This window comes from Phaeodactylibacter xiamenensis, assembly GCF_965229835.1.
Lineage (GTDB): Bacteria > Bacteroidota > Bacteroidia > Chitinophagales > Saprospiraceae > Phaeodactylibacter > Phaeodactylibacter xiamenensis.
The window spans coordinates 3,401,646-3,458,954 of sequence record NZ_OZ245931.1 but is presented as its reverse complement, the minus strand read 5'-3'; the positions used below and the strand labels follow the sequence as shown (position 1 = coordinate 3,458,954).

At 52.5% G+C, this 57,309-nt stretch carries 49 protein-coding genes (2 of these 49 running past the window's edge); 20 read left to right on the top strand and 29 right to left on the bottom strand.

Annotated features, from left to right (window positions below; translation table 11 throughout):
- On the bottom strand, positions 1–2,904 hold the 5' portion of the coding sequence (locus tag ACO08I_RS12875; RefSeq protein ID WP_421949520.1) for a zinc-dependent metalloprotease. 204 nt of this gene lie to the left of the window's left edge; only the first 2,904 of its 3,108 coding nucleotides appear in the window; the start codon lies at positions 2,902–2,904; its stop codon lies beyond the left edge, outside the window.
- Positions 2,905–3,305: 401 nt separating this feature from the next.
- A complete protein-coding gene (locus tag ACO08I_RS12870; protein ID WP_421949519.1) occupies positions 3,306–4,055 on the bottom strand; it encodes a hypothetical protein in 750 nt (249 codons plus the stop codon).
- Positions 4,056–4,209: 154 nt separating this feature from the next.
- Here ACO08I_RS12870 and ACO08I_RS12865 point away from each other — a divergent pair, with 154 nt between their 5' ends.
- Complete coding sequence (locus ACO08I_RS12865; RefSeq protein WP_421949518.1) at positions 4,210–5,415, top strand: Pycsar system effector family protein; 1,206 nt, start codon at positions 4,210–4,212, stop codon at positions 5,413–5,415.
- Here ACO08I_RS12865 and ACO08I_RS12860 read toward each other — a convergent pair.
- On the bottom strand, positions 5,408–6,433 hold the full coding sequence (locus tag ACO08I_RS12860) for a hypothetical protein (protein ID WP_282784211.1): 1,026 nt from the start codon (positions 6,431–6,433) through the stop codon (positions 5,408–5,410). The genes ACO08I_RS12865 and ACO08I_RS12860 overlap by 8 nt on opposite strands.
- A gap of 213 nt (positions 6,434–6,646) precedes the next feature.
- On the bottom strand, positions 6,647–9,040 hold the full coding sequence (locus ACO08I_RS12855) for a hypothetical protein (RefSeq protein WP_421949517.1): 2,394 nt from the start codon (positions 9,038–9,040) through the stop codon (positions 6,647–6,649).
- A gap of 292 nt (positions 9,041–9,332) precedes the next feature.
- Here ACO08I_RS12855 and ACO08I_RS12850 point away from each other — a divergent pair, with 292 nt between their 5' ends.
- From ACO08I_RS12850 to ACO08I_RS12840, 3 genes are all read left to right on the top strand, one after another.
- The gene (locus tag ACO08I_RS12850) at positions 9,333–10,247 is read left to right on the top strand and encodes an SUMF1/EgtB/PvdO family nonheme iron enzyme (protein ID WP_421949516.1); all 915 of its coding nucleotides are present in this window, start codon (positions 9,333–9,335) and stop codon (positions 10,245–10,247) included.
- Positions 10,248–10,393: 146 nt separating this feature from the next.
- Entirely contained in the window at positions 10,394–10,588 is a 195-nt protein-coding gene (locus ACO08I_RS12845; protein WP_282784206.1) for a hypothetical protein, read from the top strand.
- 2 nt (positions 10,589–10,590) lie between these two features.
- Positions 10,591–11,742: a DUF692 family multinuclear iron-containing protein gene (locus tag ACO08I_RS12840; RefSeq protein WP_421949515.1), complete on the top strand. Its 1,152-nt coding sequence runs from the start codon at positions 10,591–10,593 to the stop codon at positions 11,740–11,742.
- Here ACO08I_RS12840 and ACO08I_RS12835 read toward each other — a convergent pair.
- From ACO08I_RS12835 to ACO08I_RS12815, 5 genes are all read right to left on the bottom strand, one after another.
- The gene (locus tag ACO08I_RS12835; RefSeq protein WP_421949514.1) at positions 11,702–12,751 is read right to left on the bottom strand and encodes an NAD-dependent epimerase/dehydratase family protein; all 1,050 of its coding nucleotides are present in this window, start codon (positions 12,749–12,751) and stop codon (positions 11,702–11,704) included. The two genes, ACO08I_RS12840 and ACO08I_RS12835, sit on opposite strands and share 41 nt — an antisense overlap.
- Positions 12,752–13,840: an anhydro-N-acetylmuramic acid kinase gene (locus tag ACO08I_RS12830; RefSeq protein ID WP_421949513.1), complete on the bottom strand. Its 1,089-nt coding sequence runs from the start codon at positions 13,838–13,840 to the stop codon at positions 12,752–12,754.
- A 19-nt stretch (positions 13,841–13,859) separates the two neighbouring features.
- Positions 13,860–14,204: a c-type cytochrome gene (locus ACO08I_RS12825; protein WP_282779991.1), complete on the bottom strand. Its 345-nt coding sequence runs from the start codon at positions 14,202–14,204 to the stop codon at positions 13,860–13,862.
- 99 nt (positions 14,205–14,303) lie between these two features.
- On the bottom strand, positions 14,304–14,687 hold the full coding sequence (locus tag ACO08I_RS12820) for a DUF3037 domain-containing protein (protein WP_044220512.1): 384 nt from the start codon (positions 14,685–14,687) through the stop codon (positions 14,304–14,306).
- Positions 14,677–15,456 carry a HipA family kinase gene (locus tag ACO08I_RS12815; RefSeq protein WP_282779988.1) on the bottom strand — a complete coding sequence of 260 codons (780 nt, stop codon included), beginning with the start codon at positions 15,454–15,456 and terminating at the stop codon, positions 14,677–14,679. The genes ACO08I_RS12820 and ACO08I_RS12815 overlap by 11 nt, the downstream gene beginning before the upstream one ends.
- A gap of 302 nt (positions 15,457–15,758) precedes the next feature.
- Here ACO08I_RS12815 and ACO08I_RS12810 point away from each other — a divergent pair, with 302 nt between their 5' ends.
- Positions 15,759–16,640, top strand: coding sequence for a universal stress protein (locus tag ACO08I_RS12810; protein WP_044220518.1), 882 nt, complete (start codon positions 15,759–15,761; stop codon positions 16,638–16,640).
- Between the two features lie 58 nt (positions 16,641–16,698).
- Complete coding sequence (locus tag ACO08I_RS12805; protein WP_421949512.1) at positions 16,699–17,511, top strand: universal stress protein; 813 nt, start codon at positions 16,699–16,701, stop codon at positions 17,509–17,511.
- Positions 17,512–17,768: 257 nt separating this feature from the next.
- Here the strand turns inward: ACO08I_RS12805 and ACO08I_RS12800 are convergent, their stop codons facing one another.
- The 7 genes from ACO08I_RS12800 to ACO08I_RS12770 all read right to left on the bottom strand — a co-directional run bounded on the left by ACO08I_RS12800 (position 17,769) and on the right by ACO08I_RS12770 (position 25,809).
- A complete protein-coding gene (locus tag ACO08I_RS12800) occupies positions 17,769–19,598 on the bottom strand; it encodes an ABC transporter ATP-binding protein (protein ID WP_421949511.1) in 1,830 nt (609 codons plus the stop codon).
- Positions 19,599–19,614: 16 nt separating this feature from the next.
- A complete protein-coding gene (locus ACO08I_RS12795) occupies positions 19,615–20,286 on the bottom strand; it encodes a hypothetical protein (protein ID WP_282779982.1) in 672 nt (223 codons plus the stop codon).
- A 97-nt stretch (positions 20,287–20,383) separates the two neighbouring features.
- Positions 20,384–21,745, bottom strand: a complete 1,362-nt coding sequence (accC, locus tag ACO08I_RS12790) for an acetyl-CoA carboxylase biotin carboxylase subunit (RefSeq protein ID WP_282779981.1) — start codon at positions 21,743–21,745, stop codon at positions 20,384–20,386.
- Between the two features lie 68 nt (positions 21,746–21,813).
- The gene (accB, locus tag ACO08I_RS12785; RefSeq protein WP_044220528.1) at positions 21,814–22,380 is read right to left on the bottom strand and encodes an acetyl-CoA carboxylase biotin carboxyl carrier protein; all 567 of its coding nucleotides are present in this window, start codon (positions 22,378–22,380) and stop codon (positions 21,814–21,816) included.
- Between the two features lie 5 nt (positions 22,381–22,385).
- On the bottom strand, positions 22,386–22,952 hold the full coding sequence (gene efp, locus ACO08I_RS12780) for an elongation factor P (protein ID WP_044220531.1): 567 nt from the start codon (positions 22,950–22,952) through the stop codon (positions 22,386–22,388).
- A 125-nt stretch (positions 22,953–23,077) separates the two neighbouring features.
- Positions 23,078–24,067: a beta-ketoacyl-ACP synthase III gene (locus ACO08I_RS12775; RefSeq protein WP_282779978.1), complete on the bottom strand. Its 990-nt coding sequence runs from the start codon at positions 24,065–24,067 to the stop codon at positions 23,078–23,080.
- A gap of 266 nt (positions 24,068–24,333) precedes the next feature.
- A complete protein-coding gene (locus tag ACO08I_RS12770) occupies positions 24,334–25,809 on the bottom strand; it encodes a sodium:solute symporter (RefSeq protein WP_044220537.1) in 1,476 nt (491 codons plus the stop codon).
- 486 nt (positions 25,810–26,295) lie between these two features.
- Here ACO08I_RS12770 and ACO08I_RS12765 point away from each other — a divergent pair, with 486 nt between their 5' ends.
- From ACO08I_RS12765 to fabG, 8 genes are all read left to right on the top strand, one after another.
- The gene (locus ACO08I_RS12765) at positions 26,296–26,889 is read left to right on the top strand and encodes an FKBP-type peptidyl-prolyl cis-trans isomerase (protein WP_052515962.1); all 594 of its coding nucleotides are present in this window, start codon (positions 26,296–26,298) and stop codon (positions 26,887–26,889) included.
- Positions 26,890–27,063: 174 nt separating this feature from the next.
- Positions 27,064–27,849, top strand: a complete 786-nt coding sequence (locus ACO08I_RS12760; RefSeq protein ID WP_282778534.1) for a hypothetical protein — start codon at positions 27,064–27,066, stop codon at positions 27,847–27,849.
- Between the two features lie 79 nt (positions 27,850–27,928).
- Positions 27,929–28,897: a 6-phosphofructokinase gene (pfkA, locus tag ACO08I_RS12755; RefSeq protein ID WP_282778532.1), complete on the top strand. Its 969-nt coding sequence runs from the start codon at positions 27,929–27,931 to the stop codon at positions 28,895–28,897.
- A 15-nt stretch (positions 28,898–28,912) separates the two neighbouring features.
- Positions 28,913–29,641 (top strand): rhomboid family intramembrane serine protease, encoded by a 729-nt coding sequence (locus ACO08I_RS12750; protein WP_052515963.1) that lies wholly within the window; start codon positions 28,913–28,915, stop codon positions 29,639–29,641.
- A gap of 2 nt (positions 29,642–29,643) precedes the next feature.
- Positions 29,644–30,309, top strand: a complete 666-nt coding sequence (locus ACO08I_RS12745; protein ID WP_282778529.1) for a class I SAM-dependent methyltransferase — start codon at positions 29,644–29,646, stop codon at positions 30,307–30,309.
- A 418-nt stretch (positions 30,310–30,727) separates the two neighbouring features.
- Positions 30,728–31,309: an RNA polymerase sigma factor gene (locus ACO08I_RS12740; protein WP_044220546.1), complete on the top strand. Its 582-nt coding sequence runs from the start codon at positions 30,728–30,730 to the stop codon at positions 31,307–31,309.
- 320 nt (positions 31,310–31,629) lie between these two features.
- Complete coding sequence (gene uvrA / locus ACO08I_RS12735) at positions 31,630–34,482, top strand: excinuclease ABC subunit UvrA (protein ID WP_421949510.1); 2,853 nt, start codon at positions 31,630–31,632, stop codon at positions 34,480–34,482.
- A 38-nt stretch (positions 34,483–34,520) separates the two neighbouring features.
- On the top strand, positions 34,521–35,267 hold the full coding sequence (gene fabG, locus ACO08I_RS12730; protein WP_421949509.1) for a 3-oxoacyl-[acyl-carrier-protein] reductase: 747 nt from the start codon (positions 34,521–34,523) through the stop codon (positions 35,265–35,267).
- 138 nt (positions 35,268–35,405) lie between these two features.
- Here fabG and ACO08I_RS12725 read toward each other — a convergent pair whose 3' ends face one another.
- Positions 35,406–35,726: a hypothetical protein gene (locus tag ACO08I_RS12725; RefSeq protein WP_044220563.1), complete on the bottom strand. Its 321-nt coding sequence runs from the start codon at positions 35,724–35,726 to the stop codon at positions 35,406–35,408.
- A gap of 640 nt (positions 35,727–36,366) precedes the next feature.
- On the opposite strand from ACO08I_RS12725, the gene ACO08I_RS12720 reads away from it, so the two are divergent.
- Entirely contained in the window at positions 36,367–37,914 is a 1,548-nt protein-coding gene (locus ACO08I_RS12720) for a C1 family peptidase (RefSeq protein WP_421949508.1), read from the top strand.
- A gap of 274 nt (positions 37,915–38,188) precedes the next feature.
- Here ACO08I_RS12720 and ACO08I_RS12715 read toward each other — a convergent pair whose 3' ends face one another.
- The gene (locus ACO08I_RS12715; RefSeq protein WP_421949507.1) at positions 38,189–38,785 is read right to left on the bottom strand and encodes an outer membrane beta-barrel protein; all 597 of its coding nucleotides are present in this window, start codon (positions 38,783–38,785) and stop codon (positions 38,189–38,191) included.
- A gap of 200 nt (positions 38,786–38,985) precedes the next feature.
- Here ACO08I_RS12715 and uvrC point away from each other — a divergent pair, with 200 nt between their 5' ends.
- Together uvrC and ACO08I_RS12705 are read left to right on the top strand one after the other, a co-directional pair.
- Entirely contained in the window at positions 38,986–40,800 is a 1,815-nt protein-coding gene (gene uvrC, locus ACO08I_RS12710) for an excinuclease ABC subunit UvrC (protein WP_293569309.1), read from the top strand.
- A gap of 110 nt (positions 40,801–40,910) precedes the next feature.
- Complete coding sequence (locus ACO08I_RS12705; RefSeq protein ID WP_421949506.1) at positions 40,911–42,143, top strand: NAD(P)/FAD-dependent oxidoreductase; 1,233 nt, start codon at positions 40,911–40,913, stop codon at positions 42,141–42,143.
- A gap of 106 nt (positions 42,144–42,249) precedes the next feature.
- Here the strand turns inward: ACO08I_RS12705 and ACO08I_RS12700 are convergent, their stop codons facing one another.
- From ACO08I_RS12700 to lpxD, 5 genes are all read right to left on the bottom strand, one after another.
- Entirely contained in the window at positions 42,250–43,251 is a 1,002-nt protein-coding gene (locus ACO08I_RS12700; protein WP_421949505.1) for a fasciclin domain-containing protein, read from the bottom strand.
- A gap of 131 nt (positions 43,252–43,382) precedes the next feature.
- Complete coding sequence (locus tag ACO08I_RS12695; RefSeq protein WP_421949504.1) at positions 43,383–44,003, bottom strand: ABC transporter ATP-binding protein; 621 nt, start codon at positions 44,001–44,003, stop codon at positions 43,383–43,385.
- Complete coding sequence (lpxA, locus tag ACO08I_RS12690) at positions 43,993–44,811, bottom strand: acyl-ACP--UDP-N-acetylglucosamine O-acyltransferase (RefSeq protein ID WP_044220584.1); 819 nt, start codon at positions 44,809–44,811, stop codon at positions 43,993–43,995. The genes ACO08I_RS12695 and lpxA overlap by 11 nt, the downstream gene beginning before the upstream one ends.
- Before the next feature lies 1 nt (position 44,812).
- Positions 44,813–46,207, bottom strand: a complete 1,395-nt coding sequence (locus ACO08I_RS12685; RefSeq protein ID WP_282778510.1) for a bifunctional UDP-3-O-[3-hydroxymyristoyl] N-acetylglucosamine deacetylase/3-hydroxyacyl-ACP dehydratase — start codon at positions 46,205–46,207, stop codon at positions 44,813–44,815.
- Between the two features lie 69 nt (positions 46,208–46,276).
- Positions 46,277–47,326, bottom strand: coding sequence for a UDP-3-O-(3-hydroxymyristoyl)glucosamine N-acyltransferase (gene lpxD / locus ACO08I_RS12680; RefSeq protein ID WP_421949503.1), 1,050 nt, complete (start codon positions 47,324–47,326; stop codon positions 46,277–46,279).
- Between the two features lie 207 nt (positions 47,327–47,533).
- Here lpxD and ACO08I_RS12675 point away from each other — a divergent pair, with 207 nt between their 5' ends.
- Positions 47,534–48,124, top strand: coding sequence for a DUF4240 domain-containing protein (locus tag ACO08I_RS12675; protein ID WP_421949502.1), 591 nt, complete (start codon positions 47,534–47,536; stop codon positions 48,122–48,124).
- A gap of 94 nt (positions 48,125–48,218) precedes the next feature.
- Here ACO08I_RS12675 and ACO08I_RS12670 read toward each other — a convergent pair whose 3' ends face one another.
- The 6 genes from ACO08I_RS12670 to ACO08I_RS12645 all read right to left on the bottom strand — a co-directional run bounded on the left by ACO08I_RS12670 (position 48,219) and on the right by ACO08I_RS12645 (position 55,266).
- Positions 48,219–48,482 carry a hypothetical protein gene (locus tag ACO08I_RS12670; RefSeq protein WP_421949501.1) on the bottom strand — a complete coding sequence of 88 codons (264 nt, stop codon included), beginning with the start codon at positions 48,480–48,482 and terminating at the stop codon, positions 48,219–48,221.
- A 46-nt stretch (positions 48,483–48,528) separates the two neighbouring features.
- Positions 48,529–50,004, bottom strand: a complete 1,476-nt coding sequence (locus ACO08I_RS12665; RefSeq protein ID WP_421949500.1) for a serine hydrolase domain-containing protein — start codon at positions 50,002–50,004, stop codon at positions 48,529–48,531.
- Between the two features lie 49 nt (positions 50,005–50,053).
- Positions 50,054–51,214: a hypothetical protein gene (locus ACO08I_RS12660; RefSeq protein ID WP_421949499.1), complete on the bottom strand. Its 1,161-nt coding sequence runs from the start codon at positions 51,212–51,214 to the stop codon at positions 50,054–50,056.
- Positions 51,201–52,496 (bottom strand): hypothetical protein, encoded by a 1,296-nt coding sequence (locus ACO08I_RS12655; RefSeq protein WP_421949498.1) that lies wholly within the window; start codon positions 52,494–52,496, stop codon positions 51,201–51,203. Before ACO08I_RS12655 ends, ACO08I_RS12660 begins: the two co-directional genes overlap by 14 nt.
- A gap of 92 nt (positions 52,497–52,588) precedes the next feature.
- A complete protein-coding gene (locus ACO08I_RS12650; RefSeq protein WP_421949497.1) occupies positions 52,589–53,473 on the bottom strand; it encodes a LytTR family DNA-binding domain-containing protein in 885 nt (294 codons plus the stop codon).
- Positions 53,470–55,266 carry a helix-turn-helix domain-containing protein gene (locus ACO08I_RS12645; protein WP_421949496.1) on the bottom strand — a complete coding sequence of 599 codons (1,797 nt, stop codon included), beginning with the start codon at positions 55,264–55,266 and terminating at the stop codon, positions 53,470–53,472. The genes ACO08I_RS12650 and ACO08I_RS12645 overlap by 4 nt, the downstream gene beginning before the upstream one ends.
- A 150-nt stretch (positions 55,267–55,416) precedes the next feature.
- Here ACO08I_RS12645 and ACO08I_RS12640 point away from each other — a divergent pair, with 150 nt between their 5' ends.
- Together ACO08I_RS12640 and ACO08I_RS12635 are read left to right on the top strand one after the other, a co-directional pair.
- Positions 55,417–56,706, top strand: a complete 1,290-nt coding sequence (locus ACO08I_RS12640; protein WP_421949495.1) for an amidohydrolase family protein — start codon at positions 55,417–55,419, stop codon at positions 56,704–56,706.
- 185 nt (positions 56,707–56,891) lie between these two features.
- Positions 56,892–57,309, top strand: partial view of a DUF4294 domain-containing protein gene (locus ACO08I_RS12635; protein ID WP_044220610.1) — the 5' portion only. 218 nt of this gene lie beyond the right edge of the window; only the first 418 of its 636 coding nucleotides appear in the window; it begins with the start codon at positions 56,892–56,894; its stop codon lies beyond the right edge, outside the window.

Below are 57,309 nucleotides of genomic sequence, written 5' to 3'. Positions count from 1 at the left end.
ATCGGAAGGGTTGGGGTAGATGCGCAGCGGCTTTATACGGCTCCTTTTAAATATATCCCTGCTCTCTGAGGTGGATTGTGGGCTCCCTGGTTTTGATGACAGGCTGGGCGCAGCATTGCCTGCGCAGTTGGCTGCCGCTTCAACACCATTGCGGTGCAAGAGGTGGACCGCCAGCAAGCCGGCTTCATTGCAATGCGGGGTCAGGAGCTGCAAGGATTCGATGGCAGCATTGGGCAATTTATCCAGGTTGCCCCCCTCCATTACCGGCCCCTTCAGAGTGTTGAACACCTGGCTTAAGCCCTCGTATTCGTCAAGTTGCAGTTTGCTTAGCAGGAACTGCTCAGGAATAGCGGCCCAGATCTTTTCAAATGCCGCCAAATCGCCTTTCAAAAAATGCTCCCGGGCGAGCAAGTAAGCCGTGCCATAGGTATTTGCCCGGGCCAGCCATTGGTAAACGGAATCCAAGGCTACGGCTACGGTGTCCTGTACGTATTCTTTCAAAACCTCTCCAGCCGCTTCATCCATCGCCCAGCGTGCGGCATGAAGCTTCAGCTGTGCTTCTGTTGCTGCTGCCCCGCTTAGGCTGCTAAGGGCCTCCTTCAGACTGTCCCGTTTGCTCTTTTGATCGTAAAACCGAAAAACGGGGTCATCCTGAGGCTGTTCACAGGGCGGGGCACAAGATTCGCCAGGACAGTAATCAGAAAAATCAAACTCATTAATTGGTTCAGGGATAACACCCTGAGCGTCATCTGGAAAATGCCCCAAAAGATTCCCATCGAAATGATATACTAGATTGTCTCCGTTATTTTCATAAATTATGCTCGGCCCAATTTGGGAAAAAATATTGCCTGAAGGGGCAAATGCCTGATCATCAGCAAACCCATAGTGCGGGTTTTTGACTGTCCCTTCGATTTTGTAGTCCGCAACTTCTAATGGCGAAGAGGGGGCCGGAGAGAGCTGGGCCTCAGGGTCATGGTCATTACATAAGTAAACCAGCCCGTTTTCCATGCTCCCGTTATTGTTCCTGGCGGCGTTGCCTATCAGCATACCAGCGTACTCATTGTATGAAATCTGGTTCCCCAGCCCCTCGCCGGTGCCTTCACAGTAGGTGCCCTCAGATATAAACAATTGGTTTTCGCTATCTAATGAACTTTGCTCAAACCGGTTGTACCGTACAGACAGGGCTTCGCTCAAGCCCAAAACCGATACTCCTGTGACTTTATAGCCTTGGAAAGGCGTGTAATCATTTAAATCCGTTGTCAGCTCGAACAGGTTGTCCCTAATGTCGAAGAAACTGCTGTTCCGGATTTGTACTCCTGTGAAATTATCTTTGAAATGGCATTCTTCAATGAATGGGGCACCGTGCTCCAGGGTGAGGTTGCCAGCATCAATCCCTTTCTCTAATAAATGGAAGTAATTGCCCCCGCTCCGGAAGCCGCTATCTTCTGCCCTAATGCCAACGGCACGCAATGGCGGGCAGTCAACCGGCTCACAAGGCGCCCTTAGGTCCAGAAAATCAGACAACAGCACTTCCAGGTATTCAGTCTGACTCAAAGAGAGTAAAACCGGGGGCGCTGTGCCTCCTCTGTAAAAATCGTCTACCCAAAATTTGCCCAATACTATTTTCCCTTCCGGGGAAAGCGGGTTTCCACCTGGCCGCATCCGGAGCCCTTCCAGGCAATTTATTATACTTCCGCCCCAAACCTGTACGTTGCCTCCTCCCAGAACTTCTATGCCGCACCTGGCGTGTTCAATAATGCCTTCATTGCCCAGCAGGAATACCCGCCCCCCGTTTTCTACTTTAATCCCATCCCACATGCCTCCGCAGGCACTCGTGAGCTTCGTCAGTATCCTCAAAGTAGCTCCTGCTTTGACGGTAATGGAGGCTTCTGGCAACATCTCCAAAGGCGCATTCAAGCTCAGCACGCCGCTTTCCACAATTACATCGCCGGACACACCCACAGGCACGGCACCTGGATAAACCGTCCGGTATTGAATGTCATTTAGCATATCAAGCCCCGAAGAACTTCCCCACTCCCTCAAATACATCTTCATACGGCCCACCTGCTCTTCAACAAACTGGTCCTGGCAACTCCTTTCATCGACGTAGCTCATGTAGTTCCGGATGAGGGTTTCATCAGCAGGGTCTGTCACATTCTCACAGTCTGTTGTAGCATTTAATATTACCTGATTATTTGGTGGTGTCTCTCCGACAAAATCACCACAGCACAAGCTTAGAGAAGCATTGCAGCCCGGTGGTATATTTGGCGAACTACTGAAAGGATTACATTCTGCCTGTTGGTTGTTGGTGCCAGCATGGGTATGCAAAAGCCCCAGAGCGTGCCCAGTCTCGTGGATCAATAATGGTGATTGGGTGGACAGCCCAAATTCAGTTGCATTGCTTCCCCTAAGATATATATAGTTGCTTGGTACAGATAGCGCAACACCTAGTATTGGACCTTCATCTGAAATGATATAAACGTTCAATGCCTCCTGGATTTCTTCCAATGGTTGCAGCTCTGCCCTGACCTCTCCGAGTTCTTCCGGCAGTTGGGGAGGGCTGCTGAAATCCGGGCCAATGAAAGAATTATAATACCCATCCCCATCACAATACCCCTGTCCGAAAGGGACAAAGAAAATGCCATGGGCGTTAAACGCATTATTCAAATTTGCCATCCCGGCCTTTGTTTCATCTTCTAAAATATAGGTGCCATTGTCTGAAGTATTCCACCATGCCTGGCTTGGACTAGCGGCATTTTCATCAATGAAATTGAAGATCACCCTTATGGTATAAGTGGAGGGGTCATCTTCATATACTTCCCCGTAAATAAGTCCTGGATAATCTGTGTTCTCTTCCTGGTTGTATAGAATGTCAGCATGAGCGCATAGCCAAAGGGCAAGCATGGTAAATGCCCAGTATTTGTGTGTGTGTGTTTAAGCATGGGGTTCGGTTTTTTAGTGGTTAGAGAATGATTGGTAAGGTACGATATTAAAAGGACAGATGCAATGTTTAAAAAAGGTAGTATTCCAAATCCATTTAACTGGTTAACCTTTCATAATGAACTAGAGCCCAGGCGATATATAAGCGGCCACGCGCTCAGCCCGGCATTATTTTTTTGGCGGGAAAAGCCCAGGAGGCTCGGCTGCTGGCGTAGAGCTTAAGCCTGGGCATTTCCGGGAGCTCTGCTCCAGCTTTTCTTTGGGAAACCTATCGGAGAGCAGGAAGCTCCCCGACAGGAGCTCTATCCTGCTGGAGTAGAGCTTAAGCCCAGGCTTTGCAACGAGCTCTGCCCCAGCTTTCCCAATTACTTATTAAGGCTAAAAGTACGCCGGGAAGGACGCCGCAGCGCCTGCCAGATGCTATAGACATGCATGGCCATACAGAATGGAAAAATGAAGCTCATCAATGGCACAAAGAGCGGATGGGTCAGAAAAGCGCCGTCTGGTGTAGTGGCAAATAGCTGGTACGGGCTTTGCGGGAGTGAAACGAGGGCTATAGCCACGAGGTAAAGCAGCGAAAAGAGCCCAAAGGTATTCCAAAGTAGGGTCTCCGGCCTCCGGAACTGCCCCCGGGCGAAGAAAACATAGCTGCCCATCAGTGCGCTGATGCCCACCACAATATCGTAGTTGAACCACAGGAAGGTCAGCTGAGGCGGCACATACCGCCCTGCGTAGCCCATCCACAGCAGCAAACTGAGGACTATCCGGATCCCTTGCGCTTTGACGATCCACTGCGGGGGCGTGATGAGAAGGACCTGCCGGAAAAACCGAAAACCAAGCAGCAGCAGGAAGAAAACGGAAGGGAGCAGGAAAAGGCTAAGCATGGTGAGCACCGGCTCGGCTGTCCCGTACCGGGCGCTACTGGCCAGCCCGATACTGATCAGTATCCAAATGCTGAGCGACAAAACAACCAGCCGGCCCGCTTTTTTGCGCTGAGCAGGCGGCTGCTTCAACCGGCTCATGCCAATGCGCAGCGCAGTATACAAGCTGCCCAGCAATCCGGCGGTCAGCAGCAGCGTTATCAATTGGCCGATAAGAAATAAGGACTGGCTCATATCAGAATATGGTTCCGGAAGATAGGCTTTTGACAGCCGATCAAAAAAGAAACCGGGAAAGGATTTTCAAGACCAGCGTAAATCAAGTATTATTGTAAACTTAGCAGGTATCTCGCTTGAGCCTGCTTCATTCACAACCTGAGACTCCTCCTGCATGGACAACAACAAGACAACGTCAGTACTGGAAGCCGCCCGGGCCTATGCTCAGGAGCGTTTCCAGGCTGGCCTGACCACCGACCACCAATACCATAATCAAGGGCATACCGAACGCGTATGCAAAGCGGTGCTGGAGCTGGGGCAGTCAGCAGGGCTTGCAGGGTATCAGTTGGAAATCCTGGAACTCGCTGCCCTTTTCCACGACCTGGGCTTTACGGAAACCTACGAAGGGCACGAAGCGGTGAGCCGGCAACTGGCCGATCAGTTCTTATCAAGTCAGGCGTATGAAGAGGAGCGCAAAGCGGAGGTGCTCAACCTGATCGACGTAACCTTCCCGCCCAAAGTGCCGCAGACGCAGCTCGAAAAAATCATGTGCGATGCTGACCTGAGCAACCTCGGCAGCCCGCATTACTTCGAGTACCTACAGGCCCTTCGCCACGAGTGGAAGACTTTTCTCAACCAGGAGTACACTGATGAAGCCTGGTACAAACTCAACTATAAATTTGTCAAAAATCACCGCTTTTATACTGCTGCGGCTGTGGAGGCCTACGACAAACAATGGAATACCAACCGGAAGCAACTGAAAAAGCTCAGAGATGAGCACCGCAGCCCGGCCCTGGGCAATGACAAAACAGCCAAGCCGGAGCAAACCAAACTGGCCGGAGCCATCAGCGATAGCAAAAGTGCGCAGACCATGTTCAAAACGAGCCTGCGCAACCACCTTGACCTTAGCGCGCTGGCGGACAATAAGGCCAACATCATGCTGAGTGTGAATGCGCTGATCGTAACCATCGTTATGCCGCTGGCCAGCTCCTACGTCAGCGAGCACCCTCAATTGGTGATCCCGATGCTGGTACTTTTGGTGACATGCCTGACCTCTATGATATTTGCGACCCTGGCTACCCGGCCCATCAAGATGAGCGGAGAGACCAGCCGGGAGGCCATTTCCAGCGGCACATCCAACCTCTTCTTTTTCGGCAACTTTTTTAAAATGGACTTTCCCGCCTACGAGTCCGGCATGCAGGAGATTGTCTCTGACACTAAAAAACTGGACAGTTCAATTATGCGCGACTTATACTTTCTGGGGCGGTCGCTGGGCCGAAAGTACCGCCTGCTCCGGATCTGCTATACCATTTTCATGATTGGTATAATCACCACGGTGTTGACCTACGGGCTGCTGATATGGATCACTTCTGCTATTTGATCATATCCCGTGGCGGAGACAGGAATAAGCCCACCCTGAAATAGGGTTGAGGCGAAGTACGGGCACGAAAATCGTAGGTGGCATCAAGGGTATTGTCAAAGCGGGCCCGCCTTGGGATGAGGTAGCCTGTTTCAGCGGTAAGCCAAATCCAGGAATAGAGTTTCCTGTCATAAGTGGCTTTTAGGGCAATCTCGGCATGCCGGAAGTAGTAGGGCGTCATGCCTTGTGTTTCCGGCTGTAGCAGATCAAGAGCGTAAGAACTGCTCTGGTATTCTACCCCAAATAGCAGGAGATTTGTCGGGGAGAAGTTGTAGCGCATCATGATCTGAACGGGCAATACCGTCTCAATGCCCCATTTTTCGCTGAAAGTTTGGTTGAACACCCCAAATGGAAGAATGGTCGTATTGAAAAAATTGCGCCCAAACATTAACCCAAGACCCCATTCCAGGTCCTCCCGTTCCTTGAAGCCCACTGCTGCCAGACCACTGTAGGTAGCGTAGCGCGGGTCGAAATTCATCATCTGTTCGTAATCGCCCCGGTAAGAGGTACGTAGCCGCAAACCACCGTAAACCCGCTCGTTGAAAGACTTGGTGATGTAGACAGAATATTTATTGGTACGCAGCGCTTTGCCATTAAGCGATTCGAAAAGCTCCTGATTGAAGTAGCCGATGCGGTCAAAATGGACCGACTCCTGTTGGTATTCATAGCCTGCCAATACTTTCAGGCTGGGCGCATTAATGATAGGAATTTTGATTTTAGCACGGAACTGCTCAATGTAGTCAATTTCGCTGGCATTGGCACCTTCTATACCGCCGGCGCGGGGCGCAAGGTTTTGATCGCCTACCATGGTGCGCTCAATGAGCAGGCCGCGGCCGCGAGACTTGTTGACCACCCCGGGGCGGCAGTAAGCCATACCGTCTTTCGTCAGGTCAATATCCTCTTTTTCAATCAGAGACAAAGATTGCCCATACAGGCTCTGCCAGGAAGCGGCAGATATCACTATGAGTAATCCTATCAAAGAACGATATTTGATCATACTAAACCTGTGTGCTTTTCTTTTTGACGGCTATTTTGAGAATGGCCACAGCAAAATTAGCAAACGAAATGACGACCTGAAATATTATCAGGTTTTTGCTGTAGCCCCGCCTTCAGAGGTCATCTATTGCTCTTTTATACAAAAAGAAGTACAGGTTAAATGTTCCTTTTCAGGTGTTAAAGTCTGTTACCGCTATTAGTATTTTACGGTAAAGCGGAGGGCCCGAAGCCCCTGTACGCCCTGTAGTTTTCCGATTTTGAGATCCTCAATTTCTTCGGTAATGTACCCTTCGGAAATGAGGTAGTCCGCATATTCGAGGTACTCCTGCTTATCTTTTTCCTGCAGATAAACAATCGCCACTTTGCCGGCCTGCGTCAGCCGCTCGTCTGTACCTTCGATCAGCGCTTTGTCAATGCGCTTCTTCAGTATTTCGTAGCGGACATTGTAGGCTCCATCCACATCAAACTGCTTTTCGTCCATCCGGAAGCGGATCGACAGAGGGTTGGAGTAGGTAAAGATCAGTTGCGCGGTGGTGAGAGGTACGGGCAGATCAGTTTGTAAATCCTCCACGAGACGGGTGACTTCACACATGTCAATAAACTGCCAGAGCCGGAGATTGCGCAAGTGCATAGGCTTGAATGTACCGGTTTTAAGCAGGGACTGCCCGGCGTAGATATCGTACTCCACACCATCCGTCTTATAGCGCTCAAAGTAGTGGGGGACAATTTTTTGGGCTGCTTCCTGTTGGTCTTCCAGATAGCGGGCAATGGTGGAATTGATCATGGATACGCTATCCTCATACTTTCTGCGTTCCTGGTATACAATGCCCAGGTCGGCATCTATGTAGTTGAAATAGTGGCGGACTTTGGCTTGCAGGGCAGGGTATTGGTTTCTAATGTCCTCGAGCACCGGATGGATTTCGTCCTTCAACCAGGAAACGATTCTGGACTCGTCGTTGGAGTTGAAATCCTCCAGTACGCCTTTAAGGTTGCGTTCGGCCGCAGCCCGGTATTGATTGAGCAAAGGGTAGCGGCCCATGCCAATTGCTACATCAAGGAGGTCCAGCAGCAGGTGCAGGTTTTCTGAAAGGTCGGCCTGTATGGCATGGTTCCGCCGGTCAGAGGAGCTTACAATATCTGCCTGCGCATAGAGCGGGTGCACATCTCTGAAAGCAATAGGCGGAGCGGTGGCATTCTTGCCCTCAACCTCCCGTTTCTCCAGCAGATTGTAGGAGGTTTCAATGAATTTCCACTCCACACTCGGGTGGATGGCCGTGTATTGCTCCCGGATGATGGCCTCAATCTGATTGTCGATCTCATCCCGGCTGCGTTCCACCGCCATACTAAATAAACTGACCAGCTCCCGGAATTTAAGCTCTACAAAGCTGTGCAGTTCGTAGGGCTTGGGCGAGCCGATTTCGAGCAGGCCGATGATACGCTCTTTTTTATTCAGCAAAGGCGCAACGATGATACTACGGATCCCCTTTTGGAGCAAGCCTTCTTCGATCGGGGTTTTTTGCTTTATTTTCTCCAGGTCTTCTACCAGCACTATCTCCCGGTATTTACAGGCTTTCTCATAGATGGAGCCTGTATTGTCCTCCGCCAGCAAGTCCGCCTGCTGTTCGGCAAGAAAATCATAACGGATTTTATACTGATGGGCAACCTGATACTCTTTGGGGTAGTCAATGGCCGTAACGCCCATCTGCAAGCCCGGGATGTCAAAGAAGGTTCGAACAAGGCCTTCCAGTCGGCTAACCTTCTCTTCCTGTACTACAGCATTGCGTTCCAGCAGGGAAAACTTAAGCCTGGACAAGGCCTCTTCCTCCGTGATATCGATCAGCGTACCGATGGTAAAGCCCTGGAACTCGAAGTTCTCCGGGGGCAGATATTTCATCCAGAGGTCTACATCGTACACATTGCTTAGCAGCTCATTGATTTGTTCCTGGTTGAGGGGTTTCAGCGGCTTTAGCTTTTTTATCCTCATGTAGTCTGTGTCGAGGCGGGTTTTGTAATGCCGCTCCATGCCCGTTTCCGGGTTGGAAATAGAGATCGACAGGGGTGATCCGATTTTTAGATCGGTACCGTAGTAGGTATTCAGGATGAAACTGCAGGCACTGATCACCATAGAGCAGAAGGTGAAGCCTGGCTTGTGGTTGATGACGTACTTGAAATTCTTAGCCCGGATGTGCTCCTCCAGGGCTGGCGTCATATATATCGGTGCCATTTCGAAGGGCGCTGACACCTTGATTAACTGATTTCGGCGCAGGGCAGGAGGGATGACCATCAGCATGAGCAGGTCGATAATGTCTTTATGTTGTTCCAGTTGCCTGCGGTCTTCAATGGGTTGCCATAACTCCGGCGTATCCTTCAGGTGGTCCATCACAAACTGCCCCACACCGGATTCCACCGGGTTGTCGCTTTCCGACTTTTCTTTGATCATTTCCAGCAAAGGGGCCAGGCTGAGCTTGAACCGGAAAGGCATCTCTTCGATGTCAAGTTCCTTCAAGACATTCCACTCTTCATCCACAACGGCCTGCCGGGCATGTGATTGAGTCTTGGGGGGTTCTACTGGTAAGTCGATTTCTTCCATAGTATGCAATGCTTATTCTTTTAGTGAACATGTCACAGGGGGCTTTGGATGTGGAAACTCGAAGAATGGGGGGCTTTGGGCGATATAAGGGGGGATTCATACTATTAGTTTTTATGGTTCTTGCCCTTATTCCATGATCACCCTGGGATGAGGGGAATACGGAGCAACCGATTTGCAGAAATTCAGTTGCTGCCGCCCATTATATTCTGTAGGAGGAAATTCCGTTAAAACGGATAGATGGATACAGCTACATTAACAGATGTTTTTTAATTTTAATCCAAACATTGCTGTTATGAAAAAGCGCCTTCTGTTCAGTCTGAGCCTTCTATCGGCGATCTGCTTAACGACCTGTACGCGAAAGGTCTCCCTGGAGTGGTCGGCAGAAGAATTTGAAACGTTTATTCTCCCTCCCGGTGGCGTAGAGATCGCTCCGGGCTTATTCTATGACAGACAGGAAATAACCGTTCGGGACTGGTGGGAGTACCTGCATTGGATACGCGATGTATATGGCATTAAGTCAGATGAATTTAAGGCAGCGTTACCCCTGACTTCCGTATGGGGAGCGCCATATCGATGTTTAGAGCGTTTGGAGAAGGAGTATTTTACATCAGGTCCATATGCCGGTTTCCCAATAGTTGGGGTGAGCCGTACCCAGGCTGTAGCTTACGCAAAATGGCGTGCGGACCGAATCCTTGAACTGGTTTTACGCCACTTTGAGGTCATTCCTTTTCATCCGGATCCGGGGCCTCGCAATCATTTTACGATAGAGCGCTATTTATCCGGAAAATACCGTCGGTGTGCGCCCCACCCCGCGCTCGCCCGCTACATTCACTACCGGCTCCCTTCCGAAGAAGACTGGGAAAAAGCCAAAGCTTACAACGAAGAAGTCCTGAGGCGTTATCAGAAAGAATGCCAGCTGGATAGTGAAGAGCCCGTTAATGCCGGGCAAAATCCCTGTACACAGGAGAGAGTCATAAGGCTTCCTGTGGAGAGCGCCGGCTCGGGGGTTCTGCCGGATAGCCTCAAGTATATCCGGCACCTAAGCGGCAATGTTGCAGAATGGTCAGCTGCCCCGGGTATCACTCTGGGAGGAAGTTGGTTTCATAGGCCCGCTGATGTTGCTCAGTATGTTTCGTTCCGGGCTGATGAGCCTAATGCCTGGACAGGCTTTCGGTTAGTGGCGGAGTACCGTGAGGTGGGATACTGACCATCAAGCACAATTTGAATGAATTGAAAAAATCCGGGTTCTTACCCAACCCTTTTGCCCTTCTGCTACATCTCTACCCCCGGAAGCCTGCCACAGCAGGTCGTTCCCCTGAAATCACCTGACTTAATTTTTAAAACCTTCTGACCATGAAAGTATCCAAATCACTGCTTCAAGCCATCGCGCTGGGGGTTGCCCTGGGCGGCAGCGCTACATCCTGCACCCTGCTTGACAACTCCGATGAGGTCAAACCCGACACCGAAAAGGCAGCCGAAGATGACCGCTGCCCAACAGATGATGGCGACAAGCCCTGGTACAATTGCCCGGCTTGCGGAATGGGCTAAGCATGGAGCATGCCGGTTTACAGCGCCCACGCGCTACCCTCGCTTGTAATTTAGACACCAACCTGCTGCGGGCTGCTCACCCTTTGCTCGCAGCAGGGCAGGTGGAGGCATTGGAGTGGTCCTTCGATGCCCTTTTCCAGTTTCCGGAAATCCCGGACTGGTTTACCGCCCTCATCCAGGCCTACAGTGAGGAGGGGCGGCTTGTGGGCCATGGGGTCTTTTTCTCGCTCTTTTCCGGTCGTTGGAGTGCGGAGCAGCAGCAATGGCTCGACCGGCTGAAAGCGCTTTCTGAAGTGTATCGTTTTGATCATGTGACGGAGCATTTTGGCTTCATGACTGGTGCTGATTTTCACAAGGGGGCACCCCTGGGTATACCTTTCACACCTCAAACCCTGCAGCTTGGCCGGGACCGTCTTAAGCGCATCAGTGCAGCAGCTGGCTGTCCGGTGGGATTGGAAAACCTCGCTTTCGCCTATACGCTCGATGAAGTGAAGCGCCACGGCGACTTCCTGGAGCAATTGCTGGAACCAATTAATGGGTTTATCATTTTAGATCTCCATAATTTGTACTGCCAGCTCCACAACTTCCGTCAATCGGCGGAGGAACTGCTCCGGCTGATGCCCCTGCACCGGGTGCGTGAAATACATATTTCCGGTGGCAGTTGGGAACCGGCAGCAGGGCAGCGCAATCGCCAAATCCGGCGGGATACCCACGATGGAACGGTGCCTAAGGCCGTATTTGACTTGTTAGAAAAAGCCCTACCGAAGTGCCCGAATTTGAAGTATGTCGTCCTGGAACAACTAGGAGGGGCACTGGAAACTCCGGAACAGCAGCGGGCTTTCCAAGTTGACTTTCGCACCATGTACCGCATACTGCAACACCCTAATCATTTAGCAGGAAAGCCAACCTCGCTCAACGATTTCCAACCACCAGCTTTCACCCTGTCGGCTACGCCCCGGTCTGATGAAGCCCTGCACCAGCAGCAGCAGGCCTTGTCTGAAATACTGGAAAATGCAGCAAGCCTGAGAGAGGCCCGCACTCAATTGTCTGTTTCTCCTCTGGCAGGTACTGCCTGGAACGTCGAACACTGGGAAGACGATATGCTGGAAACTGCTAGGCGGATTGCTCAGAAATGGAAGGGCGGTTGGGGCTAAGGCGCACCGCTTGCTGGCCTTTTGCCTGCCGGTAAGCTTCGGCCGTATCCCGGATGGTCTGTGCGATGGGGGTGTAAGCAAAGTCGAAGTGCTGCAGCGATTTTTGATTGTTATAGTAGAAAATCCAGCTTGAATTACGGGCGGTCTCCCGGGTAAGAAACGGGCGCTTGCCGGTCAGTTTAGCTTGCAGCCAGGCCAGGCGCCAGGATAAACCGCGCAGGATTTTTCCGACCTTGTACTTAGGCGGCTTTACGCCTAGTGCTTCTGCCACTTCCGTTAGTAACTGCTTGTAAGGATAGTGCTCCGCATTGAGGATGAAGCGCTCGTTTCTGATGTTGCTCTCCATTAACCGGACCATATACCAGGCTACATCCCGTACGTCCACCAGGCCAGTCATACCAACAGGATAAAAAGGGAAGCCTTCGTCGACCATAGAGAAGAAATGTGCCGGGCCGCTTTCCCAAAAACCACTTCCGAGCACAATGGAAGGGTTGACTACAGCAACATCCAGGCCCTCGGCATAGCCGCGCCACACCTCCATCTCGCCCTGATATTTGCTGACCGCATACCGGGTATTGAAGGGGCTGCGCTCCCACTTGGCGGTTTCGGTGATGGTAATGCCCTGCTTGGTCCGGCCCAGGGCCGCAATTGAACTTACGTACAGCAATTTCCTTATCCCCAGCTTAAGCGCTGTATTCACCACGTTGGCCGTACCGGTGATATTGACGGTGCGCAGGTGCCGGGCATCAGCCGGATCAAAGGAGACGACAGCCGCACAGTGAAAAATATAGTCACAGCCCTCCATCGCTCGTTCCAGCGCGAAAATATCCAGGATATCGCCGTCAACCCATTCTACTTTCTCCGCCAGGTCATCCACCAGGTCCATTGGGCTGCCCGGCCGGCGGAAGGCCCGGATACGGTCAAAGCCATCCACCAGGAGCTGTTGCAGCAGATGAGAACCGATAAATCCGGTGGCACCGGTGATGAGTATGGAGCTGTTTTTATCCATTTAGCGGTTATGCGTTTTGGGCGGTGTATGCAGCCCGCCACCGCAGCTTGGTGCAGTACTGCCAGTAGCTGTAGGCAGGGTGTTGGGCAGGCTTTCCAGGCGCAGTGCTCCCATGAGGGCCATCAAAATGGCTTCTTTGTATTCGATAATTAGGGGTGAAGGCACTTCTACAGCTAAGGAACGGTTTTTTTCGCACTTCACGCGGATGCACTCCACCAGAAAGGTGTTGAACGCCCCCCCGCCGGTAAGCAGCATGGAATGAGGCTCGGGTTGCAGTTTAGCCTTTTTCGCTATAGCGCTGATGCTATCGTCAACACTTTGTGCAATTTGCCAGCAGGCGGTGTGCAGGCGGTCTGCCACAGAAGCCGGGTAATCCATGTAGAGGGGGAGCAGTTGTTCCTGTACCCAGTCATTGCCCAGCGATTTTGGAAAGTCAGCCTGATGATAAGGTAGAGCCATCGCTCGTTCCAGCAAGTCAGGCAGCAGTTTCCCTGTTCGGGCTATGGAACCTCCTTTGTCGTAAGGTTGCCCGGCTTCCTCTGCCAGGGCATTGAGCACCTGATTCGCCCCGCTGCAATCAAAGGCCACATAACCTTGCTCCGTTCGGGCGCTGATATTGGCAATGCCGCCCAGGTTTAGCATAAAGGTCTGCTCAGGAAACAAGTACTGGTCCGCAACAGGGGCTATAGGTGCACCCTGACCGCCAAGTGCAACGTCCTGCATACGGAAGTTGTCGATAGCGGGGCGCCCGGTGATTGCCGCGATGGCCGCGCCGTCCCCGATTTGTGTGGAAACGCCGGATTCCGGAAAGTGGAAAATCGTGTGCCCATGGGAAGCGATAGCATCAGCTTCTACAGCCTGTGCCTCCAGAAAAGCCTTCGCCTGCTCCCCCAGGAGCTGCCCGAACTGGGCGTGAGCTACCGCCAGCTCCCGGGCAGTACCAGCGGGGAGTGCGCGTAGCCGCCGAACCCATTCCTCCGGGAAAGGGCGGGCTTCACATGCAAGGGCTTCCCAATGCTGAAGTGCCTGGCCATTGAACTCAAAGGTGCAAAGCGCCAAATCCAGCCCATCCAGAGAGCTACCAGACATTATGCCGAGTATGGTGTGCCTATTCCCCAAGCTTCATGGTGTATTTGGCGACTGCCTTGATTTCTTTCTCGTCCAGCAGTGCTTCGAAGGCGGTCATGGCTTTGCGGCCGTTGGTAATGACGTTGATGCGCTCTTCCAGGGTGAGTGCCGATTCCTGTAGGTTGTAAGCACCGCTTGCACCCATATCCCCATATAGGCCATGGCAGGTGACGCAGTATTGCTTGTAGATCTTCTCACCATCTGGTTTGGCTGCAGCTGCTACAGCTTTTGCACCGGCGCTGGAGTTGCTTTCAGCAGGAGCACTACTGCCACCACAGGCGTAGACGAATGCGGCAATAGCTATAAATACCAATCCTTTTCTCATTGATCTTATTTTTTGGCAAATTAACAAAATAGAGTGGGGTAGGTTGGTACCGGGAACGGGTTTATGGAAAAATGAGCACCTGGCAGGGCGGTATTCAGGTTACAGCACATACCTTTGGTATAGTCTTTCGAGTACCGCTTCGGGATCGTGGCATAAGCCGGGGTGGGTAGGAGAACTCTGAATAATCGTGCTTCTGGCGGCTACCAGCCACCGGAAACGGGAGGCCATGTCAAGTTCGCCGATCTTGCCGCCCTGCCGCCCTCCCGCGCATACTGCTTCCCAGGCGTGCAGGTAGCGATGGATCATGGATACGTCAATTTCCTTTGAGAAGGCCCTGACCTTTGCCTCATCTATCTGGAACCTGATGCCCAGGAACTTCTTCCGTTTGGAAAACAAAATGACGCCAATGTTCAGGAACTCCTCCCGCTCTACTTTGGGCACCAGCCTGACCACTGCGTATTCGTAGGTTACTCTATTTTGCATCTAAAGCTTCTTTGGCCAGTACATCAATTTTATCCAGTTTAGCGTTCAGGAATTCCTGGTAAGCGCTTCTTTTCTCGCCGGGCGTGAGTTCCATATCTTCTTCTGTCAGCCATTCTTCGGGGATGACGGAAATGATTTCGGCGATTTTTGCTTTGTCGATGGCTTCCCGGATATCAAGGGATGCCTCAGGCAGGTGGTTGGCTTTTGCCAAAAGGACATGGTCTTTCACATTGGGGAAAGTCCGGGGGAGGTAATCACGCCAGTTTTTCCAGTTGTGGTGGAAGTAGAGGCTGGCACCGTGGTCAATTAGCCATAGCTCCCTGTTCCAATTGAGCAGGTTGGTGTTCTTTGCAGTCCGGTCGATATTATTGATCAGGCTGTCCAGCAAAACCACCTTGGAAGCGGAATAGGAATCCGCCTCGGACACCAGGGGGTCGTAGGTGATGGCCCCGGAAAGGAAGTGCAGACCCAGGTTGAGCCCAACGCTAAACTTCAGCAAATCCTGGATTTCCTCGTCTGGTTCCGTCTTGCTGAACGAGTCGTCGAGGTTCATGAAAACCACCTCCGGCACATTCAGCCCGATCGCTTTAGCCAGCAGCCCTCCGATAAGCTCTGCAATCAGGGCTTTTTTGCCCTGTCCGGCCCCCCGGAATTTCAGGACGTACAGAAACTCGTCATCGGCTTCCACAATAGCGGGCAAAGAGCCGCCTTCCCTCAGGGGCTTCAGGTATTGCACCACATCAACGGTTCTCACTTCTATATTACTCATGTCCTGTTTACGGTTTGTGCTGGCTGTGCGCCCGCTTGTCCTGCTTTTCCGGGTGATCAATCGCTCAGCCACAGATTTTCAGGGCTCCAAAGATACGGGGAAAAGGAAATAAAAGTAAATCCAACTGTGGAAGGAGCCCTGTAAGGTATCCGTCTTTAAGACCCTGATAAATGTCACCCTGCACAGTGATCTTTTTCACACGAGCCTGGGCAACAATTGCCTAACTTATGGTAGGATCTAACCCGTCCTGATTCCTTAACCGAAGCCACTGCCTGTGCAGCTGCGCGACCAAATTGCAAGCCATGAGAACCATACTCAGCCCTACCGATTTTTCCCTTTGTGCTCGGTACGCGACAGATGCCGCTGCGCAACTCGCCCGCCGGCTTGATGCCCAGCTTCATTTACTGCATTGCATGAACCTGCCTGATGGCTGGGATGACTGGAGTGAGCAACAACGCTCTATGCGCCCGGATATACAGCAGATGGTGGCAAATGCTCAGCTGCAATTGCAGGATTTGAGCAATGCTTACCCCAATTTGGAGGTAAAGGCCACCGTTTGCAGTGGCGCCCTGCCCAAGTCTGTGGCGGAGTACGTGGAACACGCTGCGGCAGACCTCGTAGTCATGGGTTCCCACGGTGCAAGTGGCAAGAATGAATACTTCATCGGTTCCAACACCCAGAAAGTGGTGCGGGAAGTGCACTGCCCGGTATTGGTGGTCAAGGAGCCGCTTGAGCACATCAATTTCGATAAGGTGGTCTTCGCGTCCTCCTTCCACCAAAAGGAGCGGGAGGCTTTCCTGAAGTTCAAGGAGTTTGTCAAGCCTTTTGTACCGGAGATTCATCTGGTGGAAATCCACACCTCTTCTTTCTTCGATCCTCCTTACATTCTAAGCCGGCAAGCCATGGAAGAATTCAGGGGACTGTGCGCGCCCTTCCGGTGTGAGACGCATGTGTTCCGCAACTTCAGTGTAGACCGGGGCGTACGGGCGTTCGCTGAAAAGATCGGGGCTGGCCTGATTGGTATTTCCAATCACCATCGTCATCCGTTGCGGCGTATGCTCAGCGGCAGCAACGTGGAGGCTTTGGTCAATCACTCTGACATCCCCGTGCTGAGTGTGGACTATATGGATGAAATAGATACGCCGGCACCGATAGAAAGAAAACAACAACAATTATCCTTTTGATTTCATAAAGCCAGGCGGGGGAAGGCCCTCCTGCCTGGCGCTTTAAAAAAAGTAGCCGATGCGCCATAATATTCTCTTTCCAACCGATTTCTCTCCGGCAGCTCACCATGCCTTTCAGTACGCGCTGCTGCTAGCTGACAAGTTGGATACAGCTCTTGACCTCATGAGTGTTTACCACCTGCCAGTTGGCGATACAAGCCGTGTAGCTCCTCATCAGGTAGATAGCCTCCTGAGGGAAAAACGAGCGGTGGTGATGCAACACCTGGGAGAACTGGCGGAGGAAGCCCCTTCAAATCGTATTGGGCAGTTGCGGGCAGATTATGGCCTGTTTGTATATCAGGAGATCATTGATGTCGCCGGAAGAGGTGGGCATCAGCTTATTGTGATGGGTACGAAAGGGGAGCGCAGCCCCGTACAGCAGATGATGGGCAGCGTTACCACCCATACCCTCATGAATGCGCCCTGCCCGGTAATCGCTGTGCCGCAGAGTGCACCGGTGCGCCCCATTAGTCATATCGCCTATGCCACGGACTTCGAGCCAAAGGATGAAAAAGCAGTGGCGAATCTGACGGAGCTGGCGGCCAGACTTAAAGCGAAAGTCCATTTCGTACATGTGGACAGGGAGGTGGATGCTGCCAAAACGGAAGCCTATAAAATGGTGGATCAGTACCCGCTTCCTTTCTCCGATTTCACAGTAGTGGCTCATCCCAACCCTGCTGAGGGCATCAATGCCTTTATCGCTGAGCGGGACATAGATGCACTGTCGTTGTTCGTTCCCAACCGCCGCCTGTTGGAACGCCTCTTCCATCGTAGCTTTACGAAGCAGATGGCTTTCCATACAAAGGTGCCTTTATTGGTTTTCAGGGGCTGACCAATCGGGTTTTCTTATTTTTGGCACGGTTGTTGCAATTGACAGAGTGGTTAATTAAGGTCAAAAATTAGGATTACGATTTGTTTGAAAATGCCCGCCTTTGTGTGGGCTTTTTTTTTTGGGGTTGTACTGAGGGTTTCACGCAGCGTTCGCGAAGGATGGCGCAAAGTACGCAGCGTTTCCTGATTAGGGCCGTTAACTTGGCGCTCTTTGCGAAGCCCTTCTTCCCTTTTGCGCTCAACCTCGAAAGCGTCTCCTCAGAACGCTTGTAGCTCCACCAGTTTCTGGTACTCCCCGTCCTTCTGCAACAGGCTTTCGTGCGTACCCCGCTCCATGATTTGCCCGTCCCGCATTACAATGATCTCATCCGCGTGCTGTATGGTAGACAGGCGGTGAGCAATAACGATGGAGGTCCGGTTTTTCATCAGCTCAAGCAGGGCTTTCTGGACTAATTTCTCGGATTCGGAATCCAAGGCAGAGGTCGCTTCGTCCAGAATAAGTATAGGTGGGTTTTTCAGAATGGCGCGGGCAATTGTAAGCCGTTGCCGCTGCCCCCCGCTCAGTTTGCTGCCCCGGTCCCCGATATTGGTCTGGTAACCCTGCTCGGAAGCCAGGATGAAGTCGTGCGCGTTGGCTGCCCGGGCGGCAGCTTCCATCTGTTCTTGCGTGACCCCCTCCATGCCGAAGACGATGTTGTTGTAAATGCTGTCATTGAAGAGAATGGCTTCCTGAGACACAATGCCCATGAGGCTGCGCAGGTCGCGAAGGCGGTATTGGCGGATATTCTGTCCGTCCAGGAGAATCTCTCCTTCCTCCACATCGTAAAACCGGGGGAGTAGGTCAGCCAGGGTTGACTTCCCTGCCCCGGAGGCACCCACCAGCGCCACCACTTTGCCCTTGGGAAGGCTCAGGTTGATATTTTGTAGCACAGGGCCCTCATCGTTGCGGTAAGCGAAGGTGACGTTACGGTATTCTATACTGTGCCGGAAGCCCGCAAGGGGGAGAGCATCGGGTGCATCTTTGATGTTGACAGGAGCATCAAGCAGGGCTTCCATGCGGCGCATAGCTCCCACGCCTTTTTGGACGTTGTAAACAGCCTTTGATAATTTCTTGGCCGGGTCAATGACGTTATAGAAGGCAAAGATGAACGTCAGGAAAGTCTCCGCATCCAGCTGTCCGCTAAAGACCTGACGGGAGCCATACCACAGCAGGACTGCCACCGTGCCAATGCCCAGGAATTCTGAAAGTGGAGAAGCCAGGTCGCGCCTCCACAGCAGGCGGGTGAGCGAATGCCGGTAGCCATCATTCTCTTTCCGGAATTTTTCTTTTTGATAGTGCTCGGCATTGAAGCCCTTGATAATCCGCAGCCCGCCCAGGCCTTCATCAAGTATGGCGACGAGGTTGCCAAGGCGGTCCTGTACATCCGCTGATTTTTTCTTGAGCCGCCGGCCAATACCACCGATCACCACGCCCGTGAAGATCATCAGCAGAAAGACAAAACCTGTAAGTGCCGGGCTTACATATACCATGAACCCCAACGCCCCTATGATGATGAGGGGCTCCCGGAATACGGCTTCCAGCACATTGAGAATGCTCCATTCCACTTCCTGTACGTCGCTCGTCATGCGGGACATCAGGTCGCCTTTGCGCTCCTCGCTGAAGTAGGCCAGGGGGAGGGCCATCACCTTGTCGTACATTTGCGCGCGCAGGTCGCGGATGATACCGTTGCGAACCGGTGCCATGAAGAAGAGGGATAGGTACCGGAATAGGTTTTTGAGCAGGAAAACCGATAAAATAGCCACGCAGACGAAGACCAGTGCAGCTTCCTTGCCCTGTTCCACAATCAGCTGACTGATGTAATAGTTGAAGGAGGCCGTGGCGCTTTCGATATCCCAGCCAAAAGCGGGCTTGTCCATAACCAGCTCCCGCCGGTCAAAGAGGATCTCCAGGAAAGGGACCAGCAAGGGGATGCTCAGGGCTGTGAACAGCGCTGTCATAATATTGCTGAAGATATTGAGCCCTACATACGCTTTATAGTTGCGCATGTAGCCGAGCAATCGCCAAAAGCTGCTGCGTTCTTTTTTCATAGTGAGTTTGGTGTGCCTATTCTACGGGTTCCAGTCGATAGCTGGTTTCTCCTTTTTTCAGGGCGTAGGTTATCATTTGAGGATTGCCGTTGCGCTGACCGTTTTGAGGCGTGGAGAACTTCCGGAGCAAAGCCGTTTCCGTAAGTTCGAACGTTTCAACTCCATCGCGGCCACGTTGGTTGGCAGCGTTTTCAGCCCCAGCCATATAAATCTGCCCGTAGGAGCGGTTGCGGTAGGAAGCAAAGGCATATACTTCTTCGGTACCATCGTCCGTGCGGGTAAAGATGTAAACCTCCGGGTAGCTATCCTGGTTGAGGTCGGCCAGTTGAGCGCGTACCACTGCACCGTTGACTTCCATTTTGGTCTCTTCATTGCGCACGCTCATCCCTTCTGTATTCAGGGTAAAATAATTTGAGCTGCTGTTAGGAGATTCCACGATGAAGGAAACAGAACCTTCCGTTAGTTTTTCTTCAAAGGGGCCGGCTGCCGGAGGTGCTGACTGCCGGGCCATTTCGGCAGGTTCAGAGGCAGCTGCTTCCGCAGGTGCGGGGGCGGCATCGGAGGCGCTTTCAGTTGCAGTATGTGGTGTCCCGGTTGAGGTGGAGGCTTCGCCCGAAGCTTCGGAACTGCCGCCACAGCTGTAGGCAGTAAAGGTCAGTACCAGTAAAAGGAGGAAAATGGATCTCATAGTGCGGTATTTTGGTCTGTAAATAAGAACAGGCTTGCCGGGCTTATTATTTTCCCAGGCAAACCTGTTGTTTTGTAGTAGGGGGGTAGGCAGTTGCCTACTTCTTTTTCTTAGGCTCCTCGGGCTTCAGTTCAAAGTCGTTGAGGAAGCCGGTGTGGAAGTCACCGTTGCGGAAACGCTCATCCTTCATCAGTTGCTGATGGAAAGGGACGGTGGTCTTCACGCCTTCAATGATGAATTCATCCAGTGCACGCTCCATTTTCTTGATACACTCTTCGCGGGTAGGAGCCCGGCAAATGAGCTTAGCAATCATGGAATCGTAATAAGGTGGAATGGTATAGCCAGCGTATACGCTTGTGTCCACCCGAACGCCATGCCCTTTAGAGCTGTGGAAAGACGCAATTTTGCCCGGGCTTGGACGGAAGCCATTGAAGGGGTCTTCTGCATTGATCCGGCACTCCATAGCATGCGCATTGGGATAATAGTTGCCCCCTTTGATGAGCTCACCCGCTGCGATTTTGATCTGTTCCTTGATCAGGTCATGGTCGATTACCTCTTCTGTGACCGGGTGCTCTACCTGAATCCGGGTATTCATTTCCATGAAGTAGAAGTTCCGGTATTTGTCTACGAGGAACTCCACGGTGCCCACGCCTTCGTACTTGATAGCTTCTCCTGCTTTTACAGCCGCATCGCCCATTTTCTCCCGGAGCTCATCGGTCATAAAAGGGGAGGGGCATTCTTCCACCAGTTTTTGGTGGCGGCGCTGAATAGAGCAGTCCCGTTCGGAAAGGTGGACGACTTTGCCTTTTTGGTCACCAGCAATCTGGAATTCGATATGACGGGGCTCTTCGATGAACTTTTCGATGTAGATGCCATCGTTGCCAAATGCCGCTTTCGCTTCCTGACGGGCACGGTCCCAGTTAGGCTCAAACTCCTTTTCTTCCCAGACAATCCGCATCCCTTTACCGCCACCGCCGGCAGTAGCCTTCAGGATGACCGGATAGCCAATATCTTTGGCGATTTTCATGCCGGATTTGGTATCCTTGACCAGCCCATCGGAGCCGGGGATGACCGGGACTCCTGCTTTGATCATGGTCTCTTTGGCCGTGATTTTGTCCCCCATTTTGCGGATTTGTGCAGGGGTGGGCCCAATAAATTTGATACCGTATTCGGCGCAAACTTCGGCAAAATCAGCATTTTCAGCCAGGAATCCGTAGCCTGGGTGTACCGCATCGGCGTTGGTGATTTCTACCGCAGCCATAATTCTTGGTACGCTCAGGTAAGACTCGGCAGAGGCAGGCGGGCCAATGCAGACCGCTTCATCAGCGAAGCGCACGTGCAGGCTTTCCTTGTCGGCAGTTGAATAGACCGCCACCGTTTTGATGCCCATTTCCCGACAGGTGCGAATGATTCGCAGGGCAATTTCGCCACGGTTGGCTATGAGTACTTTTTCAAACATAAAACCATTCAATTGGATGAGCAGCAAAGGGCTACTGCCCTTGCAGCGATAGGTGTTTCAAACAGCAACTAGCCCTTAGGGTCAACCAGGAACAGTACCTGATCATACTCTACCGGCTGTGCATCTTCAACCATTACCTTAACGATCTTGCCGGCAATTTCGGACTCGATCTCGTTGAAGAGTTTCATAGCTTCCACGATGCAAACGACCTGCCCAACCTCAATCGCGTCGCCCACTTTTACATAAGGCGGCTTTTCCGGGCTGGAAGACCGGTAGAAAGTACCGACAATCGGAGACCGGACTTCCAGGTAGTTGGAATCCTCTGCTTTGGCCTCACTGGCTGGTGCTTCTGCTTTGGCAGGCTCTGCCTGTGGCTTTGGTGCCGGAGGCGCAGGAGCAGGCTGTGGCGCCTGCGGATAAGGCTGCTGCACGGGCGGAGACATCTGAATGATCGGTGCGGTAGGCTGAGGAGCAGAAGGAGCCGGTGCTGTGCCGGAAGCATAGTCCCTGGGCTTAGCCTTCTGATGCTTGTTGGTCCGGATGGAAAGCTCAAACTCTCCGTCCTTCATTTTAAATTCGGTCAGGTTGGATTTGTTGATGAGCTTCACCAACTCTTGGATGTCCTTAAAAGTCATAGGTGTTATTGTTTTACGCGTTCCATGTAAGCGCCGGTTTCAACCTCAATCTTCACTTTGTCGCCCTGATTGATAAACAGAGGGACCCGAACTTCCGCACCGGTTTCAACGGTAGCTGGCTTCAGGGTGTTGGTGGCTGTATCGCCCTTAACACCAGGCTCTGTGTAGGTGACTTCCAGAATGATGTACTGAGGCATCTCCATGGTCAGCGGCACCTCGCGGTCTGCGTGATAGATCACGTCTACTTCCATGCCTTCTTTAAGGAAATGGGCATGCTCTACGATATTGTCGCTAAGCGCAACCTGCTCATAGGTTTCATTATTCATGAAGTGGTAACCCATGTCGTCGCTGTAAAGATACTGGAATTTGCGGCGCTCCACACGCACTTCGTCCACTTTGTGACCGGCAGAGAAAGTATTATCCAAAACCTTTCCGGAAGTCAGGCTTTTGATTTTTGTACGTACGAATGCCGCACCTTTTCCTGGCTTAACGTGTTGAAACTCAATAATGGTGAAGATATCATTATTGAAGTCAATGCACATGCCTTTTCGGATGTCAGAAGTTGTAGCCATTTGCTATAGCTTGCGTTTTTATTTGGTATTCAAATTGCGATGCAAAGATAGAAAAATCCAAGGACTTGAAACGAGGCCTTAAGCAGGAGGTCTCCTGCCGGGCAGAAGGCTCGGTGCTATTCGGCTTAGTAAGCCCACTTGATATAGATTGCTCCCCAGGTGAAGCCGCCCCCGAATGCGGTCAGGATGATGTTGTCCCCTTTCTGAAGCTGATCTTCCCAGTCCCACAGGCAGAGCGGCAGGGTGGCAGCAGTCGTATTGCCGTATTTCTGTATGTTAACCATCACCCGCTCCATCGGGAAGTCCGCCATGCGGGCTACCGTCTCGATGATACGCTTGTTGGCCTGATGAGGGACCAGCCAGGCAATATCGTCATTCGTTAGGTTATTGCGGGCCATTACCTGAGTGACCACATCTGACATGCCGGATACGGCAGCTTTAAACACCGGGCGGCCATTCTGAAAGACAAAGTGCTCTCGGTTGGCCACTGTTTCTGCGGTTGCCGGATAACGGGAGCCTCCTGCTTTCTGATGCAGATAAACCCGGCCGGAGCCATCGCTCTTAAGCAGGGAGTCCATCACGCCAACCGGCTCCTCTGTAGCTTCCAGCATCACGGCACCGGCACCATCACCAAAGATGACGCAGGTTGTCCGGTCTGTATAGTCTACAATGGAAGACATCTTGTCTGCCCCAATGACGACTACTTTTTTGTGCGCACCAGCCTCGATGAAGCGGGCGGCGGTAGTCAGGGCATAGAGGAAGCCTGAGCAAGCGGCATGGATATCGTAGCAAAAAGCATTTTTCATGCCGGTTTCGTCAGCGATGATATTTGCCGTGTCCGGGAAAACCATATCAGGGGTAACGGTGGCACAAATGACAAGCTCTACCTCGCCGGGATCGGTATTGGTCTTTTCAAGCAGCCCCTTTACGGCTTCAATGCCCATCACCGAAGTGCCTTGCCCTTCCCCCTTTAGGATATGCCGCTGCTCAATGCCGGTGCGGGTGCGTATCCACTCGTCGTTCGTGTCGACTATGGTTTCCAGTTCGGCGTTGGTCAGGATGTAGTCCGGCAAATATCCCTGAACGCCGGTAATGGCAGCTTGTGTTTTTGCCATAGTTCCTTGGTAGATTGTAATCCTTGATGTACGCCCGGGTTTTGAAAAGCTGGCAACCGTTTAAAAGAGCCGTATTTCATGCGCTTTTGCCTTCAGCTTCGTCAATGGCCCATGGGATTTATCAAAGATTGGTAATTGTTGCTAATCCGTTTTGTTGTCATGGCCCTTAGTAAGGGCCACTCCTAAAATGGGCAGCAAGGTAGGAAAATCTTGGGGATCAGGCAATTTATTGAATCAGAGTAAACCGGTTAAGGCGTTTTCCTCCTTTAAGCTTCTTCCGAAATTGCCCAAAGCCCGGCAAAGGTCAGCAAGCCATTGAGGGCGATAATGAGGAAGCCAAACTGGAAGCCCATGAAGAGCACCTCAGAGTTGGCGTTTAGCACGTAAGATAACACAGGGGCAGCAACACAAACCGGGATGACTAAACGTGGGTTCACCCGGCGGTTGGTGAGCAGCCCGAAGGTAAATAATCCGAGAATCGGACCGTAGGTATACCCTGCGGCCTTAAATAGCTGACTGATGACATCCTTGTTATTCAGGGCATTGAAGACGACGATAATGATCAGCAGCAGTACGGAGAAGCCAATATGTACATAAAGGCGGGTGCGTTGCTTGTCTTGTTCTGATGCATCGCTCTTTTCAAAATTCAGAAAATCCACGCAAAAGGAGGTCGTCAGCGCAGTGAGTGCGGAGTCTGCACTTGAGTAAGCCGCAGCAATGAGGCCCAAGACAAAAAAGATGCCTACCGCTGCCGGCAGGTGGTTGAGCGCAATCATTGGAAAGAGCTCATCGGTCCGCTCAGGTATATCGATCCCAATACTTGCAGCGTAGATGTACAGCAGTGCTCCCAGAGAAAGAAACAGGAACTTTGCCACCACCAGTACACTGCTGAATACATACATGTTTTTCTGGGCATCGCCAATATTGCGGCAGCTCAGGTTCTTCTGCATCATATCCTGATCGAGGCCTGTCATCACGATGGTAATGAGCGCTCCGCTGATGAACTGTTTGAAGAAGTTGTTGGGGTCATTCCAGCCTCCTTCAAAGAAAAACATCTGAGAATAATCGCTGGAGCGTACCATGGCGACCATGCCCCCGATATCGGTTTCCATAGCTTTGCCAATGAATATGATGGTAAGGACAACCGCCGAGATCATGGCCACAGTTTGCAGGGTGTCTGTCCACACGATGGTATTGATGCCTCCTTTAAAAGTGTAAACCCAGATCAGCACAATCGTTACGGCAACGGTTGCGAAAAAAGGCACGCCGAAGGGGCCCAGCACAAAGGCCTGCAGCACAATAGCCACGAGGTAAAGCCGAAAGGCAGCGCCTATGGTACGGGAAAGCAGGAAGTAAGCGGCACCGGTTTTGTAAGCTTCCAGCCCCAGCCGCTCTTCCAGGTAACCATATATAGAGGTCAGATTCTTTTTGTAGTACAGCGGCAGGAGCACCTGGGCAATGACTACATAGCCTAGAATATAACCAAAGACCATCTGCATGTAGGAGAACGCCTGGTTTTCTCCCCCGGCACCCACTACGCCCGGTATGGATATGAAGGTGACGCCTGAGAGCGTTGCCCCGATCATCCCGATGGCCACAAGCGGCCAGGGAGAGTTGCGCCCCGCCAGGAAAAACTCAGCATTCCCTGCTTTGCGGCCGGTGAAATACGAAACGGAAATCAGCACTAAAAAATAAAGGGCGATGATCCCGAGTATGATAGTTGGCGTCAGTTGACTTAGCATAGGTTTTATCTTGGTGGCTTCCACTTGCTTACAGCAGCCCGGTCCGGATTAATAGTCGTTACCGTTTTTAAAAATGAGCCCCTGGTTTTCCTTGATCCAGGACGTCTAACCGGGGCCGTCTTTAGTCTAAGACTATGTTGGGATTTCACCCTTTGGGCTGCATTTGCCAAATTTTATCCTGAACTTCGTTGCTCTTCAGTCGCTTAGCTTAGGCTAGGCTCCTTCATCCCGCCCCCGACGATGAATGTCGGGATCAAAGACTTGTTCAGAATAAAATTTGACTACATTCGCTCCAAAAGCGAATTCCCAACATAGTCTAACAAGTGGGTCTGGCACGGCAAATATAGCAGATTCTCGGACAAATGGAAGACCGGAGTAATGGGGAAACGATCATTGCAGCCCGGGAAGTATAAAGTGGGAATTGAAACGCGGGGGCGCATCAGGTTCCTGAATAGAAAGTGTATATTTGACCAAAAGCCTGAAACTATGCAACGTCTGGCCTTACTCTTCTTCCTGGCGGTTGCCCTGGCGAATTGTTCTGGGGGAGGTAGTACCGGAAATGATGAACAAACCCGGGAGCCGCCTCCCGGTAATGCGCCCGTGGTGAATGAAGACGAAGCTATTATGCAGCTGTCGGCCTACCTGATCGGAGAGCCCGCTACGCTGGCAGAACAACAGCAAAATGCGATTGTGAACTACGCGATTGATGAGATTATCCCACTACAGCGGACCCGCTCCGGCTTGTTTTACAGGATACTGGACCCGGGCAACGGGCAGCCGCTGGAATGGGGCGATTACCTCAGTGCCCATTACAAAGGTTACCTGCTTGATGGCAGGGTTTTTGATTCTTCCTATCGGAAAGGCCGGCCAATGAAGTTTTATATTGGCAATATGATTGACGGCTGGAACGAAGGGCTGCAACTGGTAAAAGAAGGCGGGCGTATTCAGCTCTTTGTGCCTTCTCATCTGGGCTATAAGGAGCGGGGAGTGCCTGATGGTAAGGATGGCTATCTCATTCCGCCCGATACGCCCCTGGTCTTTGAAGTGGAAGTGTTGGGACTGGAAGAAAAGCCAGACTGATCTTTTTCAACGAAGCTTAAGGGGGGGCGGCGGACAAACAATTGCCAGCTTCACCCGATTCTTTATATTAGAGTGTTTGTCTGAACGAAGGGCATTGCCTGACAAAACCAGGCGCGTTGCATTAGCCAGCGTTTTCAGACAAGTTTAGGAAACTACTTAACCGGAAAGCAATCTATGGACCTTAGACAAGCGAAAATTACACTGGAAAAAATCAATGATCTTTTCCACAGCCTCGAAAGAGATGCTTCTAATGTTTCGTTAATTGAACGAGACCTGATGCGGGGCTATATCCAGCAGTTTTATGAGCACTTTATTAGCGGGGCCACTGCTCCCAGTAGCGTAGCAGAAGAACCCGTTCGGGAAAAAGCACCGGTACGCCGGAACTACACGCCGCCCCGGATCATCGAAATTCCGGATGCGCCGCGTGACAACTACAGCGCTCCAAAGCCTGACCCCACCCGCCGGCCCAACCCGCAGCCACAACCCCGCCCGGAGCCCCGTCCCCAGCCCAAGCCTGAGCCGGAGCCCAAGCCTGACCCCCGCCCAACTCCGCCGCCGCCACCAAAGCCTGAACCGGACCCTGAACCACAGAAGCCCGAGCCTGTCAAAGTTGCTGAACCGGTAGCTCCCGCTGCTTCCCGGCAGGACATCCCCGCCAGCCTGAAGCATCTTTTTGCTTTTAAGGAAGCAACGGAGTTGTCTGAAAAGCTAAGCGAGCGGCCGGTTCACGATCTGACCAAAGCCCTCGCGATCAACGACCGCCTGCTGTACATGAATGAGCTCTTTGGCCGCGACCTCAACGCACTGAACGATACCCTGGGCCGGCTCAACCAAATGAGCAGCATGGACGAAGCGCGGGGCCTGATTGTCCAAATGGCACAACGTTACGACTGGGGCGCAGACGAAAAAGAGGACACTGCCCGCGATTTTATCCGCCTGGTCCGCCGGAAGTATCAATAAAGGTGCCTTTTGACGAAAGTCATTACTTGGTGTTTGCCTTACATTTACTTTCGTGCCAAACCAGAAACACGATCAGACCATGAAAAAAATAGCTGTTTTTACTTCCGGAGGCGATGCGCCTGGCATGAATGCCTGTGTCAGGGCAGTTGTACGCACCACGCTTCGGCGTGGTTATGAGGCTGTGGGTATTTTCAGGGGATATCAGGGCATGATAGAAGGTGACTTTTGGGCAATGGAAGCCCATTCCGTGAGCAATATCATTCAGCTGGGAGGCACTATCCTTCGTTCGGCCCGCAGCCAGGATTTCCGTACCCCTGAGGGAAGGGCCAAAGCTTACGCCAATCTGCGTGCCAACGATATTGACGGAATTGTGGCGATTGGTGGCGATGGCAGCTTTACTGGTGCCCGCATCTTTATGGAAGAATACCCCGATATCCACATGGTAGGGTGCCCGGGCACGATCGACAACGACTTGTACGGGACCGACTATACGATTGGCTACGATACTGCCATCAATACCGCAATGAACGCCATTGACAACATTAAGGATACCGCCAATGCTCATGACCGCCTGTTTTTTGTGGAGGTAATGGGGCGGGATGCAGGGTTTATAGCGATGAATGTAGGCATTGCCACAGGCGCAGAAGCCGTGCTGGTACCGGAGAGCAAAACGGATGTCCAAACGCTAATCGATACCCTCAACAGTAACTACAGCAACAAGAAAAATTCCAGCATCGTAGTGGTGGCGGAAGGCGATGAAAGCGGCGGCGCTTTTAAGCTCGCGGAGGAGGTAAAGAAACACTGCCCTTACGAAACCAAAGTCACGATCCTGGGCCACCTGCAACGGGGCGGCCGCCCAACCTGTATGGACCGGGTGCGGTCTAGCCGTATGGGCGTTGCTGCAGTCAATGCCCTTCTGGAAGGAAAGTCAGGAGTCATGATTGGCGAAATCAATGGAGAAATTGTGCATACCCCCTTCGAACAGGCCATCAAGTATCACAATGAGATCAACCCAATGCTCCTTGAAATGGTTGATATACTATCCTGATCAAAAATTTAAGCCATGAGTACTGCCCTGGATCGTGCCTCCCGCAATTTCAAAAGCGCCCTTAAAATCGCGCTGTGGACGGTGGGCATCATCTGGGGCATCCATTTGCTGCAGGTCCTGACCGGCGCTGATTTTGGTACGATGGGGATCTACCCCCGCCGCCAATTCGGGCTTAAGGGGATTCTTTTTGCGCCTCTGTTGCATTCGGGCTGGAAGCACCTGCTTGCGAATACGCCCCCTCTTTTTGTGCTGACCGGCATACTCTTCTTTTTCTACCGCCGGGTAGCTGTCGCCAGCTTTACCACGATTTACATTTTGACCGGGCTTGCCGTCTGGAGCTTTGCGCGGCCTGATGCCTTTCATATTGGTGCCAGCGGCGTGGTGTACGGTCTGGTGGCTTTTGTGTTTTGGACCGGCATTTTCCGGCGCAATATCCGTTCTATTGTATTGTCTCTGATCGTGGTAGTCTACTACGGAGGCATGTTTGCCGGTATTCTGCCAACGGATGAGCGGGTGTCTTGGGAGAGCCACCTCTTTGGTGCCCTGGTCGGCATCTTTGTCGCTTTTTGGTTCAAGAACCGCATAGAGCCCGAGGAAAAACGCCCCACCTGGTCCTGGGAACGGGAAGGAGAAGCCGAAAAGCGTTTCTTTTTGGAGCGCGACGCCTTCGACAAGACCAAGGCCGAGCGCGAACGTGAACGGGACGAAGGCAATGATAGCTGGTTCTCCACCCGAAGCTGGTAAGTATGAGCCGTTCAAACGCCAAACAACCGGACACCTTATATACCAGGCTTTTTGCTAAGCTGTACAATCCCGTCATGGAAAAGCTGGAAGCCCGCCTGCTGACAGACATGCGGCGGTCGTTGATCGCGCAGGCACAGGGCAGGGTGCTGGAGGTCGGCGCCGGCACAGGCGTCAATTTCCCATTGTATGATGCTTCTGCACAGGTACTGGCTATAGAACCCGCTCAGGCAATGGCCAAACAAGCGGCAGCCCTCCTTCAGGAATTGAAGGCCCCGCACATCCAGCTGCTGGAAGCCGGTGTTGGCGATGCCGAAGTGAGTGCTCAGCTGGGTGAGGATACGCTGGATACGATCGTTAGTACCCTTGTGCTTTGCACCATTCCTGATCTGGAGCAAGCCCTGCAGCACTTCCGTAAATGGCTGCGCCCCGGTGGTCAGCTACTGGTCCTGGAGCACATTCACGACGACCGTCAACCGCAACGCTGGATTCAATCGGCCGTAACGCCGGTCTGGAAGCACCTGGCAGAAGGCTGCTACCTCAACCGCCGCACCGATGAGCTGCTCAAAGATTATGGCTTTGCAGTGGAAACAGAGGATTACCACTACACGCGATGGGTGCCTTTTTACAGCGCGGTGCTGCGGATGGAAGAGAAAGAGAAAAATGGGTAAACGCTAAAAAAATGCCATCCGGGCATCAACTCCGGGCAGCTGTTGCCAAAGTTACAATTGGAAGCCTTGCCCACTGAAAAGGCAGTAACAAACGCCGGATTTTGTTGCGCTCAGAATTTTTGTCCTGATTTTTTTTCGTTTTTAAAATATTGAGACTGTGCTTTGCGATGCTTTAGTTAAAACCTTGTGGTTCAAGCGGTTTCGTTAATATTTATTTTGTAATTCCGGTTAAATTTGTGTTAAAGGAAGCAAAAAAATCAGGGCCGCACTCGCATTTGTCCTGAGATGCCCTTATCTTTGAATTGTTATTATCCGAGTCACGGACAATTTTTCAACAAAATCACAGGTCTATAGAAAGTAACTTCTACACTAAAAGAATTGCGACATAATATCCCATAACGCTAATTTGATTTTAGTTATGCAAGTTACACCACTGAACGACCAACAGTTGATCACCAATTATTTGTCCGGCGACGAAAGAGCTTTCGAAGAATTGCTTTCCCGCCACAAACAACGGATTTACACTTCCATTTATCTTTTCGTCAAAGACCAAAGCCTGGCTGAAGATATCTTCCAGGAAGTCTTCATAAAAATCATCGACACCCTGCGCAAGGGCAAATACAACCACGAAGGAAAATTCCTGCAGTGGGCACTCCGTATTTCCTACAACATGTGTGTGGACTACTTCCGCCGCAACAAGCGCCGCCCAAAGGTGTCCCCAACCGAAACCTTCGATATTTTTGATGTACTGCAGTCTTCTGAGCGCAACGCTGAGCAAGGTATTATCCGCAGTCAGACCCACGATAAAGTGCGGGCACTGGTAGATATGCTGCCGCCCGAGCAGCGCGAGGTGGTCATCCTGCGCCACTACGCCGACATGAGCTTCAAGGAAATCGCCAAGCTGACCCGGGTGAGCATCAACACCGCCCTGGGCCGCATGCGCTATGCGCTGATCAATATTCGCAAATTAGTAGAAGAGCGCGAAATCGTATTACAGTAGTAACTGCATAAAAAAACTACCACTGTCCCGGCGGATAGCCGGGGCACCAATTCTCCTCACGCCTGAAAATCCGTAAACCAAAAATTGGAAGCCGGTAGCTTTGCTGCCGGCTTTTTTGTTGAAAGCATCATGGCTGACAGTAGGTATTTTCTCCACTCACACAACCCTAACCCCCCTCCGCTGTTCTACTGATACTGACGATAAAGTGGTTTGCCAGGGCAAACCAGCTTAATGCCAGCACCTATGCTGTGAAATGGTTCAGCTTCTTTGCGCTGTGCCATTTCAAAAAGCATAGGAGTAAAAAACTTCAACCTGCATCTATGTCCAAAAAAGCGACTACGCCAACGCTTGACAAGCCTAGTGAACAGAACCTCAAAGAGGCGATCCGGATCAAGGGCGCCCGGGCGAACAACCTCAAGAATGTCAGCCTCGATATCCCTAAGAATCAACTGGTTGTAGTGACCGGCGTGTCCGGTTCCGGCAAGTCTTCCATCACAATGGATACGCTCTACGCCGAGGGGCAGCGCCGCTACGTGGAAAGCCTGTCGAGCTACGCCCGGCAGTTCCTGATGCGGATGAAAAAGCCCGATGTGGACTACATCAAAGGCATTTGCCCGGCCATCGCGATTGAGCAGAAGGTCAGCACGAGCAACGCCCGCTCCACAGTAGGCACGCTTACTGAGATTTACGATTATCTGCGCATTCTTTACGCACGGGTGGGGCGCACTTACTCTCCGGTCTCCGGTGCTTTAGTCCGCAAGCACGAGGTGAGCGATGTGGTGGACTACATCAACAGCTTTGAGGAGGGCACCAAGGTGCAGTTGTTTATCCCGCTGCCCTACAAATACGAAGACCGCCTGGTGAAACAGGAAGTGGAACTGCTGCTGCAAAAGGGCTATACCCGCCTGCAGGTGGAAGGCGATTTGCAGTACGCAGAAGACCTGCTGGAATCCGGCGCGGCTTACCTGGACAAAAAGCTGGGCGATATCAAAGACAAAGGCATCCGCATTCTGATCGACCGCTTTGTGGTTAAGCAAGAGGATGAAGAAAACAACAAGCGCATCGCTGACTCTGTCCAAACGGCCTTCTACGAATCAGAAGGGGAGTGCATCGTCGATATCATGGGCAGGGAAGAGCAGGACTTTAACAACCGCTTCGAGCTCGACGGCGTGTCCTTCCTGGAACCTACGCCACAGCTTTTCAATTTCAATAACCCCTACGGTGCCTGCCCTACCTGCGAGGGCTTCAGCAAAGTCATGGGCATAGATGAAGGCAAGGTGGTACCTGATCAAACCAAATCTGTCTACGAGCAAGCCATCGCCTGCTGGCGGGGCGAGAAATATGGGCGCTGGCTGGACCAGTTACTGGAAACCGCCCACCACTTCGACTTTCCGGTGCATACCCCATATCAGGATCTCACCAAAGCCGAGCGCCGCCTTCTCTGGAAAGGCAATCAGTACTTCGATGGCATCAACGACTTCTTTGCCGAGCTGGAGCAAAAGATGTACAAGATTCAGAACCGCGTCATGATGGCCCGCTATCGGGGCAGAGCGACCTGCCCCACCTGCGAGGGCGGCCGACTGCGGGAGGAAGCGACTTACGTGAAAATCCAGGACCGCCCCATTACTGATCTGGTAGAGATGCCGGTGGATGAACTTCTGGACCACCTGCGTAGCCTGGAACTCAGTGAGCACGACCAAAAAATTGCCAAGCGGTTGCTGCTGGAAATCAATAACCGCCTGCAGTTTATGAGCGATGTGGGGCTAAGCTATCTGACTTTGGGGCGGCTTTCTGCTACCCTGAGCGGTGGAGAAACCCAGCGAATCAACCTCACCCGTACCTTGGGCAGCAACCTCACGAGTTCCATGTACATCCTGGACGAGCCCAGTGTAGGGCTGCATCCCCGGGATAGCGGCCGGCTTATTCGTGTGCTGCGCTCCCTGCGCGACCTTGGTAATACGGTCATCGTAGTGGAGCACGAGGAAGACATTATCGAAAGTGCGGACTACCTCATCGATATTGGCCCGGCAGCAGGTATCCACGGTGGGGAAGTAGTCTTTGCCGGCCCCTACGAAGGCATTTACTCCGAGGCGACGGAAAGCCTGACAACCAAGTACATGAGCGGCCGTATGAGTATACCGGTGCCTGCCCACCGCCGCAAGTCGGCTAACTACATTGAGGTACAGGGCGCCCGGCAGCATAACCTGAAAAACATTACCGCCCGCTTTCCGCTAAACACGTTAACGGTCGTCACTGGCGTTTCCGGCTCCGGGAAGACCACGCTGGTGAAGCAGATTCTGTACCCTGCCCTGAAGAAGCACCTGGGCGAAAGCTACTCCCAGGCACCCGGGCAGTTCGATCAGTTGGCGGGCAGCCTGGATACCATCACGCAGGTAGAAATGGTGAGCCAAAGCCCGATTGGGAAATCCTCTCGCTCCAATCCGGTCACCTATGTGAAGGCCTACGATGGGATCAGAAAACTGATGGCAGATCAGCAATTATCTAAAATCCGTGGCTTCAAGCCCAAGCATTTTTCCTTCAATGTGGATGCCGGGCGCTGCGATACCTGCAAGGGGGAGGGCGAACAGGTGGTGGAAATGCAGTTCCTGGCCGATGTACGCCTGGAGTGCGAAGCCTGTGGCGGCAAGCGGTTCAAGCAGGAAGTGCTGGATGTGCAGTACAAAGGCAAAAGCATTTACGATATCCTGGAGCTGAGCGTGGAGGAAGCGTTGGAATTTTTCGAAGAGGAAAAAGACGTAGTCAGCAAGCTGCAGCCGCTCTATGATGTGGGGCTGGGGTATGTCCACCTGGGGCAGTCCTCAAGCACCCTTTCCGGGGGAGAAGCGCAGCGGGTCAAGCTGGCCTCCTTCCTGACGCGGGAACGGGCCAACGAGCACATCCTGTTCATTTTTGACGAGCCTACCACCGGTCTGCATTTTCACGATATCCGCAAGCTGTTGGATGCCATGAACGCGCTCGTGGAGAACGGGCATACCGTCATGGTCGTGGAGCACAATATGGAGGTGATCAAAAATGCCGACTGGGTTGTGGACCTGGGCCCCGGCGGCGGCAAAGAGGGTGGCGACCTGGTCTTTCAGGGCACGCCTGAGGAGTTGGCAGAAGTGGAAGCATCGTACACCGGGCAGTTCCTGAAGCCTAAGTTAGAAGTGTAAAATTTGCTACCTTCACCATCTGAAAAAAACCAACAAACATGGGACTATTAGATGGAAAAGTAGCGCTGGTGACCGGGGGCTCCCGCGGTATTGGTGCTGCTATTGTTCGCCGGTTTGCGGAGCAGGGCGCTAATGTGGCATTTACCTACCGTTCCTCTGCGGAACAAGCCAACGCACTGGCTGCCGAACTGGAACAACTGGGCGTAACGGCAAAAGCCTACCAATCAGACGCATCCGATTATGAGGCCGCCGAAAACCTAACTAAGGAAGTGCTGGAAGCGTTCGGGCAAGTGGATATCCTGGTCAACAACGCCGGCATCACCAAAGACACCCTGATGCTCCGCATGACGGAAGCCCACTGGGACGACGTGATCCAAACCAATCTGAAGTCGATCTTCAACCTCACCAAGCACCTCATCCGCCCAATGATGAAAAACCGCGGTGGCTCCATCATCAATATGAGCTCCATCGTAGGGATGACGGGCAACGCCGGGCAAGCCAACTACGCCGCATCCAAGGCTGGTATTATTGGCTTCACAAAGTCTGTCGCCAAGGAGATGGGCTCGCGCAACATCCGCTGCAATGCGATTGCGCCCGGCTTCATCGAAACGGACATGACAGAGAGCCTCGACGAGAAGGTCAGGGAAGGCTACCTGCAAAACATCCCGATGAACCGCCTCGGCAAAGCCGAAGAAGTAGCTGATGTGTGTGTATTCCTGGGTTCTGATTTGTCTACCTACCTGTCCGGGCAAGTCATCAGTGTCTGTGGAGCACTGAATACATAGCAGTACAGGGCTTCCCTGTGTGAAGAAAAGCGAAAAGTAGCCGGGGGGGTAAGCCCCCGGCTTTTTTTAAGCAAATCGTGACAAACTTTCGTGAATCTTATGGGGAGTCTCAATCTGTGTGTTAAGGCACCGAACCCATCATTCTTTATACAAGGCGGCAAGCGCCTGTACAGATTTACGGGTTTGGAATAGCTGACGTGCATTAATGGTGTAATGGCAGCCAAGAATGTCATCGTGGCGGTGGACAGCCTTGGACAAGCAAAGCTTTTCCAGTTGCGTTTCCAGTATTTCTGTGTTATACTGAGTGTGCAGGGCGATGTCCATCAGCTTGCTTTTCCCGTTTTTCCGGAGGTATTCCAGAATGCGGGAAGAGACAGGACGCTCAAGGGTTTCCAAGACTTCAATAGCTCGGTCAAGTTTGTTTGTGCTTACGGTTTTGATAGTGTTCCATGTGTGCATGGGTGAAAACTTTAGACAGTTCCACAATAAGGTTTCAATAAGTAGTGTGCATAGCTCCTGTAACCTGATCGCTCATACTGGCTTAAATGAGCATGTATGCAGGCCAGTCTTTCCAAAAGGTTGCCCCATGAAAAGAACGGAGTACATCCAGTTTGATGCTACAACGCATGGCTGTAGCCTGGTACAGTGTGTAAATGAAGTTGGTGTTGTGATTGGTGTGTAGTAGCCGTTTGCTTAGTGTGGGATGGGGGGAGAAGACTGTTCAGTAGGTTTGTTGTAACAAATCTAAAAGTAAGATTTTAAATATCCTAAGTTTTTGAATTAAAATTTTTCTATATACGAGTATTCGTTCCTGGATATTTAACTGCTAAGGGGGGATTCACTGCTTAAGGGCATACAAGATGCATCCACAAAAACTGTGATTTCTAAAATGTCAGGGAATGTGTTAGCGTGCTTATTTGTTGAAGGGTAGCGGGTGGACAGCGCGGGAGGAAGCGGTCTGTCCGTTTGTGTTGCCTAGTAGTACGGTAAGAAACAGGGCTTTGTTACATCTCATCGGTAAAAAGTGACCGGTTTTTTTTCTGGCGTCTGTATTTTTGAGCAGTGAAAAGTTATTTAACCACTCAAAACACAACGACTGATGCCTATTCGAATGGAAAAAGATGACCCGCAGCCATCGCGGGGCAATAACGGTAACGGAGGCGGAAAAGGGAATTTTCTGATCCGGTTACTACCGCTCATCATCATGTTCCTGGTGCGCCGTCCAAAGCTGATTATTCCTGCCCTGCTAGTAGGTGCAGTATGGTACTTTTTCTTCGGCGGCAGTGAAATGCTTAGCGGAGGGTACGCGGCACCGGACCCCGATCAGGCTGCAGCCTTTTCTATTGGGGCAACGCTCGATCCCAATGAGTATGATAAAGCTCAGGTATTTGAGCCCGTTAGCTATGGCTTCGGTGCGCAGTCCGGGTTGCCTTCTAAAGCATCACTGGAGCAATATGCCCCTACCCGCCGGCATCAGGGGAAACAGGGCTCTTGTGTAGGATGGGCGAGTGCCTACGCAGCAGGTAGTATCCTCCAGGCTCAGTCTACCGGGCAGCCCGCAGACCGGGTAGCATTCAGCCCTGCCTATCTGTACAATCAAATCGCACTTTCCGGCTGTCAGGGGGCCTACATGAACACGGCTATGAAAGCCATGATGCAGTACGGCAATCTGCCCTTTAGCGAGTTTAACTACGATGAGCGGACGTGCGCCAAAGAACCGTCCAGCCAGCAAAAGCAGGCCGGACAGCGCTACCGCATCCGTGGCTACGACCGCCTGTCGGTGGGCGCTTCCAATTACAAAACGGACCTCAACGGCATCAAGCAACATATTGCCCAGGGCTATCCGGTGGTCATCGGTATGATGGTCGGCGGCACCTTCATGCAGAATATGATGGGGCAGCCGCTTTGGAAACCCTCTCAGCGCGACTATGGCATGCGTGGCTACGGCGGCCATGCGATGTGCGTTATCGGCTACGATGACAACTACGAGGGGGGCGCTTTCCAGATTATGAATTCCTGGGGCTCGCAGTGGGGCGATGATGGTATGGCCTGGGTACGCTACCGGGATTTTGACCACTTTAACAAGGAAGCCTACGCCATCTACCCACAACCTTCCGCTGCGGATTCAAAGCGCATGGCAGTGGAGTTTGGCCTTTACGATACAGAAGCAAAGCAAACCCTGAAGCTGGAGCGCAAAGACGACATGACTTTCCGTGCCCAGCCCATTCAGAAAGGGGATAAATTTAAGGTGTTGATTGCCAATTCAGTGGAATGTTACACTTATGTCTTTGGACAGGAAACGGACGGCTCCAGCTATGTGCTCTTCCCATACACGCCTAAACATTCGGCTTACTGTGGCGTGACCGGTACCCGCCTTTTCCCACGGGATTATTCCATGGTGGCAGATAAGGTTGGCAGTCAGGACCAGATCGCTATTGTGGTGAGTAAAAAGGAACTCAACTTTGAGGATTTCAATCAACGCATCAACCGCAGTAATGGCAACACCTATGCCGCTAAGCTCCGGGATGCACTCGGCAATGAGCGGTCCCGTCAGGTGGAATTCAAATCAAGTGCAAATGTCGCTTTCGAGGCCAATACCGAAAGTGCCAGCGCGGTGGGCATGGTCATCGAAATCCCGAAACAATAGACTTGATGCGTCGGGTCAGTGTAGTGGGAAAAATGAGCTATTTTCAACCACGCGAAGGCTTTTTTTAGGAGCTTAGCCTGAGCTAAGTGACTGAAAAAAGGCATAGCGTGGGAAGGAAAGAGCCATTTTAACCCTGCAATGATCCCCGACGCATCAAGTCTAACAAAAATGCACCGTGCCTGGGAATAGGCAACGGTGCAGGTGTCAAACATTTGGGAAATTTGGGGGTGGGTGGCCTGCACGGCTACCCACGCTCAGTTGTTCATAGCATAGCTTAAAACTTAATTCCCACACTTAAACTCAGGACATTATTGCCTCCTTCCGCATTAGCGAAGAAGTCGTCCAGGCCTATTTCGTAGTTCAGGTCAGCCGTGAGGAACAGGAAATTGACCCCTACGCCCACGTTAGCGCCCCAGGTGAAGCTGTTGAGGTCTTCCTTGTTGAAGTCGATGCCGTTTTTCTCATCCACACCTAGTATGTAAGTTGGGGTGACACCGCCTCGTGCCTGAATGCCAATCAGCCCGTTGTCGCCGGTCAGGCGCAGCCCAATGTTTAGCGGGGCTTTCAGTGCCTGAATGGTGGTCTCATCGGAAAAAGCGATGTCATCGGGGTGCTCTACGCCTTCCACGAGGCGGGCAGTGAAGTTGTAGTAGTGCAGTCCCGGTTGCAGGTAGAGGGCTTTGTCGCCCATGCGCAGGTCAACGCCCGCGTTCCAGCCCACTCGGGCCTCAGCGGTGATGTCCTGCAGCTTGGCTTCCACGCCGGAGAAGTTGACACCGACTTTTGGGTTGATTTGGGTTTGGGCCGTAGCGGCAACGCTGGGAATCAGTGCAGCAACCGCGATGAATAGGATTTTGGCAGATGATTTCATGGCTTATCTCTTGTTGTTGTGAGGGAATAACGCCCCCTGTTTTGCGATTCGTACCTGCTATGCGTTAAAGTGGCGTTAACCAGCGCTTGTTTTTCCTAAGGAAATTCACTTTTACGCCAAAAACATCAGTCAGCGTAGAACCTACCCATGCTCAAATTGATTATTTTGGTGACTTCACTGCGGGAAATTACAAGCATTGCATGACCACAACAGACTTCAAGGCCATTTCTGATACCATCCCCCGGCAGCCCGGGGTGTACCGGTTTATCGATGAGGAGGATACCATATTGTATGTGGGCAAGGCTAAGAACCTGCGCAACCGGGTCTCTTCTTACTTCGGGCAGCGCAAGGACCGCGCCCACCGCACCCGCGTGATGGTGAAAAATGCCCGCCGCATTGAATTCACTGTGGTAGAAACCGAAGCGGATGCCCTTCTGCTGGAGAACACCCTCATCAAAAAGCATCAGCCCCGGTACAATGTGATGCTGCGGGACGACAAGAGCTACTCTTACATCTGTATTAAAAAAGAGCGGTTCCCCCGGGTGTTCATTACCCGGAGAGTGGTCCGGGATGGTTCCACCTACTTCGGCCCTTACACCAGCAAGGGGCGGCTGAAGATCATCCTCGAACTCATCAAGCGGCTGTTTCCCCTGCGGACCTGCAGTTACAACCTGTCCGCTGAGAATATCGAAGCGGGCAAGTTCAAGGTTTGCCTGGAGTACCACATCAAAAACTGCATGGGCCCCTGCGAAGCCCTGGAGAGCGAGGAAGCCTACAATGAAAAGATCGATCAGGTCCGCAATATCCTGAAAGGCAACTTCGGGGCGGTAAAGCAACACTTCAAAGGTGTGATGGAGCAACATGCCGAAAACCTGGAGTTCGAGAAAGCCCAGCGTATCAAGGAAAAACTGACAGCTTTCGAAGACTATCAGGCGAAGTCCACGGTGGTGAGCACCACCATCCGGGATGTGGATGTCTTCTCCGTGGCCTCCGAAGAGAAAGAAGCCTTTGTCAATTACATCAAGGTGGTGAATGGCGCCATCATCCACACGCACACGCAGGAACTGGTCAAAAACCTGGACGATGACGATGAGGCGGGCCTGTTGCAATATGCCATCCCGGTCATCCGGGAGCGGTTCAATAGTATCGCCACGGAGATTATCCTGCCACAGGATATCCCCCTGGAGGATGAAACCCTTCAGGTCACCGTGCCCAAGATTGGTGATAAGCGGCGGCTGCTCGACTTGTCTGAGAAGAACCTGAAGTACTACATGCTGCAGCGGCAGAAGCAAAAGGCTTCTGCGAAACGCAAGCAAACATCCGCGGAGCGAATCCTGCGCACGATGCAGTCCGATTTGGGTATGGACGCCCTACCCCTGCACATCGAATGTTTCGACAACTCCAATATGCAGGGCAGCTATCCGGTTTCCTCCTGCGTGGTATTCAAAAATGCCAAGCCCAGCAAAAAAGACTACCGGCACTATAACATCAAGACGGTGGTTGGCCCGGATGACTTTGCGTCTATGCGTGAAGTCGTGCACCGCCGCTACCGCCGGCTGCTGGAAGAGGGGGAGTCGCTACCACAGCTCATTATCATTGACGGAGGCAAGGGGCAACTCTCTGCTGCCGTGGAAAGCCTGAAGACACTTGGTATTCTCGAAAAAGTAACCATCGTCGGTATTGCCAAGCGGCTGGAGGAAATCTACTTTCCGGGAGATTCCGTACCCCTGTACATCAACAAAAAGTCAGAGTCTTTAAAAATCATACAGCAGGCACGGGACGAAGCCCACCGGTTTGCCATTACGTTCCACCGCAACAAGCGTTCTCAAAACTTTACCGGTTCTGAGCTCACTAAAATCCCCGGTATTGGAGAGAAAACGGCGCAGAAGTTGCTGGCGCATTTCGGCTCCGTAAAGCGAGTGAAGGAAGCCCGTGCTTCCCAGCTCGCCGAGGTGGCCGGGCTGAATGTAGCCAAGAAAGTTAAGACCTACTTTGCCGATGCAGGCGCAGAATGATAACTTAGTGACGGAGAAAATTGCATCATTTATCCTGCCTGCCCGTGAGGCCACGGCCGAACAGGGAGGTCCATTAAACCACTTAGTACCTCCAAACCCAAAAGAATACCATGTCTGAGACTATCATCATCGGAGCCGGACTGGCGGGCCTTACAGCCGCCAACTATCTTCACCAAAAAGGGAAGCCCTTTCTATTGCTCGAAGCCTCCGATCGGGTAGGCGGACGGGTGAAAACCACTGAAAAGCAAGGCTTTTTGCTGGACCACGGCTTTCAGGTATTGGCCACCGCCTATCCGGAAGCCCGCGCCCTGCTCGATTACAAAAAGCTGGATTTGAAACCGTTTCTGCCGGGCGCTATGCTCCTCCAACCGGACGGCAGCCGCGACCGCATTGGCGATCCGCTGCGGGACTGGAGCAGCCTGCTGCCTACCCTGTTTGCCAAAGCAGGCGGGCTGGGGAGCAAGTTGGGCATTCTCCAACTCCGCAACCGGCTGAAGGAGATGCCTCTGGAGGCTATCTTCCGGCAACCGGAAATGACCACCGCTCAGGCATTGGAAGAGGAATACGGTTTTGACAGTCGTATGGTAAGCCGGTTTTTCAAGCCCTTTTACAGCGGGATTTTTCTGGAAAAAGAGCTTGCTACGAGCCGGCGCATGTTTGACTTTGTATTCAAAATGTTTGCCGAAGGGGCCGTCGCAGTGCCGGACAAGGGTATGCAGCAGATTCCACTTCAGCTTGCCGCCAATTTGCCGGAGGACAGCATCCGTCTGAATTGTAAAGTGAAAAAAGTGGAAGGCCATCAGGTCTTCCTGGAAAACGGAGAAACGCTGAGCGCTAAAAACATCGTGCTGGCCACTGAAGCTACCGGCCTGGTGCGGGAGTACCTGCCGCTGGTGAATACCGCATACCAAACAACCACGCACCTGCATTTTATCACAAGCCATACGCCGGTTCAACAGCCGTTGATTGCATTGAATACGAGGAGCGGCGACCTGGTCAATAGCATTACGCCGATCAGTCAGGTGGCACCGGGATACGCGCCCTCCGGCAAAACCTTGTTGTCCGTGTCAATTGTAGGCAAGGCAGATATGGATGATGTAAGCCTTGCCGGCAAGGTACGGGGCGAGTTGCAGCATTGGTTTGGGCAGTCGGTTAACGAATGGGATTTGCTGGATATCCGAGAAGTCACCTACGCCCTCCCTGCGCAGCGGCATGTGCAGCACGATGCTGATTTGTCGATTGGTGAAGGGCTTTACGCTATCGGGGACCACCTCCTGAATGGCTCCATCAATGCGGCTATGCGGACCGGGCGGTTGGTGGCGGAGCAGATTTCAGCGGACTGAAGGTGATACTTGTCGATTTGGCTGCACTATCAGCGCAAAAATAAAACAGCTCTGGCAGTCCTTTACCTGCCAGAGCTGTCCGTTTTTTTATGCCTAAGAAAGCCCGCTAGGGCATGACAACCGCGTCAATTGCATGGATGATACCATTAGATGCATTAACGTCAGTAGCAATTACCGTAGCGGTATTGCCCTGTGCATCAGTAAGGACCACTTTCCCATCCTGAATGGAAGCAGTGAGTTCTGCACCATTGACAGTGGTAATGGTGTAGGTGCCTTCCTCCGCATTTTGAATAGCGTTGGTAAGGGTAGCTGCATCTACCTTGCCGGCTACAACGTGGTAAGTCAGTATTCCCGAGAGCTGATCCTTGTTCTCCGGTTGCAGGAGGGACTCTACGGTGCCTTCGGGCAGCGCAGCAAAAGCGTCATCGACCGGTGCAAAAACAGTAAATGGGCCCTCGCCTTGTAAGGTCTCCACTAAGCCTGCGGCTTTTACGGCAGCAACCAGCGTAGCGAATTGCTCATTATCCATGGCTACGCCAACGATATCAGCAGGCCCCAGAAGGGCAGCAGGGTCTACGCCACCCGGTAGCAGTACCGCATCAATAGTGTGAATGACGCCATTCGAAGCCATAAGGTCAGCTCCGGTTACATTTGCTGTGTTTCCCTGTACATCAGCAAGCTTGACGGCATCCCCTTCAAGAGTGGCTATAAGAGCAGCGCCGTTGAGTGTTTCTACGGTATAGCCTTCTGAAGCCATGCTTAGTGCTTCCTTGATCTCGGTTGCTGTTAGCTTAGAGGCGGCGACGTGATAGCGGAGAATGGCAGTTAAAGCGTCCTTGTTTTCGGGCTTCAGCAGGGCTTCAAGAATCCCTTCAGGAAGGGCCTCAAAGGCTTCATTGGTTGGCGCGAAGACCGTGAATGGGCCCTCGCCTTCTAATGCAGAAGCCAACTCGGCAGCCCCCAGGGCTTCGACTAAAGTGCTTACATTTTCGTTACCGGAAGCGACTTCCACGATGTTCTCAGTTGGAGCGGGCTCGCCACAGGCAAAGGTAAATACTGCCAGAACGCTCGCCAAAAACAAAGCATTAAGGCTGAAATGGGTTTTCATAATGTACTTGGATTGTGTGATTGGAATAGTTTACTAATGACAAAGCTGATTTGCTTTGCCTGCGGAACAGCAAGAAGCAAGTTTTGTTGCAGAATTAGGTCAGGAAGGAACTGAAAATCAGCAAGAAAGGATTAGTGCTTATACTGTGGTATATCGATATGATGCTCGCAAAAGTCAAAATCCACCTCCACATTGGAGGCAATGACCAGGGTGCGCCCGGCGGTATACTGCTCAATAAGCTGCCGGTACCACTGTACCCCTTCGGTGTCGAGGTTGGTGGTGGGCTCGTCAAGTAGCAGGTAAGGGGTGTCGGAAAGAATGGCCAGGGCAAGTTTCAGCCGCTGCTTCATGCCCGATGAGAAGTTGCGAATGGGCTTGCGTCGGGCTTTCTTAAAACCAAGTATGCGATAGACATCATCGGGTTGCAGTTGCCCCTGAAAGGGCTTGAACCGTTGGTGAAACTCAAGTGCTTCGATCAGCGTGAGCTCCTCTATCAGTTCGATATAGGGCGCGGCGTAAGCCAGGTGTTGGTAGACCTCGCTGACAGGAACCGGCTTATCGTTGAGCGTGAATTGGATTTTTCCTTTGGAAGGCGTCAGGTGGCCGGAAAGCATCTTCATCAGGGTGGACTTACCCGAGCCGTTAGGGCCGGTGATAGCATAGCGCTGTGCCGGGTGGATGGTCAGCGCCACGCCTTTCATGATCCATTCCATTTTGTAGCGTTTACCTACGCCCGCTAATTCAATCTTCATCCGGATTTTTCCCGTTCAGTTGCTGAAAGCCCCGCATAATGCCCGGGTCGGCGCTCTTAATGAAGTCCAGGATGGCATCGCGCTCGTCAGTAGGCTCCAGGGAGTCTTCGATAATCTCCAGCGCATGAGAGGTACTGTACCCTTTGACAAAGAGGATGCGGTAAATCTCCTGTATTTCGTTGATTTTCTCTGCGTTAAACTGCCGCCGCCTAAGCCCGATGCTGTTCACACCTGCGTAGGAAAGAGGCTCCCGGGCCGCTTTTACGAAAGGCGGCACATGCTTGCGCACCAAAGATCCCCCGGCAATAAAGCTATGCTTGCCAATGTGGATAAACTGCTGCACGGCCACCAGGCCTTCCAAAATAGCGTAATCTCCCACTTGTACATGGCCGGCCAGGTTGACGTTATTGGCCAGAATGACGTTGTCGCCCAGTATGCAATCGTGTGCAACATGAGCGTACGCCATCAGCAGGCAGTTTTGGCCTACTTTGGTGGTATTAGCGTAAGAGGTGCCCCGGTTGATCGTCACATACTCCCTTACGGTAGTATTGTCGCCAATCTCGGCGGTGGTTTTTTCGCCTTTGAATTTCAGGTCCTGTGGGATGCCGGCAATGACAGCCCCCGGAAAAATCCTGCAGTTTTTACCAATCCGTGCGCCTTCAAAGATGGTGACAGAAGGGCCAATCCAGGTGCCATCGCCAATTTCAACATCTCTGTCAATATAAGCGAAGGGGCCAATCATGACATTTTTCCCAATCTTAGCTTCCGGATGAATGTAGGGTACGGCGTTGCTATTGTTCGTATTCATCTTATGAGCGCTTAACGATTTGAGCAGTCAGTTCGGCCTCCGATACAATTTTATTGCCTACATAGGCAGTGGCTTGCATCTGGCAGATTCCCCGGCGGATAGGGGCCATGAGTTCCATCTTGAACAGGACCGTATCGCCCGGGACGACTTTGTTTTTAAATTTAGCGTTCTCGATCTTCAGGAAGTAGGTGTCCCAGTTGCCGGGATCATCTACGGTTGACAAAGCCAGGATGCCGCCGGTCTGCGCCATAGCTTCGATTTGCAGTACGCCGGGCATTACCGGATTGTTGGGGAAGTGCCCCTGAAAGAAGCCTTCGTTGAAGGTGATATTCTTGACGCCAACCACGTGGGTGTCTGACAACTCGATAATCTTGTCAACGAGCAGAAACGGAAAGCGGTGGGGAAGCCAGGCGGCGATCTTCACGGAATCAAACAGCGGTTCTGCATCGGGGTCGTAATTTGGCTTGCCTTTGAGCTTTCGCTTTTCGACCAATACCTTTTTGAGCACTCTCGTAAACTCGATATTGGGCGTATGCCCCGGTTTGGTCGCCAGAATTTTCCCCTTGATTGGCATGCCCAGCAGGGAAATATCGCCTACCACGTCGAGCAGCTTATGCCGGGCAGGCTCGTTTTTGAATTGTAGCTTCAGGGTATTCAGGATGCCATCGTCGTAGTCAACAGTGACACTGGGTTTACCCAGTTTTTCGGCCAGGCGATCCAGCTCGTCCTGCTCCACTTTACGGTCTACAATCACAATGGCGTTATCTAAATCGCCCCCCTTAATCAGGTTTTGCTCGAACAAAAATTCCAGTTCGTGCAGGAAGACAAAAGTCCGGCATGGCGCAATTTCTTTGGCATAGTCCGTAGTGCCATTCAGGTGGGCGTACTGCTGGCCCAGTACGTTGGAGTTGAAGTCAATCATAGCGACTACTTCAAAGCCATCGTGCGGTAATGCGACCAGTTCGGAGCCGGTGGCTTCGTCCTTGTAGAAAATAGGCTCCTCGACTACAAAGTACTCCCGGGCTTTGTCTTGTGTTTCAATACCTGCTTTCTGCAGCGCTTTCACAAAAGGGCCGGCACTGCCATCCAGAATAGGGACTTCCGGACCATCCAGCTGAATGAGGACATTATCAACGCCCAGTCCGGAGAGGGCAGACAGGACATGCTCTACGGTATGGACTTCTGCCTGACCTACTTTTATGGTTGTGCCCCGCTGAGTGGAAACAACGCGGTTGATGTCTGCACTCAGCACAGGCTCTTTTTCCATGTCTATGCGCTGGAACTTATAGCCATGGTCAACCGGAGCCGGGTGGAAAGTCAGCTTCACAGTTTTGCCGGTATGAAGGCCTACGCCTTCCACACTGACAGTATTCTTGATCGTATGTTGTTGCTCCATAAGAGGTATAGTCAGCTGAAATTTTCTGCAAAGATAGGATTTTCGGGGATAGAACTGTTAAAGACGGCTTTATTGGTCTGCCTCGGGCGTTTTCAGCGATTGTAGCTCCCGCTCCAACCGGCTGATGGTTTTGTAGAGTTCAGGCAGCTTCTTGAAAACAGAATGGGAGCGGATAAAATCGCGGTAGGGGATGATCGGGGAGCCAAACCAAGCCTGATTAGGTTCTTTAATGTGCCCGGCGATGCCGCTCTGCGCTTGTATCTGTGAGCCATCTGCAACTTCTACATGACCGGCAAAACCTACCTGCCCGCCAATACGGCAATATTGGCCAATTTTGGTACTGCCGGCAATGCCACTTTGGGCAGCAATCACGGTATGAGCACCGATTTCCACATTATGCCCCACCTGTATCAGGTTATCGAGCTTTACGCCTTCCCGGATGATGGTGCTGCCCATTGTGGCCCGGTCGATGGTGGTATTGGCACCAATTTCGACCTCATCTTCAATGACGACATTTCCAACGTGCACGATTTTATCGTAGCTCCGGTCTTCTCTTGGGGCAAACCCAAAGCCATCGCTGCCGATCACCGCGTTGGCATGGATGATACAATTCCGGCCCACCTCGCAGCGGTCCAGGATTCGGGCACCGGGATAGATCAGTGTATTCGGGCCGATTTTGGCGCCTTTGCCGATATAGACCTGCCCCATGATAATCGCACCCTCTCCAACCTGAGCCCCAGCCTCAACGATCGCAGCAGCGCCAATGCTCACCTGATTGCCGAGCATGGCTTCATCGCTAATTACAGCCGTTTCAGAAATGCCGGGCGCCGGTTTTGCCTGTTGCCCAAACTGTTGCAGCAAGCGGGCGATGGAGGCGTACACATCGTCCACCCGTATCAGGGTAGCGGATACGGGTGACTTGGGTGCAAAGTCTTTACTCACGAGCAGTACGGACGCTGTTGTCGTATAGGCATACGATTCGTATTTCGGATTGCCGAGAAATGAAATGGTACCCTCTCCTCCTTCCTCAATTTTGCTGGGCTGGCTGACGGTTATATCGGGATTGCCCTCGAGGGTGCCTCCCAGAAAATGTGCGAGTTCTCTTGCTGTAATTTGCATCCCGCAAAGGTAATAAAAAGGCAGAAATGGCAGATACCTGTGCGTGGGATTTGAATAGGTAGTTTGGATATACGGTAGTGTCAGGGACGAAAGTAAAAACAGGCGCAGGATATCCGGAAGTCTTCATTCTAAAGCAAGTAATCTTGCCAGGGAACTAAATCTGCCGGAAAAGCCTTATCTTAGGGTGGAAAGCAACTGCAAAATGATATGACCTGGGAAGTCCCATTGAAACAAATGACTGCGGAGGAACTAGCCCGCTTGCAAGCTCGGTATCCGGATGCAAAAGTTCGGATTGAAACGGCGGAAGGACAGGGCAATGAGGGTATGGACGAAGAGAAGTTTTGGTCTGTTATTGATATGCTGGATTGGTCGCAGGAAGAAAGCGGCAAAGTACTGGAGCCTGCCATTCTTAAGTTAGGAGAGTATACTAAAGAAGCTATATGCCAGTTTCAGGAAATACTTTCTACAAAATTATTTGATCTGGATGCCAAACGCTTCGCAGAGGAACTGGGTAGTAACGCCTGGCCACCCGATGAGGAGCACGGGCGTTATTTTTCGGTTGATGATTTCCTCTATTCCCGGTGTGCGGTTGTTGCCAATGGAAAGCGCTTTTATGAATCTGTAATCAGGGATCCGTCCCGTATACCTAAAGAGTTTACCTTCGAGCCTCTTTTGTACCTGGCAGACCGGGCATGGAGCCGAAAGACAGGGGGACCACTGGATTGTTTCCCGACGCTTAGTTCTGAGACCTTTAGCAACGCGCAAGGTTGGCCCGGGGTGAAATCTCCGGTCGCTTAAAAGCCAAAAAGTTAGAAAGTGAATATATTGATCAGCATAGAGTCCGGTTCGGACATGTGCCACCGGGCAATGATGCATTTGAAGAATAATTGATTCAGGGATTGTTTTCTTTCTGAAAAAAACGTTCCACCTTATCCTCAAACCGCTGCAATCGCCCTTTCTCATCCTTCTTCCGCAGCCAGTTCATCACCCGCTCCAGAAACGGGACTTTGTGGTGTAAAAGATAAGAGCCGACAAATACGCCTACGTAGCCCATGGGGATGACTGGGAACAGCATAGCCACTGCTCCTATGACCAGGATGATACTGCCATAGACCACGCGGGCGTACTTGAAGGTAAAAAGGCTTTTGAATTTCATACCACCTTTTCAAAGCACGGGGCGGGGTGGATGTTCATTGTCCGCTTCACTCCACCCGCTCAAACACATCCCGCCCAAACGAAAAGTCGACCACTTTGCCGTCCTCCACACCAAAACAGATGACCATGCCGGAGCCCGGTGCCATTTCCACCCGGGCACAGTTATCATGCGGATAAGGCGTAGCCACGGTGCGGATTTGCCCCATGCGGGCGACGAGTTCGTCCGCTTCCAGTGCAATAGTGACTTCCCCAAGGTGGGGATTGCGGAATGCGCCTGTGTAGGCCGCTTTGGGCAGCGTAAGTTGCCAGGTGCGTTTGGCCATCTTGGACAGGTGCTTGCTTTCCCATTTGCGGTAGCGCCGGAGCTGCTTTTTGAGTTGCCGGGCCGCCTGACGCTCGTGCTTTTTGACCGCGCCTTCATTGCCCAGGTACAGGTCGTAGGCGTACTGCGTGATGCGGATGGCCAATGCTCCGCTGATGTTGTTATTGGCAAGCACAGCTACCCCCAGTCCTGCTTCAGGTATAAAGGACAAACTGGAAAAGAACCCCGGATAACCGCCAAAGTGGTAAACCAGGGCTTGTTCGGCGTAGGCACCGGTACGCCAACCCAGCCCATATCCATCGGCGTTGAACGCTTCCGTGAATTCGTGGGTGGCGCTGACCTGCTTTTCATAGGATTGCCGAACGGCAGCAGTGGGGAAGGGGCCTTGCTCCGTAGCAAGATAGCACGCCAAGAACCGGGCGGCATCTTCTCCCGTCGTCATCAGCCCACCGGCAGCGTGCATGGTGGCATCGACTTTTCTCAGGTAAACGGGCAGCAATTTGTCCGGGTACAAGCCATCGAAGGGTACGGCCTTATTCGGTGTGCTGACTTTTGATGCATAGGCGGTCGTATGCTCCATATCCAAAGGGCCAAATACCTTTTCCTGCAATAAATCGCGCCAGCTTTTCCCCAACTCGGCCTGTAGCAGCACATCCAGCAGATAGTAGCCGAAATTGGTATACGCAAAAGCTTTGCCCGTTTCATTGGCCTGCGTCTCCTCTTCGATCAGGCGGAGTACCTGAGCATCAGTGTACTCGCCGGAGTAGGCGAGCAGGGTAGAGAGGTAGGGGTTGTCAAGGCCGCTTTGGTGGGTGAGGAGGTCCATCACGGTGATGCCCGCAAAGAGGTCCTGCCGTTCAAAGCTGCTGAAGGGCCGGTATGAGGAAATCGGGCGGCTCAGCTCCAGTTGCCCCTCAGCGGCAAGGATAGAGGCGAGTAAGCCGTTGTAAGCTTTGGTGCAGGAGGCAATGTAGAATGAAGTCTTCGGCGTGACCATTTCCTGCTGTGCCCGGTCGGCATAACCAAAGCCTTTGGCGTAGAGCGTGCCTTCCGGATTGGTAATGGCAACGCTCAGCCCGGTCAGGTGGTCCGTAGCGGCCAGGGTTTGCTCGATGAATTGGGTGAGCCGCTCTGTTTTATCGATTTGGGCAGTGAGCGAAAGGGTGCAAAGGCAAAAAAGAATCAGTGGGGTGATTTTCATGTTGATGGTTTGACTTTTTTCTTATGATGTGTGAGGAAGTAACGACCCCCTAAGGAGTCAGCTCAAAGGTTTTCCCCTCCGGATATTCCAGCGTCAGGGTGTCCTGCTCTAAAAGCTCCCGGATGCCCAGGACGTAGTCACAATAACTATCGTATAAGTCGCAGGGGCGGTAGCCATTGATCCGGGTGAGGGTATCTCCAAACTGTACGGGGCTGTTCACAGGGCATCTTCGGACTTGCCAAAGGCTATCGGAAAGGATACCAGGGACGAAATCCGGACCAGTACGAATGGCCGTGGCTGTGGCGGGGACAAAAGCGATGGTATTATTGTCGTAATTGAGGGATACAATGAAGTTTTCCAGCACCTCGTTGCCGAGGTAACCACCGTGGCGGGTGAAATCCACCGGAGCCTGAAGGGTGTGTTCCCCAAACCTCAAAGGAAGCAGTATACGGAAAACGGTGTCGGGCGCTGCCGCATGCCCGTAAATACCGCTGCCGGACTGATCGATGAGTGTATCTGCCGGGTACCCCTCAAATTCCGGGAGGAGCGCCCTGGGCAGCGTCAGGCTGCCGTTATAGCCCGTGTCCATAATCAGGTTTTTTATGGTATTGCCCCCAACATTTATGGCAATGGAAGGCTTGCCGGAAAGCGTGGGGTGGGAAAATGGCAATACAGCGGCTTCAGCACCTGCTTCAAACGGCTGATCGCTTATCCACAGTTGTTGTTGCTGATAGTCGATTTTCCAATGCGCATGTTGAATGAGGTTGGCCCCGATCAGCCCGCCGGGCGCCAGGCACCGGCTTGCTGAAAGGGAGTCGTACTGCAACAGCCCGGCAGAAATTTTGCCGAAAGGCACTCCCTCCAGAGATATGGTATCCATTTGTGTGATGGTGATTTGCCGGGACACACCCTGAGCCGCATGATTGAGCTTTGTGGCTTTTTGGGGCAGGCCCATGGACAAGCCCCAGCTTTTCTCCACCTTGGATTCAAATGCACCGGTGTCGAAAATGAAGCGCCGGGGCGCTGTCTCCGATCCGATCGTGGCTTCGACCAGGATTAAGCCTTTCTCGTAGTGGAAAGGTATGGCGGTTCGGAAGTCATCCCGCAGGAGTTCCCCCCGTGACAGCAATAGCACATTTTTGCTGTAGTTGCAGGCACCCATGCTGACTGCCAAGCTAATGATCAGTAGGATGGGGTTATTTTTTAGCATGCCGCTTCGTTTTGCCTACGTGGTACATCCGCTGCGGATAAAATACCAGCTGTATGAAGTTGAATTCCAGTTGGTCCACCCGGGCTTTTCCGCCAGCAACACTATTGATTTCCAAATTTGGATAGTAGCGTAGATTGGTGCGTAACACCCAGGTCTCCAGGGGAGAAGGCAGGATATCCCACCCCAAAATCAACCCCGGCTGTATGCCTTCTGTTCGGGCCACTTCGCCCACCTGAATATTGCCTTCAAAGTCGCCCATTGCCCATCGGTCATAGGAAAGGGACAAACCGAGGAAGGGCACAAAACCGTTGTAGTCGAGCAAAAACTTGTAACCTTCCAAAGCTACTGACCGCCGCCGCAGGATTTGCTGATAACCGAAACTGCCCACCCGGCTGTCGTAGTCGCGGTAGGCTACCCCCACATGCACGCCGGAGCGGTGGAACAGATAGCCTAGCCCAAAGTCAAGGTTGAGCGCGGTTTTGTGTTCGGGCAGCGACTGCCGCACGAAGTCTTCAAATGCAGGCCGGCGGAGAAAAATACCACTGCTGGCGCCAATGCCTACCGAGAGGCTGTTGAGCTTGCCCGCGGATTGGAGTTGTTCCTCCAGGGCGTAGGTGCTGCCATCTTTTATCCCGGGTTCCTCCCGCAGGGTGGTATCGAAATAGCGGGAGAGCCCCAGGCTGAGCTGCAAGGGGGGCAGCTCCAGGCTGACCGGCGTTCTGGAATCGACGTAGAAGTCCTTTTCCGGTGAGAGGAAGTAGGTGGCTTTCAGTGTCGCCTGCCAGTTGCGGCTGCCGAAGGATAGGCCTGCTTCCGGGTAAAAAGTAAGCCAGCCATCAGTTCTGTCCCGCCCATTCTGCTCATAGGTGAGGTTATGCCCGACGTAGGTGCCTCCGATGAAGGGGCGGAGCTTGCCAAACTCCATGCGCCAGGGGTAAAAATGGGCGCCCAGGTCTGCAAATTGCTGCCTTTTGATTTTGGTTTTGGGGGCGATACCCTGCGCTCCGCTTACCGGCAGGTCGAAGTGCATTACAAAGTTGAGGTGCCCCCAAAAGTGCAGCCCGCCTATGCTGATTTGTGGGGTGCCAAAAGCAGGAAATGTACCGGATTCCAGACCATCCGCCCCCTGCCAGAAGATTTTCCCCCCTTCCGGCTGATAGCGGTAGTGCAACCCAACATGAGTTTGTGCAAACCGGTGCTGGTTTTGCTCTTCCAGGTACACTTGGGCCTGCAGGGAGAGGCTGCAAAGCCAGGCCAGCGTAAATAGTAAGGTCGTTTTCATTGCGTTCATGATTTTGGCGCAAAAGACCAGTATAATCAGGGCTTTTGCAACTCAAAGGGACGAACGGGACCATGCCGGGATGAACGGGAAGCCTATGTTTTTCCGATTATTGCCATGACAGATGCGGCCTTGCTGCGGGCTACAGGAACCGTCTGATTGGCCCCTTCCAGGACCAGCTCATAATTCCGGGCATTGCCCTTCACCTGGCGGATGAGCTGCCGGTTGGCCAGATAGCTGCGGTGGCATTGGATGAAATGGCCTTCGGGCAGGGTTTCCTGCAGCACCTTGAGGCGATTGCGGAGGAGCTCCCGCCGGGGCTGCCGGGTTTCGTCCAGAAAGTGCACTTCAGCGTAGTTGCCGGCTGCCTGCAGAAAAAGGATGCGTTCAGCGGGGAGCTGGAGGACGGGCTTGCCATTTTCATCCGGAAGGGAGACAAGGGCTTCTCCCGGCGTTGCTGCCGGTTGCTGCAATTGGCGGGTGTACTGTTCGGCTTGTTTTAAATGGCGTTTCAGCAATCTGTTCTGGTCGCGGGCTACAAAGATTAGGATTGGAATCAGTGCAATCAGGGCGGTATTCAAAAGAACCTTAACGGCCTGGCTCAGGCTACCCGGCACAATGATATCATGAACGTGCAGGATGCCCCCAACGGCAATGGCGATGAGCAGGATAGTGCAGAGCGTCAGGATCAGCTCATGCTTTACCATCCACTGATCTGCCGGCTCAAAATTGGGGAAAAGGCGGGACAGCAGCCACCAGTTGAGGCAAATGAAAAAGATGACAGCTGCTGAGATTTCCAGGCTGACCATCAATAGTGCAGCAGAGGAAAGCTGGTAAAACCCAAAGGGCTCGAAAAACCAAAGCACTGCAAAAGTGATAGCCCCGAAGCCTAAAGCCTGCCGGAATATCGCCCATGGGCGGTCCTCCCAGTAATGCGGGCGACTGAGGTATTGTTTGAGTTGTGCCCATCCGTTGCTCATGCCTGCTGCTGTTTTTTGACCCAGGCGCGGGGCGTCATCCCCGTCGATTTTTTGAAGTAAGCGTTGAAGACGGTTTTAGAGTTGAAGCCACTTTCGTAAGCCAGCCCGAGGAGTGTCAGGTGGCTGTTGGCGGGGTCAAGGGCCAGCCGTTGGAATTGCTTCAGGCGAAAGGCGTTGATGTAGGCATTGAAGTTTTGCCCTATATGCTCATTGAGCAGCCACGACAGCTTATTGGCCGTGAGGTTGAGGCGTTCGGCCAGCTGGCGGAGCGAAAGCTCGGCATTTTGGTAGGCCCCTTCGGTTTCCATCAGTTGTTGAAGCTGGGTGAGCAAAGCCGGTATTTCTGCTTCGTCTATGAGGTTCCTGCTGCCTGCTGGTTCTGTTTTGTCTCCTTCAGTGGCAGGAGGGAGGCGGTTGGGCGCAAAGACTTGCTGTAGCAATTGCTGAAAAACAGGTGCGCTGTGCAGGGGCTTCAGCAAAGGGAGGTGTGCGAAATTGACATATTGTCCGATACAGCGGCTCGTCATGGCTTTCAGATGGTCCATGGCAGATGCGGTGTCTCCGGAATGGGTTTGAAGGAACAAATCCCAGGTGAACAGATAGATATCCCTTTCTGACTTGGGCGTTTGGATCAGCCGGGCGGCATCGCTTTTTGTAATCTGGCCATGCAGGAGCTGATAGAGTGTGCGGCATTCCTCCGGGCACTCCACCAAACGATTGCTTTGCAAAAAGGCTTCCAGTGTTTTGGGGCGGTTTAGGAGGATGAGGCAGAGCTGTTTGAGCCCAATAGCATGGGTGAAATTGGGGGCGATCTGCAGTGCCGCTTCGGCAGCAGCCAGTGCCGCCTCGTAATCGCCCGTCAGGTAGCGGATATTAGCCAGCGTGAAGTGGTGGTTGGGCGATAGTGGGTTGAGCGTCAGGATATGCCGGGCGTGCTCCTCTGCCAGGTCAAAATACCCGATGGCGGTATACAGCTCGGTCAGCCCCTCCTCCGCTTCGGTATTGGAAGGGTTGATGGACAACGCTTTGAGGTAAGCTGCTGCTCCGCCTTTGAAGTCCCACCGCCCCCAGAACAGCAGGGTGCCCTGACTGAAATGCCCCAAATCAGAATGCTGGTCCAGCTCAAACCCGCGTTGCAGGTAGTGTTCGGCGGTATCCAGGAGGCCGGGTATGCCGCTGAAAGAAGCCCGCATGGCAAAGCAATAGCTGATGCCAAAGTATGGGAGGGCAAAGTTGGGATCAATCGCTATGCAATCCTGATAATACTGAATGGCGTTGGTGATGCCCTCGTTGTCCCATTTCAGGTGGTTGTGGCGGGCTTTGAGGTAGAGGTCGTAGGCTTTGATGTTTTGCGTGGGCGCCTGCACCAGGTGGTCCTGCATTTCGAAGTGGCCGTAATGCTCGCGGATTTGGTCGGCAATGAGCAGGCTAATCTCATCCTGTAGCTCAAAGATATCCGCCAGTTGCCGGTCGAAGCGGTGGGCCCAGAGATGTGCACCGTCTTCGGCATTAACCAGTTGAGCGGTGATGCGCACCTTATTGCCGGATTTACGGACGCTGCCCTCCAAAAGGTTGGCCACCCCCAGCCGGCGGCCGATCTCCCGAATGTCCGCCGGCTTATTCTTGTAAGCAAAAGCGGAGGTCCGGGCAGTCACCTTTAGCCCTTTGATTTTGGTTAGGGCATTGATGATCTCTTCGGTAATGCCATCGCTGAAGTACTCGTTTTCGGGGTCCGCACTCCGGTTGACGAAAGGCAGGACAGCAATAGAAGCAGAAATGGGTTGGGCAGTCATTTTTTAAATAGGTTAGGGGCAAAAATACAGGATTCTGGTTGAATGGGGCCAAGATTACCAGGCTTTACGGCCAACCTTTTGGCTCATCCGATATTCTTATCCCGTAATCTGATGTATATTACCGGTCACGAACCAATCATTACTACTGCTATGCGACTTTTCATTACACTTGTCTTTGCCTGCCTTGCCTTTGCCCTGAAGGCGCAGGTGCCTGCTCCCGCTCCGGCTCAGGCGCAGCCCGTTTACGTCACCGGTGCCACGGCTCATGTGGGCAACGGGGAAGCTATTGAAAATGCGGTCATTGCTTTCGCCAACGGTAAAATTACCTTTGTGGGCACGGCTGCTGAAGCTGCCGGTCAAGACTGGGCAGGGCATGAGCAAATTGAAGCCAACGGACAGCATATTTACCCCGGCTTTATCGCCACAGCCACCAATTTGGGGCTGGTGGATATCAGCGCCGTACGGGCTACCCGAGACTACGACGAGACAGGTACGATGAACCCCAGCGTCCGCAGCCTGATCGCTTATAATACAGACTCTCCTGTGACGCCCACAGTGCGTTCTCAGGGCGTGCTGCTGGCTCAGATTGCACCATCCGGCGGGCGCGTTTCGGGTATTTCGAGCATCGTGCAGTTGGATGCCTGGAACTGGGAGGATGCGGCTTATGCTGCCGACGATGGACTGTACATCAACTGGCCATCCCTGTTTAGCTACAGCTGGCGCGAAAGACGCTACAGCAAAAACGACGACTATACAGAGGATGTGGAAGCGCTGCGCGACTTCTTTAAGGAAGCCCAGGCCTACAATCAACGTAAAGACCGCGAGCAGCCCAACCTCAAGCTTGAAGCTATGGCCCCGGTGCTGAGCGGTGAGCGTAAGGTTTACATCCGTGCACAGGAGGCTAAAGAGATCCTCCACGCTATACGCTTTGCGCAAAATTTCGAATTGAACCTGGTCATTGTGGAAGGGCGGGATGCCTGGATGGTTGCCGATGCGTTGAAGGAGGCCGAAGTGCCGGTCATCCTCAGTTCCACTCAAAGCCTGCCCGCCCGGGTGGACGCGGACATTGATCAGCCCTTCAAAACGCCCACCCAACTGCAGGAAGCCGGCGTGCTGTATGGGTTTGGCCACGAAGGGTACTGGCAGCAGCGCAACCTGGCTTTTCAGGCCGGGCAGTCGGTGGGTTATGGGCTGGACTACGAGCAGGCTGTGGCCGGACTAACGGGCAATCTGGCAAAGATTCTGGGCATCGACGACCGTACCGGCACCCTGGAAGCCGGCAAGGACGCTAATCTGTTCATCAGCCGGGGCGATGCCCTTGATGTGCGCACGAGCGAAGTGCTGCATGCCTTCATTCAGGGGCGCAAGATCAATCTGGACAATCAGCAAAAGGTACTCTACCGTAAATTCCGGGACAAGTACGAACAGGGCGGCCGTTAATGTTGTCCTAAATCCGCAATGATGGCCGGCGCAGGGCGTTACCTGTAGGTAAGCTCAACGTCTAAATTCCGGAAATACAAGGGGGGCAGGCAACTTATCGCCCCCGTTTGTACGTTGTGTGTATTGGAGCGGCTGGCATCAGCTTAGCCTGCTTAACCGCTCCTGAATCACTGAACTGTAACAATATGAAAAATATACTCCTGACCTTCGCCGCATCCCTGTTTTTCCTCGGCCTTTCCGCTCAGGAAACGAGTGGCTCTGTAACCATCAACGGGCAGCGCCTGCCTTACATGATCGATGCCTGTGGCGACACCCTGATTATGGCAACGCTTGATGATGTCTCCGTCTCTTCCATGCGGGAGTTTGACAACCGGGAGGACTACCTCAAGTACCGCCGCTACCGCCGTTATGCTGCTGTGGTGTACCCCTATGCTGTAGAGGCCATCAAGCTGTTCCGGGAAGTGGAATACGCGACTGAGCACATGAAAGACAGGGAGCAACGCCGCTATATCCGTCAGCTGCACCGTGACCTCAAGCGCGAATTTACGGACCCCCTCAAGGGGCTGACCAAGACACAGGGTATGATCCTGATAGAGATGATCG

What these genes read in the sequence shown, in the direction of transcription:
- ACO08I_RS12700 (WP_421949505.1), bottom strand. Translation starts at nt 43,251, where the DNA reads ATGAAAACCCATTTCAGCCTTAATGCTTTGTTTTTGGCGAGCGTTCTG.
- uvrC (WP_293569309.1), top strand. Translation starts at nt 38,986, where the DNA reads ATGACCACAACAGACTTCAAGGCCATTTCTGATACCATCCCCCGGCAG.
- ACO08I_RS12665 (WP_421949500.1), bottom strand. Translation starts at nt 50,004, where the DNA reads ATGAAAATCACCCCACTGATTCTTTTTTGCCTTTGCACCCTTTCGCTC.
- ACO08I_RS12765 (WP_052515962.1), top strand. Translation starts at nt 26,296, where the DNA reads ATGCAACGTCTGGCCTTACTCTTCTTCCTGGCGGTTGCCCTGGCGAAT.
- ACO08I_RS12685 (WP_282778510.1), bottom strand. Translation starts at nt 46,207, where the DNA reads ATGGAGCAACAACATACGATCAAGAATACTGTCAGTGTGGAAGGCGTA.
- ACO08I_RS12805 (WP_421949512.1), top strand. Translation starts at nt 16,699, where the DNA reads ATGCGCCATAATATTCTCTTTCCAACCGATTTCTCTCCGGCAGCTCAC.
- ACO08I_RS12675 (WP_421949502.1), top strand. Translation starts at nt 47,534, where the DNA reads ATGACCTGGGAAGTCCCATTGAAACAAATGACTGCGGAGGAACTAGCC.
- ACO08I_RS12645 (WP_421949496.1), bottom strand. Translation starts at nt 55,266, where the DNA reads ATGACTGCCCAACCCATTTCTGCTTCTATTGCTGTCCTGCCTTTCGTC.
- ACO08I_RS12760 (WP_282778534.1), top strand. Translation starts at nt 27,064, where the DNA reads ATGGACCTTAGACAAGCGAAAATTACACTGGAAAAAATCAATGATCTT.
- ACO08I_RS12870 (WP_421949519.1), bottom strand. Translation starts at nt 4,055, where the DNA reads ATGAGCCAGTCCTTATTTCTTATCGGCCAATTGATAACGCTGCTGCTG.
- ACO08I_RS12740 (WP_044220546.1), top strand. Translation starts at nt 30,728, where the DNA reads ATGCAAGTTACACCACTGAACGACCAACAGTTGATCACCAATTATTTG.
- ACO08I_RS12720 (WP_421949508.1), top strand. Translation starts at nt 36,367, where the DNA reads ATGCCTATTCGAATGGAAAAAGATGACCCGCAGCCATCGCGGGGCAAT.
- ACO08I_RS12650 (WP_421949497.1), bottom strand. Translation starts at nt 53,473, where the DNA reads ATGAGCAACGGATGGGCACAACTCAAACAATACCTCAGTCGCCCGCAT.
- ACO08I_RS12845 (WP_282784206.1), top strand. Translation starts at nt 10,394, where the DNA reads ATGAAAGTATCCAAATCACTGCTTCAAGCCATCGCGCTGGGGGTTGCC.
- lpxD (WP_421949503.1), bottom strand. Translation starts at nt 47,326, where the DNA reads ATGCAAATTACAGCAAGAGAACTCGCACATTTTCTGGGAGGCACCCTC.
- ACO08I_RS12745 (WP_282778529.1), top strand. Translation starts at nt 29,644, where the DNA reads ATGAGCCGTTCAAACGCCAAACAACCGGACACCTTATATACCAGGCTT.
- ACO08I_RS12840 (WP_421949515.1), top strand. Translation starts at nt 10,591, where the DNA reads ATGGAGCATGCCGGTTTACAGCGCCCACGCGCTACCCTCGCTTGTAAT.
- ACO08I_RS12660 (WP_421949499.1), bottom strand. Translation starts at nt 51,214, where the DNA reads ATGCTAAAAAATAACCCCATCCTACTGATCATTAGCTTGGCAGTCAGC.
- ACO08I_RS12770 (WP_044220537.1), bottom strand. Translation starts at nt 25,809, where the DNA reads ATGCTAAGTCAACTGACGCCAACTATCATACTCGGGATCATCGCCCTT.
- ACO08I_RS12655 (WP_421949498.1), bottom strand. Translation starts at nt 52,496, where the DNA reads ATGAAAACGACCTTACTATTTACGCTGGCCTGGCTTTGCAGCCTCTCC.
- efp (WP_044220531.1), bottom strand. Translation starts at nt 22,952, where the DNA reads ATGGCTACAACTTCTGACATCCGAAAAGGCATGTGCATTGACTTCAAT.
- ACO08I_RS12695 (WP_421949504.1), bottom strand. Translation starts at nt 44,003, where the DNA reads ATGAAGATTGAATTAGCGGGCGTAGGTAAACGCTACAAAATGGAATGG.
- ACO08I_RS12725 (WP_044220563.1), bottom strand. Translation starts at nt 35,726, where the DNA reads ATGCACACATGGAACACTATCAAAACCGTAAGCACAAACAAACTTGAC.
- ACO08I_RS12705 (WP_421949506.1), top strand. Translation starts at nt 40,911, where the DNA reads ATGTCTGAGACTATCATCATCGGAGCCGGACTGGCGGGCCTTACAGCC.
- pfkA (WP_282778532.1), top strand. Translation starts at nt 27,929, where the DNA reads ATGAAAAAAATAGCTGTTTTTACTTCCGGAGGCGATGCGCCTGGCATG.
- ACO08I_RS12825 (WP_282779991.1), bottom strand. Translation starts at nt 14,204, where the DNA reads ATGAGAAAAGGATTGGTATTTATAGCTATTGCCGCATTCGTCTACGCC.
- ACO08I_RS12795 (WP_282779982.1), bottom strand. Translation starts at nt 20,286, where the DNA reads ATGAGATCCATTTTCCTCCTTTTACTGGTACTGACCTTTACTGCCTAC.
- ACO08I_RS12820 (WP_044220512.1), bottom strand. Translation starts at nt 14,687, where the DNA reads ATGCAAAATAGAGTAACCTACGAATACGCAGTGGTCAGGCTGGTGCCC.
- ACO08I_RS12670 (WP_421949501.1), bottom strand. Translation starts at nt 48,482, where the DNA reads ATGAAATTCAAAAGCCTTTTTACCTTCAAGTACGCCCGCGTGGTCTAT.
- ACO08I_RS12775 (WP_282779978.1), bottom strand. Translation starts at nt 24,067, where the DNA reads ATGGCAAAAACACAAGCTGCCATTACCGGCGTTCAGGGATATTTGCCG.
- ACO08I_RS12750 (WP_052515963.1), top strand. Translation starts at nt 28,913, where the DNA reads ATGAGTACTGCCCTGGATCGTGCCTCCCGCAATTTCAAAAGCGCCCTT.
- ACO08I_RS12865 (WP_421949518.1), top strand. Translation starts at nt 4,210, where the DNA reads ATGGACAACAACAAGACAACGTCAGTACTGGAAGCCGCCCGGGCCTAT.
- ACO08I_RS12835 (WP_421949514.1), bottom strand. Translation starts at nt 12,751, where the DNA reads ATGGATAAAAACAGCTCCATACTCATCACCGGTGCCACCGGATTTATC.
- ACO08I_RS12810 (WP_044220518.1), top strand. Translation starts at nt 15,759, where the DNA reads ATGAGAACCATACTCAGCCCTACCGATTTTTCCCTTTGTGCTCGGTAC.
- ACO08I_RS12800 (WP_421949511.1), bottom strand. Translation starts at nt 19,598, where the DNA reads ATGAAAAAAGAACGCAGCAGCTTTTGGCGATTGCTCGGCTACATGCGC.
- ACO08I_RS12715 (WP_421949507.1), bottom strand. Translation starts at nt 38,785, where the DNA reads ATGAAATCATCTGCCAAAATCCTATTCATCGCGGTTGCTGCACTGATT.
- ACO08I_RS12850 (WP_421949516.1), top strand. Translation starts at nt 9,333, where the DNA reads ATGAAAAAGCGCCTTCTGTTCAGTCTGAGCCTTCTATCGGCGATCTGC.
- lpxA (WP_044220584.1), bottom strand. Translation starts at nt 44,811, where the DNA reads ATGAATACGAACAATAGCAACGCCGTACCCTACATTCATCCGGAAGCT.
- fabG (WP_421949509.1), top strand. Translation starts at nt 34,521, where the DNA reads ATGGGACTATTAGATGGAAAAGTAGCGCTGGTGACCGGGGGCTCCCGC.
- accC (WP_282779981.1), bottom strand. Translation starts at nt 21,745, where the DNA reads ATGTTTGAAAAAGTACTCATAGCCAACCGTGGCGAAATTGCCCTGCGA.
- ACO08I_RS12830 (WP_421949513.1), bottom strand. Translation starts at nt 13,840, where the DNA reads ATGTCTGGTAGCTCTCTGGATGGGCTGGATTTGGCGCTTTGCACCTTT.
- ACO08I_RS12815 (WP_282779988.1), bottom strand. Translation starts at nt 15,456, where the DNA reads ATGAGTAATATAGAAGTGAGAACCGTTGATGTGGTGCAATACCTGAAG.
- ACO08I_RS12640 (WP_421949495.1), top strand. Translation starts at nt 55,417, where the DNA reads ATGCGACTTTTCATTACACTTGTCTTTGCCTGCCTTGCCTTTGCCCTG.
- accB (WP_044220528.1), bottom strand. Translation starts at nt 22,380, where the DNA reads ATGACTTTTAAGGACATCCAAGAGTTGGTGAAGCTCATCAACAAATCC.
- ACO08I_RS12855 (WP_421949517.1), bottom strand. Translation starts at nt 9,040, where the DNA reads ATGGAAGAAATCGACTTACCAGTAGAACCCCCCAAGACTCAATCACAT.
- uvrA (WP_421949510.1), top strand. Translation starts at nt 31,630, where the DNA reads ATGTCCAAAAAAGCGACTACGCCAACGCTTGACAAGCCTAGTGAACAG.